The organism is Anoxybacillus mongoliensis, assembly GCF_014201515.1.
Lineage (GTDB): Bacteria > Bacillota > Bacilli > Bacillales > Anoxybacillaceae > Anoxybacillus > Anoxybacillus mongoliensis.
The window spans coordinates 57,672-115,342 of sequence record NZ_JACHEQ010000004.1; the positions used below are offsets into that span (position 1 = coordinate 57,672).

At 40.7% G+C, this 57,671-nt stretch carries 56 protein-coding genes and 1 other annotated feature (2 of these 57 cut by a window edge); of the genes, 38 read left to right on the forward strand and 18 right to left on the reverse strand.

The annotated features are described in order from the left end of the window. On the forward strand, positions 1–137 hold the 3' portion of the coding sequence (leuS, locus tag HNR43_RS05310; protein ID WP_183241915.1) for a leucine--tRNA ligase. Its footprint begins 2,281 nt before the window's first position; 137 of the gene's 2,418 nt are visible here — the last part of the coding sequence; its start codon lies beyond the left edge, outside the window; its stop codon occupies positions 135–137. A 61-nt stretch (positions 138–198) separates the two neighbouring features. Further along, positions 199–495, forward strand: a complete 297-nt coding sequence (locus HNR43_RS05315) for a rhodanese-like domain-containing protein (RefSeq protein ID WP_183241917.1) — start codon at positions 199–201, stop codon at positions 493–495. A 35-nt stretch (positions 496–530) separates the two neighbouring features. On the opposite strand, the gene HNR43_RS05320 is transcribed toward HNR43_RS05315, so the two are convergent. Then, positions 531–1,796, reverse strand: a complete 1,266-nt coding sequence (locus HNR43_RS05320; protein WP_183241919.1) for a BaiN/RdsA family NAD(P)/FAD-dependent oxidoreductase — start codon at positions 1,794–1,796, stop codon at positions 531–533. A gap of 100 nt (positions 1,797–1,896) precedes the next feature. Here HNR43_RS05320 and HNR43_RS05325 point away from each other — a divergent pair, with 100 nt between their 5' ends. Next, positions 1,897–3,522 carry a putative polysaccharide biosynthesis protein gene (locus HNR43_RS05325; protein WP_183241921.1) on the forward strand — a complete coding sequence of 542 codons (1,626 nt, stop codon included), beginning with the start codon at positions 1,897–1,899 and terminating at the stop codon, positions 3,520–3,522. Between the two features lie 14 nt (positions 3,523–3,536). Here the strand turns inward: HNR43_RS05325 and HNR43_RS05330 are convergent, their stop codons facing one another. Continuing rightward, positions 3,537–3,797 carry a hypothetical protein gene (locus HNR43_RS05330; RefSeq protein ID WP_082180290.1) on the reverse strand — a complete coding sequence of 87 codons (261 nt, stop codon included), beginning with the start codon at positions 3,795–3,797 and terminating at the stop codon, positions 3,537–3,539. 106 nt (positions 3,798–3,903) lie between these two features. On the opposite strand from HNR43_RS05330, the gene HNR43_RS05335 reads away from it, so the two are divergent. Then, a complete protein-coding gene (locus HNR43_RS05335; protein WP_183241923.1) occupies positions 3,904–4,626 on the forward strand; it encodes a pseudouridine synthase in 723 nt (240 codons plus the stop codon). Between the two features lie 38 nt (positions 4,627–4,664). On the opposite strand, the gene HNR43_RS05340 is transcribed toward HNR43_RS05335, so the two are convergent. Beyond that, on the reverse strand, positions 4,665–4,886 hold the full coding sequence (locus HNR43_RS05340) for a DeoR family transcriptional regulator (RefSeq protein ID WP_012574138.1): 222 nt from the start codon (positions 4,884–4,886) through the stop codon (positions 4,665–4,667). 173 nt (positions 4,887–5,059) lie between these two features. Between HNR43_RS05340 and pepV the strand changes: the two genes are divergently transcribed. The 6 genes from pepV (at position 5,060) to HNR43_RS05370 (ending at position 10,318) form a co-directional block, all read left to right on the forward strand. Next, the gene (pepV, locus tag HNR43_RS05345; RefSeq protein WP_183241926.1) at positions 5,060–6,457 is read left to right on the forward strand and encodes a dipeptidase PepV; all 1,398 of its coding nucleotides are present in this window, start codon (positions 5,060–5,062) and stop codon (positions 6,455–6,457) included. 86 nt (positions 6,458–6,543) lie between these two features. After that, the gene (locus HNR43_RS05350; protein WP_343055728.1) at positions 6,544–7,695 is read left to right on the forward strand and encodes an MFS transporter; all 1,152 of its coding nucleotides are present in this window, start codon (positions 6,544–6,546) and stop codon (positions 7,693–7,695) included. A gap of 32 nt (positions 7,696–7,727) precedes the next feature. Continuing rightward, the gene (thpR, locus tag HNR43_RS05355; RefSeq protein ID WP_183241930.1) at positions 7,728–8,258 is read left to right on the forward strand and encodes an RNA 2',3'-cyclic phosphodiesterase; all 531 of its coding nucleotides are present in this window, start codon (positions 7,728–7,730) and stop codon (positions 8,256–8,258) included. Between the two features lie 22 nt (positions 8,259–8,280). Next, on the forward strand, positions 8,281–8,658 hold the full coding sequence (locus tag HNR43_RS05360) for a CidA/LrgA family protein (protein ID WP_183241932.1): 378 nt from the start codon (positions 8,281–8,283) through the stop codon (positions 8,656–8,658). After that, entirely contained in the window at positions 8,655–9,326 is a 672-nt protein-coding gene (locus tag HNR43_RS05365) for an LrgB family protein (RefSeq protein ID WP_183241934.1), read from the forward strand. Before HNR43_RS05360 ends, HNR43_RS05365 begins: the two co-directional genes overlap by 4 nt. Before the next feature lie 35 nt (positions 9,327–9,361). Then, positions 9,362–10,318, forward strand: a complete 957-nt coding sequence (locus HNR43_RS05370; protein WP_183241936.1) for an NERD domain-containing protein — start codon at positions 9,362–9,364, stop codon at positions 10,316–10,318. Positions 10,319–10,331: 13 nt separating this feature from the next. On the opposite strand, the gene HNR43_RS05375 is transcribed toward HNR43_RS05370, so the two are convergent. Continuing rightward, on the reverse strand, positions 10,332–11,270 hold the full coding sequence (locus HNR43_RS05375) for an EAL domain-containing protein (RefSeq protein WP_183242133.1): 939 nt from the start codon (positions 11,268–11,270) through the stop codon (positions 10,332–10,334). Between the two features lie 76 nt (positions 11,271–11,346). On the opposite strand from HNR43_RS05375, the gene pulA reads away from it, so the two are divergent. Both pulA and HNR43_RS05385 read left to right on the forward strand, forming a co-directional pair. Next, positions 11,347–13,467, forward strand: a complete 2,121-nt coding sequence (gene pulA / locus HNR43_RS05380) for a type I pullulanase (protein ID WP_183241938.1) — start codon at positions 11,347–11,349, stop codon at positions 13,465–13,467. A gap of 81 nt (positions 13,468–13,548) precedes the next feature. After that, positions 13,549–14,325, forward strand: coding sequence for a phosphotransferase family protein (locus HNR43_RS05385; RefSeq protein ID WP_183241940.1), 777 nt, complete (start codon positions 13,549–13,551; stop codon positions 14,323–14,325). Here the strand turns inward: HNR43_RS05385 and HNR43_RS05390 are convergent. Beyond that, positions 14,317–14,586, reverse strand: coding sequence for a YtzH-like family protein (locus HNR43_RS05390; protein ID WP_183241942.1), 270 nt, complete (start codon positions 14,584–14,586; stop codon positions 14,317–14,319). The two genes, HNR43_RS05385 and HNR43_RS05390, sit on opposite strands and share 9 nt — an antisense overlap. Positions 14,587–14,658: 72 nt before the next feature. Here HNR43_RS05390 and trmB point away from each other — a divergent pair, with 72 nt between their 5' ends. After that, positions 14,659–15,309 (forward strand): tRNA (guanosine(46)-N7)-methyltransferase TrmB, encoded by a 651-nt coding sequence (trmB, locus tag HNR43_RS05395; RefSeq protein WP_183241944.1) that lies wholly within the window; start codon positions 14,659–14,661, stop codon positions 15,307–15,309. A gap of 79 nt (positions 15,310–15,388) precedes the next feature. Further along, complete coding sequence (locus HNR43_RS05400; protein ID WP_183241946.1) at positions 15,389–16,228, forward strand: YtnP family quorum-quenching lactonase; 840 nt, start codon at positions 15,389–15,391, stop codon at positions 16,226–16,228. 25 nt (positions 16,229–16,253) lie between these two features. On the opposite strand, the gene HNR43_RS05405 is transcribed toward HNR43_RS05400, so the two are convergent. Then, a complete protein-coding gene (locus tag HNR43_RS05405) occupies positions 16,254–16,550 on the reverse strand; it encodes a PepSY domain-containing protein (protein WP_246346253.1) in 297 nt (98 codons plus the stop codon). 106 nt (positions 16,551–16,656) lie between these two features. Here HNR43_RS05405 and HNR43_RS05410 point away from each other — a divergent pair, with 106 nt between their 5' ends. The 8 genes from HNR43_RS05410 to murC all read left to right on the forward strand — a co-directional run bounded on the left by HNR43_RS05410 (position 16,657) and on the right by murC (position 24,835). After that, a complete protein-coding gene (locus tag HNR43_RS05410; protein ID WP_183241950.1) occupies positions 16,657–17,724 on the forward strand; it encodes a M42 family metallopeptidase in 1,068 nt (355 codons plus the stop codon). Positions 17,725–17,736: 12 nt separating this feature from the next. After that, positions 17,737–18,252, forward strand: a complete 516-nt coding sequence (locus HNR43_RS05415; protein ID WP_183241951.1) for a DUF84 family protein — start codon at positions 17,737–17,739, stop codon at positions 18,250–18,252. An 8-nt stretch (positions 18,253–18,260) separates the two neighbouring features. Beyond that, positions 18,261–18,587 carry a thioredoxin family protein gene (locus tag HNR43_RS05420; protein ID WP_183241953.1) on the forward strand — a complete coding sequence of 109 codons (327 nt, stop codon included), beginning with the start codon at positions 18,261–18,263 and terminating at the stop codon, positions 18,585–18,587. After that, positions 18,580–19,383, forward strand: a complete 804-nt coding sequence (locus HNR43_RS05425) for a DUF1444 domain-containing protein (protein ID WP_183241955.1) — start codon at positions 18,580–18,582, stop codon at positions 19,381–19,383. The genes HNR43_RS05420 and HNR43_RS05425 overlap by 8 nt, the downstream gene beginning before the upstream one ends. Continuing rightward, complete coding sequence (ytpR, locus tag HNR43_RS05430; protein WP_183241957.1) at positions 19,383–19,988, forward strand: YtpR family tRNA-binding protein; 606 nt, start codon at positions 19,383–19,385, stop codon at positions 19,986–19,988. Before HNR43_RS05425 ends, ytpR begins: the two co-directional genes overlap by 1 nt. A 71-nt stretch (positions 19,989–20,059) precedes the next feature. After that, a complete protein-coding gene (locus HNR43_RS05435) occupies positions 20,060–22,192 on the forward strand; it encodes a DNA translocase FtsK (RefSeq protein WP_183241959.1) in 2,133 nt (710 codons plus the stop codon). Between the two features lie 71 nt (positions 22,193–22,263). Continuing rightward, positions 22,264–23,373 (forward strand): nicotinate phosphoribosyltransferase, encoded by a 1,110-nt coding sequence (locus tag HNR43_RS05440; protein WP_004888994.1) that lies wholly within the window; start codon positions 22,264–22,266, stop codon positions 23,371–23,373. A gap of 160 nt (positions 23,374–23,533) precedes the next feature. Next, on the forward strand, positions 23,534–24,835 hold the full coding sequence (gene murC / locus HNR43_RS05445; protein WP_183241961.1) for a UDP-N-acetylmuramate--L-alanine ligase: 1,302 nt from the start codon (positions 23,534–23,536) through the stop codon (positions 24,833–24,835). An 11-nt stretch (positions 24,836–24,846) separates the two neighbouring features. Here murC and ytxJ read toward each other — a convergent pair whose 3' ends face one another. From ytxJ to HNR43_RS05460, 3 genes are read right to left on the reverse strand one after another with little or no spacing between them, the layout of a single operon-like run. After that, positions 24,847–25,176 carry a bacillithiol system redox-active protein YtxJ gene (gene ytxJ, locus HNR43_RS05450; protein ID WP_183241963.1) on the reverse strand — a complete coding sequence of 110 codons (330 nt, stop codon included), beginning with the start codon at positions 25,174–25,176 and terminating at the stop codon, positions 24,847–24,849. Then, positions 25,163–25,492 (reverse strand): YtxH domain-containing protein, encoded by a 330-nt coding sequence (locus tag HNR43_RS05455; protein ID WP_183241965.1) that lies wholly within the window; start codon positions 25,490–25,492, stop codon positions 25,163–25,165. The genes ytxJ and HNR43_RS05455 overlap by 14 nt, the downstream gene beginning before the upstream one ends. Before the next feature lie 12 nt (positions 25,493–25,504). Then, the gene (locus HNR43_RS05460) at positions 25,505–25,897 is read right to left on the reverse strand and encodes a DUF948 domain-containing protein (protein ID WP_183241967.1); all 393 of its coding nucleotides are present in this window, start codon (positions 25,895–25,897) and stop codon (positions 25,505–25,507) included. Between the two features lie 130 nt (positions 25,898–26,027). Here HNR43_RS05460 and HNR43_RS05465 point away from each other — a divergent pair, with 130 nt between their 5' ends. Beyond that, complete coding sequence (locus HNR43_RS05465; RefSeq protein ID WP_183241969.1) at positions 26,028–27,143, forward strand: aminopeptidase; 1,116 nt, start codon at positions 26,028–26,030, stop codon at positions 27,141–27,143. Positions 27,144–27,167: 24 nt separating this feature from the next. Here the strand turns inward: HNR43_RS05465 and HNR43_RS05470 are convergent, their stop codons facing one another. Further along, positions 27,168–29,324 carry a pilus assembly protein PilM gene (locus HNR43_RS05470; protein ID WP_183241971.1) on the reverse strand — a complete coding sequence of 719 codons (2,157 nt, stop codon included), beginning with the start codon at positions 29,322–29,324 and terminating at the stop codon, positions 27,168–27,170. A gap of 150 nt (positions 29,325–29,474) precedes the next feature. Between HNR43_RS05470 and HNR43_RS05475 the strand changes: the two genes are divergently transcribed. Together HNR43_RS05475 and ccpA are read left to right on the forward strand one after the other, a co-directional pair. Beyond that, entirely contained in the window at positions 29,475–30,557 is a 1,083-nt protein-coding gene (locus HNR43_RS05475; protein ID WP_035047540.1) for a bifunctional 3-deoxy-7-phosphoheptulonate synthase/chorismate mutase, read from the forward strand. Positions 30,558–30,713: 156 nt separating this feature from the next. Then, positions 30,714–31,715 (forward strand): catabolite control protein A, encoded by a 1,002-nt coding sequence (gene ccpA / locus HNR43_RS05480; protein WP_183241973.1) that lies wholly within the window; start codon positions 30,714–30,716, stop codon positions 31,713–31,715. An 89-nt stretch (positions 31,716–31,804) separates the two neighbouring features. Here ccpA and HNR43_RS05485 read toward each other — a convergent pair whose 3' ends face one another. The 3 genes from HNR43_RS05485 to HNR43_RS05495 are packed head-to-tail and all read right to left on the reverse strand — an operon-like array spanning position 31,805 to position 34,270. Continuing rightward, positions 31,805–32,977 carry an acetoin utilization protein AcuC gene (locus tag HNR43_RS05485; RefSeq protein WP_183241975.1) on the reverse strand — a complete coding sequence of 391 codons (1,173 nt, stop codon included), beginning with the start codon at positions 32,975–32,977 and terminating at the stop codon, positions 31,805–31,807. Then, positions 32,974–33,618, reverse strand: a complete 645-nt coding sequence (locus tag HNR43_RS05490) for an acetoin utilization AcuB family protein (protein WP_183241977.1) — start codon at positions 33,616–33,618, stop codon at positions 32,974–32,976. The genes HNR43_RS05485 and HNR43_RS05490 overlap by 4 nt, the downstream gene beginning before the upstream one ends. Before the next feature lie 19 nt (positions 33,619–33,637). Beyond that, positions 33,638–34,270 (reverse strand): GNAT family N-acetyltransferase, encoded by a 633-nt coding sequence (locus HNR43_RS05495; RefSeq protein ID WP_183241979.1) that lies wholly within the window; start codon positions 34,268–34,270, stop codon positions 33,638–33,640. 167 nt (positions 34,271–34,437) lie between these two features. Between HNR43_RS05495 and acsA the strand changes: the two genes are divergently transcribed. After that, complete coding sequence (gene acsA, locus HNR43_RS05500) at positions 34,438–36,156, forward strand: acetate--CoA ligase (protein WP_041639259.1); 1,719 nt, start codon at positions 34,438–34,440, stop codon at positions 36,154–36,156. A 25-nt stretch (positions 36,157–36,181) separates the two neighbouring features. Here the strand turns inward: acsA and HNR43_RS05505 are convergent, their stop codons facing one another. Next, positions 36,182–38,968 (reverse strand): transglycosylase domain-containing protein, encoded by a 2,787-nt coding sequence (locus tag HNR43_RS05505; protein ID WP_183241981.1) that lies wholly within the window; start codon positions 38,966–38,968, stop codon positions 36,182–36,184. A 139-nt stretch (positions 38,969–39,107) separates the two neighbouring features. After that, positions 39,108–39,333 (forward strand) — a binding site (T-box leader). 51 nt (positions 39,334–39,384) lie between these two features. Between HNR43_RS05505 and tyrS the strand changes: the two genes are divergently transcribed. Further along, on the forward strand, positions 39,385–40,644 hold the full coding sequence (gene tyrS, locus HNR43_RS05510; protein WP_183241983.1) for a tyrosine--tRNA ligase: 1,260 nt from the start codon (positions 39,385–39,387) through the stop codon (positions 40,642–40,644). Positions 40,645–40,680: 36 nt separating this feature from the next. Here the strand turns inward: tyrS and rpsD are convergent, their stop codons facing one another. Then, entirely contained in the window at positions 40,681–41,283 is a 603-nt protein-coding gene (gene rpsD, locus HNR43_RS05515; RefSeq protein WP_183241985.1) for a 30S ribosomal protein S4, read from the reverse strand. Positions 41,284–41,655: 372 nt separating this feature from the next. On the opposite strand from rpsD, the gene HNR43_RS05520 reads away from it, so the two are divergent. Continuing rightward, the gene (locus tag HNR43_RS05520) at positions 41,656–43,512 is read left to right on the forward strand and encodes a diguanylate cyclase domain-containing protein (RefSeq protein ID WP_183241986.1); all 1,857 of its coding nucleotides are present in this window, start codon (positions 41,656–41,658) and stop codon (positions 43,510–43,512) included. 27 nt (positions 43,513–43,539) lie between these two features. Here the strand turns inward: HNR43_RS05520 and HNR43_RS05525 are convergent, their stop codons facing one another. Continuing rightward, entirely contained in the window at positions 43,540–44,025 is a 486-nt protein-coding gene (locus HNR43_RS05525) for a GAF domain-containing protein (protein WP_183241988.1), read from the reverse strand. 13 nt (positions 44,026–44,038) lie between these two features. Beyond that, on the reverse strand, positions 44,039–44,827 hold the full coding sequence (gene hisJ, locus HNR43_RS05530; RefSeq protein ID WP_183241990.1) for a histidinol-phosphatase HisJ: 789 nt from the start codon (positions 44,825–44,827) through the stop codon (positions 44,039–44,041). Positions 44,828–44,990: 163 nt separating this feature from the next. On the opposite strand from hisJ, the gene ezrA reads away from it, so the two are divergent. Further along, entirely contained in the window at positions 44,991–46,682 is a 1,692-nt protein-coding gene (gene ezrA, locus HNR43_RS05535; RefSeq protein ID WP_183241992.1) for a septation ring formation regulator EzrA, read from the forward strand. A gap of 21 nt (positions 46,683–46,703) precedes the next feature. On the opposite strand, the gene brnQ is transcribed toward ezrA, so the two are convergent. Beyond that, a complete protein-coding gene (gene brnQ / locus HNR43_RS05540) occupies positions 46,704–48,032 on the reverse strand; it encodes a branched-chain amino acid transport system II carrier protein (RefSeq protein ID WP_183241994.1) in 1,329 nt (442 codons plus the stop codon). Positions 48,033–48,209: 177 nt separating this feature from the next. Here brnQ and HNR43_RS05545 point away from each other — a divergent pair, with 177 nt between their 5' ends. From HNR43_RS05545 to HNR43_RS05585, 9 genes are all read left to right on the forward strand, one after another. Next, positions 48,210–49,361 carry a cysteine desulfurase family protein gene (locus tag HNR43_RS05545; protein WP_183241996.1) on the forward strand — a complete coding sequence of 384 codons (1,152 nt, stop codon included), beginning with the start codon at positions 48,210–48,212 and terminating at the stop codon, positions 49,359–49,361. Continuing rightward, entirely contained in the window at positions 49,358–50,551 is a 1,194-nt protein-coding gene (thiI, locus tag HNR43_RS05550; protein ID WP_183241998.1) for a tRNA uracil 4-sulfurtransferase ThiI, read from the forward strand. Before HNR43_RS05545 ends, thiI begins: the two co-directional genes overlap by 4 nt. Positions 50,552–50,610: 59 nt before the next feature. Continuing rightward, positions 50,611–50,802, forward strand: coding sequence for an alpha/beta-type small acid-soluble spore protein (locus HNR43_RS05555; protein WP_183242000.1), 192 nt, complete (start codon positions 50,611–50,613; stop codon positions 50,800–50,802). A 133-nt stretch (positions 50,803–50,935) separates the two neighbouring features. Then, on the forward strand, positions 50,936–52,510 hold the full coding sequence (gene mbcS / locus HNR43_RS05560) for an acyl-CoA synthetase MbcS (RefSeq protein WP_183242002.1): 1,575 nt from the start codon (positions 50,936–50,938) through the stop codon (positions 52,508–52,510). Between the two features lie 226 nt (positions 52,511–52,736). Beyond that, positions 52,737–53,507, forward strand: a complete 771-nt coding sequence (locus HNR43_RS05565) for an ATP-binding cassette domain-containing protein (protein ID WP_183242004.1) — start codon at positions 52,737–52,739, stop codon at positions 53,505–53,507. Positions 53,508–53,519: 12 nt separating this feature from the next. Beyond that, positions 53,520–55,430 carry an AMP-binding protein gene (locus tag HNR43_RS05570; protein ID WP_183242006.1) on the forward strand — a complete coding sequence of 637 codons (1,911 nt, stop codon included), beginning with the start codon at positions 53,520–53,522 and terminating at the stop codon, positions 55,428–55,430. Next, entirely contained in the window at positions 55,431–56,315 is an 885-nt protein-coding gene (locus tag HNR43_RS05575; RefSeq protein WP_183242008.1) for a branched-chain amino acid ABC transporter permease, read from the forward strand. 3 nt (positions 56,316–56,318) lie between these two features. Then, the gene (locus tag HNR43_RS05580) at positions 56,319–57,389 is read left to right on the forward strand and encodes a branched-chain amino acid ABC transporter permease (protein ID WP_183242010.1); all 1,071 of its coding nucleotides are present in this window, start codon (positions 56,319–56,321) and stop codon (positions 57,387–57,389) included. 56 nt (positions 57,390–57,445) lie between these two features. Then, positions 57,446–57,671: the 5' portion of an ABC transporter substrate-binding protein gene (locus tag HNR43_RS05585; RefSeq protein WP_183242012.1), read on the forward strand. 974 nt of this gene lie beyond the right edge of the window; only the first 226 of its 1,200 coding nucleotides appear in the window; the start codon lies at positions 57,446–57,448; the stop codon falls past the right edge of the window.

A 57,671-nucleotide genomic window follows, 5' to 3' on the forward strand; every position in this document is an offset into this window, starting at 1 on the left:
TTCCTGCTGATGCAACGAAAGAACAACTTGAGCAATTGGCAATGGAGGACGAAAAAATTAAAGAACAAATCGAAGGAAAAACGGTGCGTAAAGTGATCGCTGTCCCAGGAAAGCTAGTGAACATTGTTGCAAATTAATTATAAACAAGCCTCTCACATATGCGGTGGGAGGCTTTCGTTAAAAGAAAGGGAGAGATCGATGAAAGAAATGACAGCAGTACAGCTAAAACAAATGATACAAGCAGGTGAGCATGTTCACGTCATTGATGTACGCGAAGATGAAGAAGTCGCCTTCGGAATGATTCCATCAGTGATACATATAAAAATGGGGGATATTCCAGAAAGAATGAACGAGCTAGACAAAAATGAAACGTATATCATTATTTGTCGTTCTGGTGTTCGTAGTGAGCATGTGTGTCGTTATTTAGAGGCGCATGGGTATGATGTTTGTAACGTCATTGATGGCATGCTTGGCTGGGATGGAGAACTTGTATAATGGAAGAAGCCAATAAGATCGCTTGATCGACGATCTTATTGGTTTGCATAAATGGCAGCATGCATACCTGCAAGCCGACCGGTCACGAGCGCTGCAGTAATATTATAACCGCCTGTGTAACCGTGAATATCTAAAATTTCTCCACAAAAATATAAACCTTTCATCAGCTTAGATGCCATTTCTTTCGGATGTACTTCTTTGACAGATACCCCCCCACCTGTGACGAACGCTTTTTCAAGCGGCAATGTGCCATGTACGGAAAAAGAAAATTTTTTAAATAAGGCAACAAACGCCCTCACTTTGTCGTGGCCTAACGTGCTTGCGACAGTTTGTGGATCAATCGTTGCTTGCTCGAGTAAAAACAATACGTATCGCTCTGGAAGGGGAAGCGTCGCCTTAACAATAGTTTTTATTGTTTTTTTCGGTTGTTCTTTCACGGCGCGCACAATACGTTGAAATAATGTCTCTTCCTTTTCATCTGGCAACGCATCAATCGCCATGGTCACAGAAGATTGTTTTTTTAACTGTTTCACAACGAATTGGCTACATCGTAAGGCAGCTGGTCCTGAAATACCGAAATGCGTAAAAATCATATCCATCCGATGTGTGACGATTGGTTTTCCTTTTTCATTTAATACGCTCAATGCCACATCGCGCAATGATAGTCCTTGTAACGTTCGCTTTTGAATAAATGGTTCATGTGAAATAATCGGCACTTCTGTTGGAAATAGTTCGGTAATTGTATGTCCCGCTTTTTCTGCCCATGCGTAGCCGTCACCTGTTGAACCGGTATGTGGCACAGATTTGCCACCAACGGCAACGACAACTGCTTTTGCTCGAATCATTTCCCCTGTTTGCAGTGTCACCCCATATACGGATCCATCTTTATATTCAATGTCTTTTACAGGGGTATGAACGCGAATGTCGACGTGCAATCGTTTTAACTCGTGAAGAAGGGCTTGTACGACAGATTGTGCACTATCGCTCACCGGGAACATACGACCATGGTCTTCTTCTTTTAACGGAACACCGAGCCGTTCAAAAAAATGAATAATATCTTCATTATTAAACAACGAAAATGCGCCATATAAGAAACGACCGTTCCCTGGAATATGTTGAATGAGTTCATCGATCGGTTTTCGGTTCGTCACATTGCAACGCCCACCGCCTGAAATCGCTAACTTTCGTCCGAGTTTGTCCCCTTTATCAATAAGGAGGACACGTCCACCTTGTTCTCCGGCGGCGATGGCTGCTATCAGTCCTGACGGTCCTCCACCGATGACCACAACATCATATGTCATCACTTTCACGTCCTTTCTGTTATGATTATAATGATTTTATGGAAAAGAAAAAAGTGTGCTAAAATAAGTGAAGCAATGAATCCGTTAAGGAAGGGATAATATGTCATCATCAAAGTTGTTAAGAGGCACATTTATTTTAACGGGGGGCGTGTTTTTATCGCGCATATTAGGTCTTATATACGTCTTCCCATTTTATCAGCTGGTTGGAAAACAAGGAGGAGCCCTTTATTCGTATGGCTATGTTCCATATACGTTGTTTATTAGTATTGCAACGATGGGTGTGCCGCTTGCGGTATCCAAGTTTGTGTCGAAATACAATGCGCTTGGGGAATATGCGATTGGACGAAAATTGTTTCGGTCAGGGATAACGTTAATGGCAATCACTGGTTTTCTCGCATGGCTCATTTTATATATGAGTGCGCCACTATTAGCCCCATTTGTCGTAAATGATGATGGTCACGGCAACTCGATTGCCGATGTCACCTCTGTCATTCGTGCAGTCAGTTTCGCTTTATTGCTTGTGCCGATGATGAGCTTAATTCGAGGGTTTTTTCAAGGGCATGAGTCAATGGGACCGACGGCGCTTTCGCAAGTTGTTGAACAACTTGTACGCATCGTCTTTTTGCTTGCGGGTAGTTATATCGTTTTACGTATTTTCGACGGTTCACTTGTGACTGCCATTCAAGTGGCAACGTTCGCAGCATTTATCGGTGCAGTTGGTGGACTAGCTGTTTTATTTATATACTGGTTTAAGCGAAAATCGTTTTTAGATGAAATATTAAAGCAAGATCGTGGCACGATCCATATGTCGTTAAAAGATATGTATAAAGAGCTGATCGCCTATGCAGCTCCATTTGCTTTTGTTGGGTTAGCGATGCCGCTATATCAGCTTATTGATCAATTTACATTTAACAAAGCGATGGCGAGCATCGGGCTTGGTTCGATTTCTGAAGACGCATACGGCATTTTTAATGTATGGGCACAAAAGTTAGTCATCATTCCTGTGACACTGGCTACATCGTTTAGTTTAACGCTTATTCCGACGATTACGAAGGCGTACGTGCAAGGGGAAAGCAAGCAGTTACGAAAGTATTTAAACGATACATTTCAAGTCGTCATGTTTATTACGTTGCCAGCTGTTATCGGTATGGCTCTTTTATCTGAATATGTATATGCAGCTTTTTATAGCTATGATCCACTAGGAACAGAAGTGTTACGAGCATATGCGCCAACGGCCATTTTCTTTGCTTTATTTTCTGTGACGGCAGCTATTTTGCAAGGAATTAATAAACAAAAGTTTACTGTAATCAGTTTAACAATCGGACTTTTGTTTAAATTATTTTTTAACTATATACTTATCGTCTCGTTTGAAACGATGGGAGCCATTTTAGCGACGACAATCGGATATGCATTGTCAGTTGGATTAAACTTATGGGTTATTCAACGTTACACAAATTATCGGTATCATTTTGTCGCCAAGCGTATATTGTTTATGGGGATTTTGACGGCGATCATGTGCGCAGTCGTTTGGCCGATTGTAAAACTTATGGATCGTGCCCTGCATTACAATGGGAGCATGATCCAATCCGTGATCATTGTTGCTTTTGGTGGACTCATTGGAGCGGCTGTTTATTTTTATTTAAGTGAACGATCAAACTTGCTATATGCTTTATTTGGCAACCGTTTTTCATTTTTTAGAAAAAAAGAAAAGAAGGCTGTGTCATAGCCTTCTTCTTTCTATTAGAAGTCGCTGCTAAATGGAAATCCGAGTTGACGCTCAACGCGTTGGAGACGTCGATTTAAATTGTTAATTTGTTGTTGTTGGCGCTCTGTTATGCGCTCAAGGCGATCGACGCGGCGTTCGAGGGAACCGCTTGGAAAATTTGGTGTGCCCGGAAATCCTGGTGTGCCCGGAAATCCACTAGGGAATCCTGGTGTGAACGGAGAGCCCCCGTAATAAGGCATGCCCGGCATTTGTTGCTGTTGTTGGCGTTCGTCCATTTGGAAAACTCCTTTCGCTTTAATTGTTACGTAGGCAGTATATGTGACAGTTGGCATCGGTGCATGGACGAACGCCTAAAAATGAAAAACATTCGGAGGGATTGTAGTGCTACGAATTGATAAATTATTAGCTAACATGGGATATGGAACGAGAAAAGAAGTAAAGAAGCTGTTGAAAGCAGGCGTAGTCAAAGTCGATGGAACGATCGTTAAAGATGCAAAAATACATGTCGATCCAAAAGCGCAAGTTGTTACTGTATGGGAAGAAGAGGTGGAGTATAAACCGTTTATTTATTTAATGATGAACAAGCCAAAAGGAGTCATTTCAGCAACGGAGGATGCGGTAGAAGAAACGGTTGTCGATTTGTTAGAAGAGGGAGATCGGATTTTTGATCCATTCCCGGTCGGACGGCTTGACAAAGATACGGAAGGGCTATTGTTGTTAACAAACGATGGACAACTTGCTCATCAGTTGTTGTCACCAAAAAAACATGTCCCGAAAACATATGAAGCGATTATTGATGGTGAAGTCACTGAAGCGGATGTTGCTGCATTTCAACGTGGTGTTGTGCTCGATGATGGATATGAAACAAAACCGGCAGAGCTTGTGATCATCCGTTCGGGTTTGCGCTCGGATGTTCAGGTTACGATTACAGAAGGGAAGTTTCATCAAATTAAACGAATGTTTCAAGCGATCGGCAAACGTGTCATTTACTTGAAGCGCATACAAATGGGACCGATTTCGCTTGATGAAACGTTAGAACCGGGAGAATATCGTGAATTGACAGATGAAGAAATTGCTTTATTAAAAGGAGAAGACAAAAAATAGGAACCCGCATCGCTCAGGTTCCGTCTATATACCTTTCATTATGACGACATCTTCACTCTTTTTTTAGTTGTTGTCCATTTACCTTTGCTAGGGCTGTGAATTAAGTCGTTGTATGCTAACACGTTTAAATCCCGCTGAATCGTTCGTGGAGTAATACCAAATTCGTCCACGAGCTCTTGCGTTGTCACAGTTCCCCTTTCATTAATGAACATGTAGACGGACTTAATACGGGTTAGCATGCGATCGGTAGATGGTTTCAAATGATCACTCCCTATCGTCACATCATTCGCATGGTACAACAAAGATGAAAAACTAGATGTCTCACTATTTATTTTACACGAAAGTATAAGAAAAATGCTATAAATTTGCTGAATTTTACACAATATTTACACAATTAATACCATATTTTTCTTAAGGAAAGGTGAAAGTGACGATGAATGTGAACTGGATGGAAGAAGTAAAGAAGCGGGAAAAAGTCCTTTTGCAAGATTTACAAACATTTTTGCGCATTCCAAGCGTACGTAATGAACAAACAGCGACGAAAGAAGCTCCGCTAGGAAAAGAAGTGTATGAAGCGCTTTGTTACATGTTGAAACGCGGGGAAGAAGAAGGATTTGTTGTGAAAAATGTAGACGGATTAGCCGGACACATTGAAATGGGTGATGGAGAAGAGATTGTTGGGGTTTTATGTCATGTTGACGTTGTTCCTGCTGGTGACGGTTGGACGTTTGATCCGTTTGGGGCAACGATCGTCGATGGGAAAATTTATGCACGTGGTGCTTTAGATGATAAAGGTCCGACGATTGCTGCATTTTATGCGATGAAAATTGTGAAAGAGCTAGGGCTCCCACTATCTAAGCGTGTACGCATGATTATTGGAACAGATGAGGAAAGCGATTGGCAATGTGTCGAACGATATTTTCAAACGGAGTCCATGCCGACGCTTGGCTTTGCGCCGGATGCCGATTTTCCGATTATTTACGCTGAAAAAGGGATTGTCGACTTTGATCTTATTCAACAGCCAATGAATAAAAAAGCAGATGATTGTGTTCTTTTGTCGTTTCAAGCTGGCCGTCGATACAATATGGTTCCAGATTTTGCGGAAGCTGTTTTGCGAAATGGAAACGACATAAAAGATCGTTTTCTCACATTTTTACGTTCGCATACGCTTGAAGGTGAGGTGCATGTAGATGGCGAAACGTTGAAGTTATCCATTCGAGGTGTTTCTGCTCACGGTATGGAACCGAACAACGGAGTAAATGCAGGGCTATGGCTTACAAAATTTTTGGTAGATGAAGCACTTGATCCGCAAGCAGCCGAGTTTGTCCGTTTTGTTTCCCAATATTTTCACGGAGATACACGCGGACAGCAATTAGGGGTTGCGCATACAAATGAGGAACTAGGTGATTTGACGATTAATGTCGGTGTTCTTTCATATACAAGTGAACACGGGGGAAAGATCGGCATTAATTTGCGCTATCCTGTGACGAGCGACATTACACGTACGAAAGAGGCGATCGAGCGAGTAGCAAACCGTCATCACTTTACGTTAACAAACTTTTCTCATTCTTCACCACATTATGTCGCGAAAGATCATCCGCTCGTGCAAACATTGCAACGTGTTTACGAAGAACAGACGGGCGAACGGGCATCGTTGCTTGCGATTGGCGGTGGGACATATGCGCGTTCTTTACAAGCGGGGGTGGCGTTTGGCCCGCTATTTCCGAATCGTCCAGATGTGGCACACCAAAAAGATGAGTACATGTTTATTGATGATTTGGTTAAAGCAACAGCTATTTACGCTCAAGCTATTTATGAGTTAGCAAAATGACAATTTCCAAAAATATGTTATAATGAAAAGTGCCGTCGCTCATGACGGTACTTTTCGTCATTTTATATCGATATGGGGGATTTTTCGTGTATACACGTATTTTTCGCATGTTTTACTTTTTGCAATTTTTTAGTTTCGGTTCGCTTTTTCCGCTATTATCTGTGTACTTAAAAGATGAAGTCGGATTGTCGGGAACGGAAATCGGGATGATTATGTCGATTAGCCCGATCGTTATGATTTTCATCCAGCCAATTTGGGGAATGATAAGCGATTATACGCGCAAACCAGTTCAAGTGTTAATCGTATCTTTATTAGGTACGGCTTTTTTTGGCTTTATGTATTCGCTCGTTCATTCTTATGTATGGTTGCTTGTGATTGCCGCATTACTTGCAGTTATGCAAAGTGGTATTGTTCCACTATCTGACAGTATTACGCTTCATTATGTGCAAAAAGCGAATGAACGGTATGGTTCGATTCGTTTATGGGGAGCACTTGGATTTGCTGCTGCTGTTCCGATTGCAGGACAAGTCGCTCAGTTATTCCAGCTTCGCTTTATTTTTTACATTTTCGTTGCTTTGCTCATTATTTCGAGTGTACTTGCATGGAAGTTGCCAAGGGAGCAGTCAAGTGCAAAAGTGAACATTCGAGAAGGAATGAAAGAATTGATTCGAATTCCTAGGTTTCTTTTATTTTTGTTGACGACGTTTCTTGTTTTCGGTCCGATTTATGCCAACAATTTTTATTTCGGTATTTTGATTACTGATTTAGGTGGAACGCTTGCGGGCGTAGGACTTGCCTTTTTATTAGCCGCAGGAAGTGAGGCGCCGTTTATGAAATTTGCCGACGGCGTCGTCCGAAAGTTTGGAATGATGAGCGTGTTATTAGTTGCGACAACTTTGTCTTGTGCTCGGTGGACATTTTACTTTTTTGAACCACCACTAGCTATTGTATATGCAACGACAATTGTACAAGGGGCGTCTGTCGGTTTGTTTATTCCAGCTGCTCTTCAATATGTTCGCGACATTACTCCCGCACACGTGCGTACGACGGCTGTATCGCTTTATGCCACGGTTGGAAATGGGCTTGGGAGTTGGTTTTGTACATTTGTAGGAGGGTATATTTTAGAGCGTTGGACGATCGAGCACGTATATTTATTTTTTGGATTGTTGACATTTGGAGGAATGGTCATTTTTGCTTGGCAGTCAAAAAAGACATTGCATAAAGTATCGGAAATTTGATAAAATTTAGAAAATTAAAAGGTGGGACATAAATGTACTATTTTTTGGCAGTTCCTGTACCGAGCGAAGTAAAAAAGCAGCTACATCATTTTATGTCTCAATGGAAAGCGCCATTTCGTTTGTTCGTTCATGAGGAAGATTATCACATCACACTTGCGTTTTTAGGGAAGGTAACGGAAGAAGAGCGAAAGCAAATTGCAGAACGTATGCCAGAAGCGGTCCGAAAACATAAGGCGTTTTCTTTGCAACTGAGCGAAGTTTATTCATTTGGCTCGCGTATTTTATGGTATGGCGTAAAAGAAGAGTCCTGTTTGTTTTCCCTCCGTCAAGATGTGTATGACGTTTGCAAAAAGATTGGTTTTTCTCTTGATGCACGACCATTTACACCGCATATTACGCTCGCTAAAAAATGGAACGGATCGTTTCCATTTTCACTTGAAACATATCCGCGAAAAATGGGAGGAGAAGACGTTCAATTTTTTGTGCATGACGTTGTGTTATATGAGACACATGTAAATGAAACACCGAAATATAAGCCACTTATGCGCTTTCCTCTTTCATAACTGGACAAAAGGGGGAGAAGAGATGGGGATTACGATCATTCAAATTGGGGTATTGTATACGTTGTATGTTGTCGGTTCATTTATTCAGCAACTGTTACACATTCCTATTCCAGGAAGTATGATAGGGATGTTATTTCTATTTTTATTGTTAATGAGCGGAATAGTGAAGGAAGAGTGGATCTCTCGTGGTGCCAACATGCTTTTGTCTCATTTAACACTGTTGTTTATCCCGGCGACTGTTGGTGTCATGGATTATGTTGAACTTTTCTCAGGGAAAGGGATATGGTCCATTTTCGTTGTCATCGTGAGCACGATGATCGTCATGTTGTTTGTTGGTTTCATCGGTCAATGGGCACAAACACGTGAACAAAAGCGAGTGCGTGAGGTGAAAGGGGCATGATTGGCGCTAGTATGCTTTTGTGGACAATTGTTGTGTATATGGCGATGCGCAAATTGTATGCCCGCTTTTATTTTCCGTTGCTTGTGCCCATTGCAACGAGCACAGTCGTTATTATTATCACATTATCACTTTTTCATCTATCGTACGAACAATATATGGATGGAGGAAAATGGCTTGTTCATTTGCTAGGTCCAGCAGTTGTCGCACTAGCTTTGCCACTTTATCAACATCGTCATACGCTCAAACAGTTTTTATGGCCGTTATTATGTAGCACATTTTTCGGTACGATCATTGGGATGGGGAGCGGCTTATTATTGGCACGTCTTTTTCATTTACCTGAACAAGTTGTTCGATCAATTATTCCGAAATCAGTCACTTCACCCGTTGCAATGGATATTGCAGCGCTCATTGGCGGCATACCAACGCTTGCCGCTGTATATGTCATGGTTGCAGGAATTTTTGGCGCAATGTTTGGACCAACGATTTTTCAACGCTTACGCCTCACTACAGCTTTAGGGATCGGAAGCGGACTTGGAGCGGCTTCACATGGCATTGGTACTGCAAAAGCACTTGAAATGGGTAAAAAAGAAGCAGCGATTAGCTCGGTAGCAATGACGTTAAGTGCGATTTTTGCTTCTCTTCTTTGCCCGTTGTTACTTTTGTTGTAGAATGAAAGTAACAATAGATTGCTGGGGGTTAAGGCGTGGGACAGCTGATTAAGCTTCAAGATTATATTTCGCGCTACGAGCTAGATATTTATCATTATCCAAGCGAGTTCATTCGCTTAAAAAAGAAGCAATGGGAACGAATGAAGCATGCGTGGGAGACGGGGCAACTTGCTTTAAGGGTAGAACCACATTCGTATGAATCATGGAAATGGCTTGAGGAAGAGACGTCTCTTTTTGATAAAATTAAGCAAATATGGACAAGAAAAAAAGTAAAAGATGTGACAGAAGAAAATGAACAATCGGAAGAAGAGGAAGACTTTATGTTTTCCATTACGTCCGAACCGAAAACGCTTGAAGAATTAAAGATATTATTTTTAGAAAAGCTGTTTCAACTGCAAATTCGTTGGGCAAGTTCAACGTTAACGGAAGAATCCATTATTGATCCGAAATATTATTATGATGTATATTTGAAATATTTTTTGCAACGTTTTCCTGATACGTACTTGTGTATGTATAAACCTGTGTTTTTATTGAAAAAAGCTCCTGTCGAGCTAAATACGATTTTAATTAGCCCAACGACAACGTGGTGCATTGCGTTTACGGAAGAACGAAAAAATAACATTATCGTTGGCTCGGCTGAACGTTTTTGGACGGAGATTGTCGATGATGTGGAGCGAAAAATCGTCAACCCGATGATTTCGCTTCACCGAACAGAAAAAGTTGTTCAAACGATTTATAAACAATTTTCCGTCGATATGCCGATTAAAAAAGTGTTGATAAATCGAGAAGGATATATTGATTATCGTTACGCACCGAGCGATCTTGACATTATCGATCGCCGTCATTATGATGCATGGTTTATGTCACTCAGACAGTTGAGCATGCCGCTGAAGCATATGCAACTGAAGGCAGCACAATCATTGTTGACGTATTGTGATACACGCTATTACGATCCGCTCGTCATTGAAGAAGTTGAAGAGGCTGATGAGTAGAGCTCAGCCTCTTTTATAGCGGATTTGGGCTCGGTTTGCCGATATAGTAGCCTTGGGCGAACGGAATGCCAATTTCTCTACAGTAGTCTAATTCTTCTTTTCGTTCAATTCCTTCAGCAAGTACGTGAATGCCAAGCGCCTGCGCAATTCGAGTTACTTCTTTTAAAAACGCTTGTTTCTCTTTTTCTTGGTCGCAATTTTGAATGTAGTGGCGATCAATTTTTACATAATCAGGTTGTAATAGCGTAAGCATATCGATTGTTGAAAAGCCGGCACCGACGTCGTCTAAGGCTACTTTCATTCCTGATCGTTTATATGTGGCAAATACGTTCTTTAAATGGTCAACATCAATGATTTTTTCGGTCTCGACAACTTCAAATACAAGATCTTCAGGTGCTACTTCATATTGTTCGACGATGGAAAATGTATGACGAAGACAAAATTCGGGATTGTAAATTGTTGATGGTAAAAAGTTAATGAAACTTTTTATCCCTTTTTTTATTTTTGTACGTGCTCGAATCGCTTCTTCGCGTGCTCGTCGATCTAAAAATGTATGCAAACCTGTTTGTTGTGCGACAGAAAAAAGCTGTTTAGGCGAAAAGTGTTGTGAGCGCAGTAAACACTCATAGCCGAAAACGTCTCCTGTTTTTGTATGAATAATCGGTTGTAAATAACTTGTGAGCGGTCCATTTGTTATGCATTGGACAACATCTTCATGCTTAATTCGAATGCTTAACTCATGAATGGGAACGAACGCCCCTGGTGAATCGGGATTTTTGCATAACGCTACGAATGTTTTTTCTTTTGGAACGATTGTCTCTACATATGTCGCTAATTGTTGCAATGAATCATACGAATAACATAAATACTTTTTTTGCTCTTCCTGCATAATAAGTAAGTAGCCAGATTGTAAAATTGGAAATGGAACGCTACATGAGATGCATGAATGCATCATTTCTCCCCCCCTTATCTTGATCCATTTTACAACAAAAATGATTCACTTCAAAAGTGGAAGTTGGTGACCGATAATGATGACAAAACAACACCCGTTTGAAGCCTATTTAGATGAGTTGACGTTAATTACCATTTTGGTACCGAACGATGTTGTTCACGAACGTGCACCAATATTTTTTTTATGCGATGAGGAACAAACGGCATACCGTTTAACAGTTCGTTCAAGTGAGAAACAGCAACGATTTACAAAATATGAGTGTCTCGTTTCTTTTATTGTTCCATTAGGGAAACGATATGTCGTTTATACGGAAGAAGGATGGCAAGCCCCTTTACAAGTAGGAGCAGTGATGCGAACAAAAGCGTTTGACGATTTATATGCATATGACGGAAATGATCTCGGTGCAACATACAAACCGGAAAAAACGACGTTTAAAGTGTGGGCTCCGACGGCAACAACGGTGTTATTAAAGCTTATTCATCCAAAGACGAAAGAAGAAACGACTTATGTAATGGTACGAGAACAAAAAGGGATATGGACATATACAGTGTATGAAGATATGGAGCATTTTTTGTATACGTATAAGACATACATCAATTTTGTTTGGCGTGAAGCCGTTGACCCTTATGCGAAAGCCGTTTCGGTGAATGGCGCATATGGTGTTGTTGTCGATCTGACAAAGACAAACATGCCAAAGCCAGACATGCCTCCGTTTATTTCCATGACAGATGCGATCATTTATGAAATGCATGTGCGCGATTTTACGATTCATCCAAGAAGTGGAGTAAAACAAAAAGGGAAGTATATGGGTTTAACGGAACGGGGAACAATAGGTCCTAATGAAACACTAACAGGTCTTTCTTATATTAAACAGCTCGGTGTTACGCATGTTCAACTCATGCCAGTACAAGATTTTGAGGGAGTTAATGAGCTCGATCCACTTGAATACAACTGGGGATACAATACGGTACATTACAATGCTCCAGAAGGAAGTTATGCAACTGATCCGATTGATCCATATGTGCGTATCATGGAGCTAAAACAGGCAATTCGAGCATTTCAGCAAGAAGGTATTCGCGTCATTTTAGACGTTGTATATAATCATGTATATATTCGTGAAACATCATCGTTTGAACATCTCGTCCCGGGCTATTATTTTCGATATGAATCAAACGGTTATCCGTCAAACGGAACAGGGGTCGGAAATGATTTAGCATCTGAGAGAAAAATGGTACGAAAATTTATCATTGATTCAGTGACATATTGGCTAAGTGAATACGGCGTCGATGGATTTCGTTTCGATTTAATGGGTATTTTAGATATCGATACAATGAATGACGTTCGTCGTGCCATCGATGCAATTGATCCGACCGTTCTTGTTCTTGGTGAAGGTTGGGAGTTAGCTACTCCGTTACCTCAAGAAAAAAAGACAACGATTGCGAACGCAAAACATACGCCACGCATCGCTTACTTTAATGATCGATTTCGTGACTATGTTAAAGGTAGCACATTCCAAGTATACGATCGAGGATTTGCGTTAGGGGATTGCTCATATAAAGAAGCAGTAATGGAAGTTATTCGGGGAAGCATTCATCTATTTTTTTCGCCAAGGCAAAGTGTCAATTACGTCGAATGTCACGATAATCATACATTATGGGATAAAATGATGATTGCGAATTCGCATGAGAGTGAATATATTCGTCGCAAACGTCAGAAGCTAGCTACAGCTATCGTTTTATTATCGCAAGGTATCCCTTTTTTGCACAGCGGTCAAGAGTTTTATCGAACAAAACAAGGAATTGAAAATAGCTATAACGCTCCTGATGAAGTGAATCGAATCGATTGGGAGCGGAAAAGTGAATGGGAAGAAGATATTCGAGAGATAATGGCCCTTATTGCGCTTCGTAAAAAACATGGCGCGTTTCGTTTTTTTACTGCCGATCAAGTTCGGCGTCACATCAAATTTTATGATACACATCCATCTGTTATTGCTTATCAACTAGTTGACGTTGGTGCATATGGTTCATGGGAGCAAATTGTTGTTGTTCATCATAATGAGGAGAAAAAAACGACATTGCCTCTTTTTGAAGGAAAATGGGAAATTGTATTTAGTTCAAATCAAGAAGAAATAGGAAAAATAAGCGAACGGTACATTGAAATAAATGGAATTGGCACGTGGATATTAATTGAATGTTGACGGGGAAACGATGAGAAAGATAAAATCTAGTAAGATGACAATTGCAATTTTTATTTTGACTAAGTCGAAAGGTGAGCTCACTTGGAACAGTTACTAGGTAAGGAGTGGGAAATTTCCCCGGCAGGTGGTGCGACAGGGGATGCATATATTGCGGAGCACGATGGGAAGAAGTTGTTTTTGAAACGCAACTCTTCTCCATTTTTAGCTGTTTTATCGGCAGAAGGAATCGTTCCAAAATTAGTATGGACGAAACGAATGGAAAATGGAGATGTCATTACCGCTCAACAATTTTTGCAAGCGCGTGAATTAAAGCCGCATGATATGACTAGCAAACAAGTTGCCCAATTACTTCGGAAAATTCATCGCTCGAAAGAGTTGCTGGGGATGATGGAGCGTCTCGGCAAAAAGCCTTTGGTACCTCATCGTTTGCTAGAGGAAGTCAAGAAGAATGAACATGTTGAGTTAAATGCGCACGCGACTGTTCGGGACGCATTTGCATTTTTAGAGCGACACGTAGATGATGTGTATTGTACGGATTATGTCGTTTGCCATTGTGATATGAATCATAATAATTGGCTGTTAACAGAAGATAATCAACTATATTTAATTGACTGGGATAGCGCAATGATCGCGGATCCTGCGATTGATATCGGAATGTTATTATATGCTTACATTCCAAGAGAACAGTGGGTGAGTTGGTTAGAAGAATATGGTATGGAGTTCGATGAACAACTGCAGTTACGTATGAAATGGTATACTGTTGCCCAGACGATTGGGTTGCTTGCATGGCATAAAGACCGAAATAATGAAAAGGAAATGCAACGACTGTTGCATTTCCTTGAACATGTACTACGTTAACTGATCCATCCAATCAGCGAGTTGCTGTTCGTGTTGATTGATATGTGAAGAAAGATCGGCTGAATTTTTGCCGTTTTGACTGTACGTGTAAATATGAGACAATGTTTGCTTCAGTTCAGAATGAACGGCATTGTTCGCCATCAACGATTTGGCGAGCCGCTCAATTTGTTCACATTCTGCAACGGTTCCTGAACGATCGAGTTGATGTTCCGATAAAATATCTTTTAATACAGTTAATTGATGCTCATGATTAATGGCCATGTTCATCCCCCTATTCGCTTATTAATATGGCCATTTTTATCTTTTTATATGCAAAGAAACGGAGGATGAGACGTGCGTTTAAGAAATAAGCCTTGGGCGAAAGAAAAAATTGCAGCATATCCACAATACATTATCCAGCAACCCGAACAATACAAAGGGCGCTGGCGTGAATTGTTTTCAAACGATCATCCGATCCATATCGAAATTGGTACAGGAAAAGGTCGTTTTATTACAGAAATGGCAAAAACGCACCCGAATATTAACTATATCGGAATTGAATTGTATGAGAGCGTCATCGTATGTGCGCTTGACAAGCTAATTGAAAATGATTTACCAAATTTGCGCTTATTAAATGTTAATGCAAAAGATTTAACAAATATTTTTGCTAAAGGAGAGGTTGAACGTATTTATTTGAACTTCTCTGATCCGTGGCCAAAAAAGCGACATGAAAAACGTCGCCTAACGTATCGCTCGTTTTTAGAGCTATACGAAAACATTTTAGTTGATGAGGGAGAAATTCATTTTAAAACGGATAACCGTGGATTGTTTGAATATTCTCTGGTCAGCTTCTCGCAATATGGTTTAATTCTTCAATATGTCAGCCTTGATCTTCATCGAAGTAATTTCGAAGGAAATGTCATGACAGAATATGAACAAAAATTTTCAGAAAAAGGCAACCCGATTTACCGTTGTGAAGTAAAGTATCGGAAACCTATGTCATAATTAGGCATAGGTTTTTTTCTTTTCTGAATATTTTTGTAATGTTAAAATGAGTAATGAAAGAGGACAAGGGGGAGAGATAATGGAGAAATTAACGATCGGTCGAGCAACAATGACGTGGCTAAATGGAGGAATTACACATTTAGATGGTGGAGCGATGTTCGGTGTCGTACCAAAGCCGCTTTGGGTGAAAAAATACCCATGTAACGAACAAAATCAAATTCCGCTCCGCACAGATCCGATTTTATTGCAAATGGATGGGAAAAATATATTAATTGAATCTGGCATCGGGCGAGGAAAACTAAATGAAAAGCAAAAACGAAACTTTGGGGTAACAGAAGAGTCCTCATTAGAAGAGCAGTTGGCGCTTCTTTCTTTGACACCTGAAGACATTGATTTTGTATTAATGACGCATTTGCATTTCGATCATGCGAGCGGTTTAACGAAATGGGAAGGGGACACGCTCGTTTCGACGTTTCCGCGTGCGCGCATTATTACGTCAGCGGTAGAGTGGGCAGAAATGAGAGAGCCAAACATTCGCTCGCGCAACACGTATTGGAAAGAAAACTGGGAAGCGATTGTTGATCAAGTCGATACGTTTGCGGAACAATTGGAAGTTGTTTCAGGGGTAACGATGATTCATACAGGCGGTCATAGCGATGGACACGCGATCATTATTATCACATCCGAAGGGGAAACAGCCGTTCACCTCGGTGATTTGATGCCGACGCATGCCCATCAAAATCCGCTTTGGGTTATGGCGTATGATGATTACCCAATGACATCTATTTTCGCCAAACAAACATGGCTTGCCTTTGGAATGGAAAACAATGCATGGTTTACGTTTTATCACGATGCATATTATCGTGCGGTCCGTTGGAATGATCAGTTTCAAATTGTCGAAGCGCTCAAACGCCAATAAAAACCCAAGCGGCTTTGCTTGGGTTTTACAATTTCCTTGTATCAATAATTGTTCCTGTTTTTGCATCAATCAAACATTCATATGCACCTGTTGGACGAGTAATTCCCCCTCGATAGACGTCGTAACGCAGTCCATTCTTTTCGATTGTTTCAACGGTCGTTTGAATCCACGATCCTGTAATTGTACCAGTTTGTTGAAAAGCTTCTTTTGCCTTTTGAAGCGCTTGTTCAGATGAAATCAAACGTTTATGTTGCCACTCATTAAATATGTACGCAGCCGTTGCACCGACAACGATACCGGTAAAAAATGTTTTCATGCGCATATGCATTCCTCCACTTTTTCTTTTAGTATACCGAATTGTATGGGTGGAAACTACATGTAAAATTCGCTACAATGACAATTAGCGAGAAAAGAAAGGGGAAACAGCGATGGATTTGCAGTTATTTCAAACGTTAACGGAATTGCCGGGGGCACCGGGAAATGAACATGCGGTGCGCGCTTTTATGCGTGAGCAGTTACAAAAATATGCCGATGAAATTGTGCAAGACCGGCTCGGAAGCATTTTTGGGGTGAAGCGAGGAACGGAAAATGGACCGGTTGTAATGGTTGCTGGACATATGGACGAAGTTGGTTTTATGGTTACTGCTATTACTGAGCAGGGAATGATTCGTTTTCAACCACTTGGTGGTTGGTGGAGTCAAGTATTGTTAGCTCAACGTGTGCAAATTATAACGGATCGAGGTCCAATTGTCGGTGTGATTGGTTCAATTCCACCGCATCTGCTCGATGAGGAACAGCGAAAAAAACCGATGGATATGAAAAATATGTTGATTGATATTGGCGCAGATGATCGAAACGATGCGGAGCGTATGGGCATTCGTCCTGGGCAACAAATTGTGCCGATTTGTCCATTTACACCGTTAGCAAACGAGAAAAAGATTATGGCGAAAGCGTGGGATAATCGTTACGGTTGTGGTTTGGCCATCGAGTTGTTAAAGGAGTTAAAAGATGAAACGTTGCCAAATGTATTATATTCCGGAGCGACAGTCCAAGAAGAAGTCGGATTGCGTGGTGCACAAACAGCAGCAACGATGATCAAGCCGGATATTTTCTTCGCGCTCGATGCAAGTCCAGCGAACGATATGACAGGTGATGAAAAAGAGTTCGGTCATCTTGGCAAAGGAGCGCTTGTGCGCATTTATGACGCCACGATGATTACTCATCGCGGCATGCGCGAATTTATTTTAGATACAGCAGAAACAAATCATATTCCATACCAATATTTCATTTCGCCAGGTGGCGGAACAGATGCGGGCAGAGTACATATCGCCAATAGTGGTGTCCCTTCAGCTGTCATTGGCATTTGTGCACGGTATATTCATACGCATGCATCGATCATTCATATTGACGATTACGAAGCGGCAAAACAGCTATTAGTCGCTCTTGTGAAACAGTGTGATCGTACGACTGTGGATGCTATTCGCCATAACGCTTAAGGAGATGTATGGATGAAAATCGCTGTTGGAACGAAAAACAACACGAAAGTAAAAGCGGTGAAAGCTGTATTTCATGAGGCTCACTATACGATCATAGCGAGCGATGTGCAACCAAGTGTATCCAAACAACCGTTTTCTGACGAGGAAACGTTGCAAGGGGCCATTGAGCGAGCGAAATTAGCTGTTTCTTATCAACAAGCTGACATCGGAATTGGATTAGAAGGCGGTGTATTTGTTGCACAAGATGGGGTGATTTGGTTATGCAATTGGGGAGCGCTCGTTGATCGTGATGAAGTCGTTGTTGTTGCTGGAGGGGCGCGCATTCCGCTTCCTAACGAGATAGGTGAACAATTAAAAATGGGAAAAGAGTTAGCTGAAGTGATGGATGGATACGCCAATCGCCGTGATGTTCGTTTAAATGAAGGGGCGATCGGCATTTTGACGAATGGAGCAGTCGATCGAACAACGATGTATACACATATCGTTCATATGTTAAAAGGGCAATATGAGCACCAAAAGAAAGGATGAATAAATGAATGAAAATAATTGAACGGATCGAACAATATAACGACGCGATTCAGCATGGGAAAGTTATTATGATGTTTACGGCTGATTGGTGCCGTGATTGTCAATTCATCAAACCAGTTTTACCGGAGATTGAAGCACAATTTCCGGATTATACGTTTTATGCGGTAGATCGCGATCAATTGCTTGACTTGTTTACAGAGCATAACGTATTTGGCATCCCGAGTTTTATCGCATATGAAAATGGGCAAGAACGTGGACGATTTGTGAGCAAAGATCGGAAAACGAAAGAAGAAATTGTCTCGTTCATTCAAAGCTTAGGTGAGCGTGATGAATAGTAAGCAAATAAGCGAGCATATTCAACAGCGGTTATCTCATTATCCATGGGATTTCCAATGGGATCGAAAAAAAGATACACTTCGTATTGAGCATCGCGAAACGAAAAAAGGAGTGACCATCTCCTTGCCCCACGTTATTGCAAAATGGGAGCTTGAAAAAGAGCGTGCCATTGATGAAGTCGTTTATTATGTCGAGCAAACGTTAACGGCATTACATGATGATTCACCGCTACAAGGAAAAGAAAAACATATATATCCGGTCATTCGCTCTACCTCATTTCCGACAAAAACGAATGAAGGGACGATGTTTATTTATGACGAACATACAGCAGAAACGCGCATTTATTATGCACTTGATTTAGGAACAACGTATCGCCTCATTGATGAACGTTTAGTTGAATTGGAACACTGGGATGTGCAACAATTGAAAGAGATCGCACGTTTTAATGTTCGTTCATTGCCAACAACGGTGAAAGAAGACCGTGTCGCTGGCAACACGTTTTATTTTATAAACACAAATGACGGATATGATGCAAGTCGCATATTAAATGATGCTTTTTTAAAAAAGTTTGCTGAAAAAATAAAAGGAACGATGTTACTTGCTGTTCCCCATCAAGATGTGCTCATTATTGCTGACATTGAGAACGAAATCGGCTATGATGTACTTGCACAGCTGACGATGAGCTTTTTTGCAAGCGGCAGAGTGCCGATTACGGCTCTTTCGTTTTTATACGAAGATGGGCAGTTGCAACCAATTTTTATTCTCGGAAAAAATCGTCGAAAGGATGAGAAGTAATGAACGTATTTTACAACCGTGAGGGCATTGGTGATACGTTACTTATTACATTAAAGGCTGTTGACCCACAAGCGCGCGCTTTTGAGAAAAAAGGAGACGTTGTGCGCATTTTTAATGAACAGACAGGTGAAACCGTTGGCTACAATATTTTTCATGCGTCTACATATGGCACATTTGAAGGAAATGGAGTTGTTGAACTAACCGAGCAAGTCATTGCGACAATTAACGACATCTTGCAAAAAAATGGTGTGAATGAACAAGTAACGGCTGACTTTTCACCAAAGTTTGTTGTCGGTTACGTGAAAGAAAAAGAGAAGCATCCGAATGCTGATAAGTTAAGTGTTTGTCAAGTAGATGTGGGTACGGAAACATTGCAAATTGTATGCGGGGCTCCCAACGTAGAAGCGGGGCAAAAAGTCGTTGTTGCTAAAGTCGGAGCGGTCATGCCGAGCGGTCTAGTCATTCAAGAAGCAGAGCTTCGTGGAGTGAAATCTTATGGGATGATTTGTTCTGCGCGCGAGTTAGATTTGCTAAACGCCCCACAAGAAAAAGGTATTCTTGTTTTACATGATGAGTACGAAGTAGGCCAACCATTTTTCAGCTGACTTCCGTGACGGCAGTCAGCTTTTTTTGTGGTAAAATAAAACCGAATGACAAAGGAAAGAGTGAGGATGGAATGGGTTGGTTAAAGGCATTATTTCGTTATTTATTCGGGGAACAGCATGAGCCAAAAAAGATGCGAAAACAGCAACAGTCTGTACCGACGAACGAATATAAAGAAATTGAAGCAAAAGTCGTTTATGAATATCCGAGAGGAAAATTTCGCTTTCCATTAATTCCAGATGAACCAAAGGAAAGAATAAAAGAGAGAACATATGACCAAAAACGGTCATCGGTACAAACCGATTCATTTAAGAAAAAAACGTATCGCATAGAGCGAACAGAGAGTGAATCACGCACGTTTCGCCCGACAGATGTGCCATCGCCTGTGTTTGGTTATAAGCGAATGGAGCGTGTCGAGCGAAAAAAAGAACATGATGTGGTTGTTGAATTTGAACTTCCGATCGTTGAAAAAGTTGAAACAAACGAGCGTGTGCATACACAAGAAGGGGAGTCAATAGAAAGACAGCTTGTTGACGAAACAACTGAACATGCGCACATGGCGGTAAGTGAGCCACTTCATGAAGAGAAAGAAGTTGTTTATGAAACGGAAACTGCTGAAGAACACATGGAGCAAAATCAGGAGGAAGAAACGAAAGAACAGGAACGGGGAGAAGCAAAAATCGAACAAGTTCATGAGGAAAGAACGCGACAACGAAGCGGTGTACCATATAACGTCATGATGTTAAAACAAGATCGAGAAAAATGGAAAGAGCGACAGCAAAAACAATCATATGTATTCCCATCGCTATCGTTGTTGCACGCACCAAGTATACGTCATGAAGCTGATGAAACGTGGTTAAAAGAACAAACAGAGCGATTAAACGAGACGTTTAAAAATTTTAATGTTGGAGCGACAGTCGTTCATGTGACTCAAGGTCCAACGGTTACTCGTTTTGAAGTGCAACCAGAACTTGGAGTAAAAGTGAATAAAATTACGAATTTAGCGGATGATATTAAATTAAATTTAGCGGCCGTGGATATTCGTATAGAAGCGCCTATTCCTGGGAAAAACACGATCGGAATTGAAGTACCTAACCGATCAAGCCGCCCTGTTTTTATTCGTGAAGTGTTGCAAAGCGAGGTGTTTCAGCAATCAGACTCTCCGTTAACCGTCGCTTTAGGATTAGATATTTCGGGAAAACCGATCGTAACTGATTTAAAAAAGATGCCGCACGGGTTGATTGCGGGGGCAACTGGGTCAGGAAAAAGCGTATGTATGAATGCGATGTTAGTGAGCTTGTTATATAAAGCAGCACCACACGAAGTGAAGTTATTGTTGATCGATCCGAAAATGGTCGAACTTGCACCATACAATCATATTCCACATTTAGTTAGCCCGGTTATCACGGATGCAAAAGCGGCAACGGCAGCATTAAAATGGGCTGTGTCTGAAATGGAGCGGCGATATGAGTTATTTGCACATACCGGTGTGCGTGATATTGTACGTTATAACGAATTAATCCGAAAAGCGCAAAAACCCGAACAACATTTACCGTATATCGTCATTGTCATTGATGAGCTTGCAGATTTAATGATGGTTGCCCCAGCTGATGTGGAAGAAGCGATTTGCCGTATCGCTCAAAAAGCGCGAGCATGTGGTATTCATTTGCTTGTTGCTACACAACGACCATCTGTTGACGTCATCACAGGTTTAATTAAGGCAAATATTCCAACGCGTATTGCCTTTTCCGTATCGTCGCAAATTGATTCGCGTACAATCATTGATATAAACGGTGCGGAGAAATTACTCGGACGAGGCGATATGTTATTTTTGGAAAATGGAACAGCAAAACCAATTCGTTTGCAAGGCAACTTTGTATCGGACGAAGAAATAGAGCGTGTCGTCGCCCATGTACGACAACAAATGGAACCGTCTTATTTATTTCAACATGATGAGCTATTGCAACAACATGTACAGGCTGATGAAGATGATGAGCTGTTTTATGAGGCGTGTGAGTTTGTTGTTCAACAAGGTGGTGCCTCAACATCAAGTTTACAACGTCGTTTTCGTATCGGCTACAACCGGGCGGCACGCTTAATTGAGATGATGGAGCAACGTGGCATCGTATCGGCACCAAAAGGAAGCAAGCCACGCGATGTGTTAATTGATGAACAAGATCTTGAGCAACTACAAGATACAATTTAGATGGAGTAGTCGTGAGATAGAAAACATGCTATGCTAAATACGTGAAAACGATGGCTGAAGGGGAAAGCAAAATGAAGGAAATCGAGTTGAAATTACAAGGGAAAATTAAACGCCTAACAAATAAAACGTTTAAATTTGATGAGCGTGTGCGAGATGGCTGGTTTTCAGCCGTATATTTTTTAAAAACGCGTGAAATCGTTAAGGAATTTCGTCCGGATAATATCGTTACGATGCAATTTTTTCAAAAAGAACATGCTGTCTTATGTGGAACGGATGAAGTAATCGCTTTATTGCATACGTTTGCTGATGAGCCGGAAAAATTAGAAATTTATTCATTGAAAGATGGCGATAAAATTAGTCCGTTTGAGACGGTGCTCACTATTACAGGTCCGTATCAAAATTTCGGGTATTTAGAGGGGATTATTGACGGAATTTTAGCTCGCCGGACGTCTGTAGCAACAAATGTGTATAACGTCGTTAAAGCAGCGGCATTATCTGGTGTGCAAAAGCCGGTTATTTTCATGGGAGATCGTGATGACCATTTCATGATGCAAGCTGGTGATGGATACGCAGCTTTTATTGGTGGCTCAACTGCTCAAGCGACACATGCGATGAACGAATGGTGGGGAAAACAAGGCATGGGAACGATGCCGCATGCCCTCATTCAATTGTTTGACGGCGATGTAGTTGCGGCTGCGAAAGCGTACCATGCAAAATATCCAGATGATGATTTAATTGTACTTGTTGATTATAACAATGACTGTATTACAGATGCGCTAAAAGTTGCGCGTGAGTTTGGTGATAAGTTAAAAGCAGTTCGCGTTGATACGTCTCGGACGATGATTGATCAATATTTTATCCGCCATCCAGAAGTGCTCGGCACATTTGATCCACGTGGCGTCAACCCACCACTTATTTTCGCTTTACGTGAAGCGCTTGATCGTGAAGGATTTGAACATGTAAAAATCGTTGTAAGTGGCGGATTTAATGAGCAGCGTATTATCGAGTTTGAAAAACAAGGCGTGCCGGTTGATATGTATGGTGTGGGAAGTAGTTTGTTAAAAGTTCATATTGGTTTTACGGGAGATAATGTATTGCTAAATGGAAAGCATCAAGCGAAAGCAGGTCGGCGTTATCGCCCGAATCCACGTCTTGAAAAAGTAGAGTATACACCTCAGTAACACGGAAAAACTGATAGAAGAACGTTCTTCTATCAGTTTTTCTTATCATCGTGGGCAAACGATGGTATAATGAAGTTTGTTACATAAGAGGAAAAGAGCAAAACGGAATTTGTGTCATATACTGTGATATAGATCAACGATAGTTGGTGGAGGTTTTTTTATGACTATTTACCATTTTGTCGGCATTAAAGGAACTGGAATGAGCGCACTTGCACAAGTATTACATGATATGAAATGTGTCGTGCAAGGGTCAGACTACGATAAGCGATTTTTCACACAAGAAGCATTGGAAGAACGTGGAATACCCATTTTTCCATTTAACGCCCAAAATATTCAGGAAAATATGGTTGTGATTGCTGGGAACGCCTTTCCAGATACACATGAAGAAATTGTAGCCGCTCGCGAGCTTGGCGTACCGGTTATTCGCTACCACCAGTTTTTAGGTGAATTTTTGCAAAAATTTACAAGTATCGCTGTGACAGGTGCTCATGGGAAAACGTCAACAACTGGGTTGCTTGCTCATGTCATGCAAGGAGCAGAACCGACATCATATTTAATCGGTGATGGATCTGGAAAGGGACGAGAAGGAAGTAAGTATTTTGTATTTGAAGCGTGCGAATATCGTCGTCATTTTCTAGCGTATTCACCTGATTATGCGATTATGACGAATATTGATTTTGATCATCCAGATTATTTTGCCAATATTGAAGATGTGTTTTCAGCGTTTCAACAGATGGCGTGGCAAGTGAAAAAAGGAATCATCGCCTGTGGGGATGATGAGCATTTGCAAAAAATTCAAGCGAAAGTTCCTGTCGTTTTTTATGGATTCGGTGAAGATAACGATTTCCAAGCACGAAATATTGTGAAAACACCGGAAGGGACATCGTTTGACGTATTTGTTCGCCACACCTTTTTTGCATCTTTCCATATTCCAAGATATGGTGATCATAACGTGCTGAACGCGCTCGCTGTTATTGCACTTTGCCATTATGAGGGAATTGACGTAAACATCATTCAAGAGCGATTAAAAACATTCCCTGGAGTAAAACGTCGCTTTCATGAAAAAAGGTTTGGTTCACAAGTGCTTATTGATGATTATGCGCACCATCCTACAGAAATACGCGCAACGATTGAGGCGGCAAGACAAAAATATCCAGACCGTCAAATAGTTGCGATTTTTCAGCCGCACACATATACACGCACACAAACGTTTTTACATGAATTTGCTGAAAGTTTATCGCTTGCTGATGCGGTATATTTGTGCGATATTTTCGGATCTGCCCGAGAGCATCAAGGGAAATTATCCATCGAGGATTTGCGTGCAAAAATTGATGGGGCAAAACTGTTGCATGAGGAACAAGTTGACGTGTTAAAACACCATGATCACGCTGTCCTTATTTTTATGGGAGCAGGCGATATTCAAAAATTTCAGCAGAGATACGAACAATCCGTTCACGTATAAGCAAAAAGCAACTATGATTCGCTCATAGTTGCTTTTTTCATTTGGTCATATGTGACGTTCCAATGCGAAGCATGCCACGCCACCCCTTTGTCAGTTACCCATAATACTTGAGGGGATTCATGTTTTACTTGAAACATTTCTGCGATATGTTGTGATAACGGACGAGAGTGTTGCACATATAAGTAATATGCATGAATGTGCGGAAAATCTTTTGTAAAACGTTCGAACTCCACCCATGCCCGATGGCTAATTGGACATGTCAGACTATGTTTCATTAATAAAAATGGACGATAGGACGAACAAATTTGTTCGAATTGTTCAATTGTCTCAATTTTCCCCATGTGCATCAATTCCTTTATTCAAACGTTTTTCGACATCGTTAACTGCTTGCTCCGTTTCTTTTAACAACTGCTCGACATCTGATGAAGGAAGCGGAATAGGGATAGAGGAAAACGGCTTTTGCTCCTCTTGCTCCTTTCGTTGCTCTATGTCATGTGCCACGTTTTCTCTTTCATGTTGTTGCCATCGCTTTATGTTCGTTTCAGTAAACTCTTGTAATAGTTGTTTTCCACGTTCGCTAGATAAAAATAATGTCGCAGCTGCACCAGCGATTCCACCAACGATTGCACCGAGTAGAAAAGAACCATTTTTAGCCATATAAAAACCTCCTTATTTTCGTTTCTCTTTCCATTTTGTCCATATTTCAATAAGTGTTTGTCCCCATTGAATGGCTTGCGTAATTTTTTTTTCGTTTGTTGTTAGTGTTTTAGAAATGGAGTTGTTAAATGTTTGAACGGTAACACCGACTTGTTTGACTGCATCAAATACACTTTGTAAGCTTTCCGCTTTTTTATGCACGTCATCTGCGAGCGCGTTCGTCTTATGTAGTAATTGTGCCGTTTCTTTTCCGATTTCATGCATTTGTTTTTCAACTTCTTCAACGGTTTTCGCAACATGTTGCAACGTTGTTTGAAGCGTTTTTAATGTTTGGACGACATAAACGACTAAAATAAGAAAGGCGATCGCGATGAGTGCAATACTGCCATACAAAACAATATTCATTGTGAAAAACCCCTTTCTGTCTATCCCACATTTCTTTCGACAAAAAGAGAAAAAATCCTGCAAAAAACTCCAAATTTTTTGTAGATCGGTTACAATATACATGTACATACGATGGAATGGAGGAATATAAATGAAAGATCCGCGTATTGAAAAGTTAGCGAAAAATTTAATTCATTACTCACTTCGCTTACAAAAAGGAGAAAAAGTATTAATCGAAAACTTTGGTTTACAGCGAGAGCTTGTGATCGCATTGGTACGCGAAGCATATGCTGTAGGTGCTTACCCATTTGTTTCATTAAAAGACCATCAAGTTGATCGTGCACTTTTACTTGGTGCACAAGAAGAGCAGTTTGACATGATGGCTGAATTTGAAGCGAATGTCATGAAACAAATGGACGCTTACATCGGCTTGCGAGCTGGAGATAATATTAACGAGTTTGCTGATGTACCAGCCGACAAAATGAAAATTCATGGGAAAACGATTATGCAAAAGGTGCATCGTGACATTCGCGTACCGAAAACGAAATGGGTCGTCCTTCGCTATCCGAATCCATCGATGGCACAGCTTGCAAAAATGAGCACAGAGGCGTTTGAAGATTTTTATTTCAACGTATGTAACTTAGACTACGGAAAAATGGATAAAGCGATGGATGCTCTCGTTGAATTAATGAATAAAACGGATCAAGTGCGTATTACAGGACCGGGGACAGATTTAACGTTCTCCATTAAAGATATTCCTGCAGTAAAATGTTCAGGACAAATGAACATTCCAGACGGAGAAGTGTATACGGCCCCTGTTCGTGAATCGGTTAATGGTACTATTACGTTCAATACACCTTCTCCTTACCAAGGATTCACGTTTGAAAACGTAAAATTAACGTTTAAAGACGGAAAAATTGTTGAAGCAACAGCAAACGATACGGAGCGTATTAATCAAATTTTTGATACAGATGAGGGTGCTCGCTATATTGGTGAGTTCGCGATCGGGGTAAATCCATATATTCAACATCCGATGCAAGATATTTTGTTTGATGAAAAAATTGATGGTAGTTTCCATTTTACACCGGGACAATGTTATGACGAAGCATACAACGGCAACCATTCAAACATTCATTGGGATATGGTTATGATTCAGCGTCCAGAATACGGTGGCGGTGAAATATATTTTGATGGTGTGCTTATTCGCAAAGATGGACGTTTTGTCCTCCCAGAATTAGAACCATTAAATCCAGAAAACTTAAAATAAAAGAAAAAAGCAACTATGGCTCGTTCATAGTTGCTTTTTCTCATGCCAAATAATTTCTAGTCGATCTCCTGGTGCAAGCGGTTCGTAAAATGTTGTCGGTTCACCGTTTTTGAGCAACGTAAACGTTGTTGATGCCCCATGAGGAATATCAACTTGGACGTACTGGAATATATCTTGAAAAATGAACGGTTCAATTTTTTGTTCATTAAATTCGAGTTCATCTTCATGATGAACGAGATCATCTTCTTCAAGTAGTTCACCGTTGCGATAAAACGTACCAATTAGCTTTGTTAATGTGAATGTTTCACCGTTAAATATAATTGGAATAGAATAATGAAGTTTTATTTGTTTTGCTTCAGCGATTTGAGCGATTGTTCGCTGCTTTTGTTCATGAACGACAATATGATCGCCGTCTTCAAACGTTGTATAACGTTGGCACTCAATCCCGTTTCGATACATCGTTCCGCACCATTCAGGGAATGTTATTGTTTTTCCATTTAACGTGATCGTAAACGGTTTGAGTTGTTTGAGCAGATAGTCGTTTTTTGTTGCCTGTAAAAGCTGTTCTATCGTTTCAGGCATATGAACGACAATGTCATCCCGATCACATAAAACTGTATCGAGGGAAACGTGTTCCCCATTCCGTAATACAATCGGCTCAATAGTGTATTGTTGTTCGTTGATTGTCACATGTTTTACCGGCAATGATTCGAGCAAATCACGAAGTTGAATGGTTGCTTGTTGTCCATCTTTTCCTTTTTCAATAACAATCTCGTCATGATTTTTTATTGGTGTATCAAATGTCGCCAATTCACCATTTTTTAAAATTGTCGGTGGTTCTCCATGTGTTCCAGGAATTGTAATCGTCTGTCCATTCAATGTGACGACGCAAGCTAAGCCCGGTTTCCCATATAGCTTATGTAATTGAATTCCAGCAGCTAGTAAGGCATCACCGATCGTCAGTTGTTTCATATCAAATAAGCGAATTGTTTGTCCATTTACATGAACTGTTACGTACTGAATCGGTGTTTGCTTTGCTGCAATAGCAATGCCAATTGGGGTGACGAGTTCAGGGCGATGCTTCATTTCTTCTTGATTGATATGCAATTTTTGAATGGCATCAATACCGCGAATAGCGACACGATTTTCAGGAAGATGAAGTTTTTGAGCAAGTCGTTTTGGCAGTTCGGGTGTCAAACTCCCTCCTCCTACAAGCATGACCGCTTTTGGGGATTGATGGTTATTGAGTCGTAAAATTTCTTTGCTAATCGCATCAGCAAGTCGATCAATCGCTCCTGAAATCGTTGCAATCATTTGTTCGCGAGGTACTTCGGTTTCAAAACCGAGAATGTCCGTAATCGTTATCGTTTCTTTCAAATGTAAGTCACGTTTCGCTCGTTCGGCGAGAGGGAAATCGAGTAAATATGCGTCTGAAAGCGCTTCGGTAATTTCATCTCCTGCCATCGGCACCATTCCGTAGGCAATGACTGTACCGAGATCTGTAATCGCAATGTCAGACGTTCCTGCACCAATATCTACAAGCGCCACATTTAATCGTCGCATCGTTGGAGGAATAAGCACGTTTAGTGCGGCGATCGGTTCAAGTGTTAGCGCCTCCATTTCTAAATGGGCACGTTGTAATGCCGCAAGAAGTGATTCAACGACAAGTTTCGGTAAAAATGTGGCGATCACTTCAACACTCGCTTCATCTCCTTGTTGATCAATTAAGTTACCAATTTCCTCACCATCAATTTCATAGCGCGTGACCGAATAGCCGACGCAATAGTAGTGATGACTTTTTTCATTAGATGATTGTTCAGCCAACGTCATTTGAGCTTGTTGAACTGCAGCAAGCTCTAAGTATGTCACATCTTCATGTGTGAGGAGAGGTTTCCCTTTAATGGAGATATTCGCCCTTCCTTTTTCTGTTTTTAATGAACGTCCTGCGGCTGCAACGCATACGCGCGTTAGAGGTCCGTGTCTCTCCTCTAACGTTTTTTTTATGTCGAGAATGACGTTAGAAACAGCAAGTACGTCGTGAATTTGTCCATCAAGCATCGCCCGTTCTTCATGTTCTTTTATGACAATGTCTTCAACTTGATATTGTCCGTCTGTTTCCTTTAAAATAATGCCAACTACCGAACGCGTACCAATGTCTAGTGCAAAAATCAAGCTTCCCACCTTCTTTTTCGAAAATTAAAAAATTCTTTATTGCTTAAACGCGTTTTATAAATAAAGGGGTGACAACTTTATCCACTTCGTTTATAATAATCTCTAATTATATAGAAATGTACCACATTTTTTAGCTTATATAAAGAAAGGATGAGATGTATGAGTAACGAACGATTAGATGAGCTGAGAGCGAAGGTTGATGAGTTGAATTTACAGTTGTTAAAATTAATTAATGAACGCGGGCGGGTTGTTCAAGAAATTGGGAAAATTAAAGATGCCCAAGGTACGTATTTCTATGACCCTGTTCGTGAAAGAAAAATGTTAGATTTGATTTTAGAACATAACGACGGACCATTTGATACGGCGACGTTAAAACATATTTTTAAAGAAATTTTTAAAGCAGGGCTCGATTTGCAGGAAGATGATCATAAAAAAGCATTGCTTGTATCAAGAAAGAAAAAGCCAGAAAATACGATTGTCGATGTAAAAGGAGAAAAAATCGGCGACGGTAATCAATATTTCGTTATGGGACCATGTGCGGTTGAAAGCTATGAACAAGTAGCAGAAGTGGCGCAAGCAATTAAGCGACACGGCTTAAAATTGTTGCGCGGTGGTGCTTACAAACCACGCACTTCACCATATGACTTTCAAGGACTTGGCGTAGAAGGATTGAAAATTTTAAAACGTGTGGCAGATGAGTTTGATTTAGCAGTCATTAGTGAAATTGTCACGCCAGCAGATATTGAAACAGCGCTCGATTATATTGACGTCATTCAAATCGGAGCGCGCAATATGCAAAACTTTGAGTTGTTAAAAGCGGCGGGGCAAGTGAATAAACCGGTATTATTAAAACGCGGATTAGCTGCAACGATCGAAGAATTTATTCATGCTGCCGAGTACATTATGTCGCAAGGCAACGGACAAATCATTTTATGTGAGCGAGGCATTCGCACATATGAAAAGGCGACGCGCAACACGCTTGATATTTCAGCCGTGCCGATTTTGAAAAAGGAAACGCATTTACCTGTTTTTGTCGATGTAACACATTCAACAGGACGACGCGATTTACTTTTACCTTGTGCGAAAGCTGCGCTTGCCATTGGAGCAGACGGAGTCATGGCCGAAGTACATCCAGATCCTGCTGTTGCGTTATCTGATTCCGCACAGCAAATGGATATTGATCAATTCAATGAGTTTATGGAAGAATTAAAATCGTTCCAAAAGCAATTTGTCAAAGCATAAAAAGAAAAAGCTGGTGATTGTTCACCGGCTTTTTCTTATGAATTTATTTGTGAAAACGTTGCACTTAGGTAATCATTTATCGTATGATAATTTTACATAAAATTGCGATGTACGACAGTTTTCGATATATAGAGTGCAAAAAAAGGAGTGTATGTGATGAATGTAACAATTTATGATGTAGCAAGGGAAGCAAACGTGTCAATGGCAACTGTTTCACGTGTCGTGAATGGAAACCCAAACGTCAAGCCTTCGACGCGCAAAAAAGTGTTAGAAGTGATTGAGCGGCTCGGTTATCGTCCGAATGCGGTAGCACGTGGATTGGCAAGCAAAAAAACAACTACGGTCGGTGTCATTATTCCAGATATATCAAGCATTTTCTTTGCGGAAATGGCGCGTGGCATCGAGGATATTGCAACGATGTACAAGTATAACATCATTTTAAGTAACTCTGATCAAAATAAAGAAAAAGAGTTACATTTATTAAACACGATGCTTGCCAAACAAGTTGATGGCATTTTATTTATGGGCGGCGATGTAACAGAAGAACATGTCGAGCAGTTTAAAAAGTCAGATGTACCGATCGTATTAGCTGCAACAATTGAACAAAATAATATTATTCCATCTGTCAACATTGACTACGAGCAAGCATCGTATGATGCGGTGCATATGTTGATCGAAAAAGGACATAAACGCATTGCTTATGTAACAGGACCGCTAAACGATCCAATTAACGGATTGAAAAAATTAGCTGGCTATCGTCGCGCTTTAGAAGAAGCGAATATTGCTTATGATGAGGCGCTTGTTGTGGAAGGAGACTATACGTACGATTCGGGTATCGAAGCATATGAAAAGCTAGCTGAACTTCCACAGCGACCAACAGCGATTTTCGTTGGAACCGACGAAATGGCGCTCGGTGTCATTCACGGCGCACAAGATCGTGGTGTGCGTATTCCGGATGACTTAGAAATTGTCGGTTTTGATAATACGCGTTTGGCAACAATGGTTCGTCCAAAATTGACGACGGTAGTCCAGCCGATGTACGATATTGGGGCTGTGGCGATGCGCTTATTGACGAAATATATGAATAAAGAGCATGTAGACAATCACATCGTTGTGTTGCCGCATCGCATTGAATACCGCGATTCGACAAAAAACTAGATTTCTTTCTAAAAGGGGAACGCATATTTTACGTGCGCACGAACATAGAAAAGGGTGTCCGCTACTTTCGGAACACCCTTGTTGTTTTGTTATAAGTTTAACCGTTGTTTATTACTTCGAATTGGTTGAAGTGCTTTCATGACAGTTTGAGCATTTTTTTCTGTAATCTCTGCCTTTCTTGGAATGGGTGGATATAAGTCTTCTGGGTCATCCCATTCGAGTGGCAAAGAAACAGGAGCATGAGGTTGCCAGCGGGCAATCCATTCCTTTGGTAAAGCTCCAGAAATATCCGATTGTTCTGTCATTTCAAGCCACAATAACGCCCATGCACGCGGAACGACGCGCCAAATGTCGTATCCCCCTCCACCAACTGCGATCCAACGACCGTTACAGTATTGGTGTGCAATTTGATGTGCCAGTTTTGGAATTTCGCGATAAATGCGCATGGACGCAGATAAATGAGTTAACGGATCGTAATAGTGAGCATCGACACCGTTTTGCGTTAAGATGACATCAGGACGAAAAAAATCAGCGATTTCAATCAGAGCTTCCGTATATGCAGCGAGCCACGACTCATCTTCTGTAAACGCATCAACAGGAATGTTGAACGAGTAACCGTATCCTTTCCCTTGTCCTCGTTCATTGACGTTTCCGGTTCCTGGGAATAAGTAGCGACCTGTTTCATGAATTGAAAATGTACATACATTCGGGTCATCATAAAATGTCCATTGTACTCCATCGCCATGATGGGCATCTGTGTCAACGTATAAGACGCGAACACCGTATTTTTCTTGCATATATTTAATGGCCACAGAGCTATCGTTGTAAATGCAAAAACCGGATGCTTTCCCGCGGAATCCATGATGAAGCCCTCCGCCCAAACTGAGCGCGTGTTCAGCTTTGCCAGAAAGCACATAATCAACGGCTGTTAACGTTCCGCCAACAAGAAGAGCGCTCGCTTCATGCATGTTTGGGAAAATCGGTGTATCTTCTGTCCCTAATCCATAATTGAGCGCAACATCTTCTGGTAGTTGGCCCTTTCCTGCTTTTTTTACAGCTTCAATGTAATCTGAATCATGTACAAGCGCTAATTCTTCGTCTGTTGCGAGGCGTGGTGCTACAATTTGTCCGTCATGCAGCGCGCCAAGCGTTTGCAACAGGTCATACGTCAGCTTGACACGTAGTTGGTTAAACGGATGGCGATCATGGAATTTATACGTTTGAAACGCATCGGAATAAACGAATATACTGTTTTTGCTCATGATGAAACCCCCGGCAAGTTCGGCCATAATACGTCGTATCCTTGCTCTTTTAAATCATCAATAATCGCCATCGGGTTCATCGTTTGAATGCGAAACACGAGCACTTTATACATATCATCTCGATCAGGGTAGACAAGAACACTCGAAATATTAATGTTTCTTTTTTGAAAAACAGAGGCGACTTCACTTAACATACCGGTGCGGTTCGGCACTTTAATTTCGATTTGTGAACCTGGCTGATGGGCCCCTGTTAATTGTACGAGCGTATATAGCAAATCGCTTTCTGTAATGATGCCGACAAGTTTATTTTCTTTAACGATGGGCATACAGCTAATGCGATGTTCGTAAAATAAAGCTGCCACTTCTTCGACGAAGTCAAGCGGATGCCCTGTGATGACGTTTGTTTTCATAATGGTGCTTAACGGTTTTTGTAAATCTTCAAGATGTTCGTTCGCATGAAAAATAGATGGGCGTGCATCACGCAAATCGCGATCCGTAACGATGCCAACGACACGATATTCATCATCAACAATTGGTAAATGACGAATATTTTTTTGTTTAACAATGTTTAGTGCATCAGCAATTGTATTTGACGGCTTTAATGCGATAACATCCGTTTTCATCATTTGTTCGACAATCATTTCCCCATCCCCTTTGTTTTTAATACATAAAGCGGTTCATAAAACGGAGCTGATCGAATTTTTGGATCGATTGTTGATCGACGCGTTTTCCGATACGAGCCATTAAGCAGTTCGCCGGATGCGAACAAATTTCCGGATCATCGGTCGCGTACCAAACAAGCCCACCTGCGTTCATCATTTTCTCCATTACTTTTCGATATTCCCATACGTTTAATCCGGTTCGTTTTAAATCCCAATGCCAATAGTACTCCGTTGTAATAATGATGTAATCTTCCATCGCATCGTCCATCATAGCCACTTTCAATAAATTTTTTCCGACACCGCATCCTCTGAAATCTGGAATAACCTCAATTGCACCAAGCTCGATTAAATTTTCCATCTTCCCTTGCGACCATCTTTCAAGCGGGTCTGGATATAAAAAAGTGACGTAGCCAACGATCGTATGACCGTGGCGGGCAATAATAATTCGTCCTTCTGGAAGCCCGGCAATTTCGATGAGCGCCTGATGTTGTTGGTGCGGTTGCCGAAACGCTGTTAAGTCATGATGAAATTCATAGCTAGCCAATTTTTCCGAAGAAATTGGTCCCTCGATAATTAACGTTCCTTTCGGTGTTTTTAATTGTTTTGCGTTATATGTTTTTTTATGCTCCATTGCCCCACCGCCTACTGAAATAATCTCACTTCAATTATACATAAAAAAATAAAAATTAAATCGTTTTCACAATAAACATAAATGAAAATTTTTTAAAAATTGAGAATTTGTTTATAGTATAATATAATACGAATGTAGAAACTTCAAACAAGGGGGAGTTTGGGATGATTAAAGTGGAAACGCTACCAGTCATTCAAGGGGATTTTAACTTGAAAAACTACGAAGAAACGTATCAAACGTTTGACTGGTCTGAAGCAGAGAAACATTTTTCATGGTATGAAACGGGCAAAGTAAACATGGCTTATGAAGCGATTGATCGCCATGTGGAAACGTTTCGAAAAAACAAAGTAGCCTTGTATTATCGCGATGCAACGAGAGAAGAAAAGTACACATTTAAAGAAATGAAAGAGTTTTCAAACAAAGTAGCCAACGTATTAAAAGAAGTAGCCGATGTAGAGAAAGGTGACCGCGTCTTCATTTTTATGCCTCGCTCGCCTGAGCTATACTTCTCCGTGCTTGGAGCAATTAAACTTGGGGCAATTGTCGGTCCGCTTTTTGAAGCGTTTATGGAAGGAGCGGTCCGTGACCGCTTAGAAGATAGTGAGGCAAAAGTCATTATTACGACGCCTGAACTTTTACCTCGCGTACCTGTAAATGAATTGCCGGCATTAAAATACGTATTTTTAGTTGGCGATGACATTAAAGAAGAAGGTCCGTTCTTTGATTTGAAAAAACGAATGAACGCAGCAAGCAAACATTTTGATATCGAATGGGTCGGACGTGAAGATGGACTCATTTTACACTATACATCTGGATCGACAGGAAAACCAAAAGGTGTATTACATGTGCATAACGCCATGATTCAGCATTATCAAACAGCCAAATGGGTATTAGACTTAAAAGAAGACGATGTATATTGGTGCACGGCTGATCCGGGCTGGGTGACAGGAACATCGTACGGCATTTTCGGTCCATGGCTTTGTGGGGCATCAAACGTCATTGTAGGTGGGCGCTTTAACCCGGAAGCGTGGTATAAAACGATTGAAGATTATGGTGTAACAGTATGGTATAGTGCACCAACAGCGTTTCGTATGTTAATGGGTGCTGGGGACGAGCTTGTGAAAAAATTTGATTTGCGTTCGCTTCGCCATATTTTGAGCGTAGGTGAACCGCTCAATCCAGAAGTTGTACGCTGGGGCATGAAAGTATTTAATCGTCGCATTCACGACACGTGGTGGATGACAGAAACGGGTGCGCAACTCATTTGTAACTATCCTTGCATGGAAATTAAACCTGGATCAATGGGGAAACCAATTCCAGGAGTCAAAGCAGCGATTGTCGACGATCAAGGCAATGAGTTACCGCCATATCGCATGGGGAATTTGGCGATTAAAAAAGGTTGGCCGTCGATGATGCGCGCGATTTGGAACAATCCACAAAAATACGAGTCATACTTTTTACCTGGTGATTGGTATGTTTCTGGTGATTCGGCATATATGGACGAAGACGGATACTTCTGGTTTCAAGGTCGGATTGATGATGTCATTATGACAGCAGGGGAACGCGTTGGCCCGTTTGAAGTAGAAAGTAAGCTCGTTGAACATCCAGCTGTAGCAGAAGCTGGTGTCATCGGAAAGCCAGATCCGGTGCGCGGTGAAATTATTAAAGCGTTTGTCGCTTTACGCGAAGGGTACGAGCCGTCTGAAGAGCTAAAAGAAGATATTCGTAACTTTGTAAAGAAAGGTTTAGCTGCGCATGCCGCACCACGTGAAATCGAATTTCGTGACAAATTGCCAAAAACGAGAAGCGGAAAAATTATGCGTCGCGTCTTGAAAGCTTGGGAGCTAAATTTACCGACAGGCGACTTATCAACAATGGAAGATTAAAAAAATCGGGCTATGCCCGATTTTTTTAATTAGTTGACGGCTGTTCTTCTGTTTGTGTTTCTGTCGGTTCTTCATTTGTTGACTGCCCAGGTGATGAAGCAGGCAGCATACGAACGATATTTGACGGATTCGATTCCAATCCAGCAATATCGACAGCAGTAACGTAATATATGCCTTGTTTTAGCGGTATGCTTTTTTGTTCTCCTTTACGTATCGTTGTCATGACCTGAAACGGAGCTGTCTCCGATGCTGTATAATATACACGATATCCAATGACATCTTGTTCATGATGTTCACTCCAAACGAGCGCATTTTCTTTTTGATGTACAGCTAGCGGATCTGGTTTTTTTCCGTTTTCTTGCAGTTTTTTTGCGACAAACACATGCTTCCATTGATCGTTTTGAGGGAACAATTTGCTCATATCCTTTATATGTTGAATTCCCCATTGTTCAAGTAATGAAGTGTCGACCATGACGCCCTCTTTTGTAAATTCTTTTGGTGTTGTTGGTAAGGCGACGTATCGTTCTTCGTTTAGCTCAACAAAAGTGCCGTTGATTAAGTACGGATCTTCTTGTTTCGGTACAAACGCGGTATTAAACAAATCACTTTCTATCAGTCCGAATCGTTTACACGTTTCTGATGGGAGCAATCCAGAAATGGCACAATACGAACGCTTAACAATTCCACCAGGCATATGGAACCGCTCTTTTGGTGCAATAAGTTCTGGGTGAATATCATATGCCCCATTCATTAGCTGTGCCCATAGCAATAAGTTTCTTTGGGAATATGACAATCCTTTATAGCTTTTTTCAAGCGGCTTTGGTGTATCGTACCCCATCCAAGTGCCGAACGTGACATTTGGATTTGTTGCGACAAACCACGCATCTTTTGTATTTTGACTCGTTCCTGTTTTTCCAGCCCAATCCGCTGAAAACTTTAGTTTGCCATTTAAGAAGGCTGCGGTTCCAGAACGAATGACGTCACGCATCATATCAATTGTTAAATAAGCAGTCTGTGGTGAAAATACTTCCACGGGCTTTGGTTCGTGTTTATACACGATTTTTCCGTTTTTATCGACAATTTTTTCGATTAAATACGCGTCAATGAACTTCCCACCATTCGCAAACGTAGCATATGCGTTGACGTTTTCTTCAATCGTTACCCCTTTTGTCAAACCACCAAGCGCAAGAGACAAGTTGTTTCCATCGCCTGTTGTTAAGCTTGTAAAACCCATTTTTTCCAAGTATGAAATGGGTCGTTGATCGATGATGCGAGCATATGTCCGAATAGCAGGAATGTTATACGATTTTTTTAGCGCATGCCGAACCGATGTTAAACCGTGCGTTTTTCCATCTGCATTTTTTGGACGGTATGGACCTTGTGGCGTTGAAATTTCCAAATCGACATCCGGAATAACAGATCCAGGTTGAACGATACCCATTTCCATTGCTGGTGCATAAACAAGAAGCGGTTTCATCGTTGAACCGTTTGAACGATACGCTTGTGTTGCGTGATTGAGTTGTTCCCGTTTATAATCTCGGCCGCCGACAAAGCTAATGATCCGGCCTGTTTTGTTTTCAATTAAAATGGCTCCCACTTCGACTGGTTGTCGGACAGAAATGATTTGCCCCGTTTTTTCATCTTTTTTCTGCACAACCGTATCGCTTCCGAAGTAAGGATATTTTTCAACAATTGCTTTCATTCGTTCATATATGTTCTTATCAATCGTTGTATAAATTGTATAGCCATTTTGGCGTAGTTGTTTCTCGGCTTTTTCAGCATATTCTTTATATAGTTGATCATTTGAGCGTACATCTTGTCGTTCATATCCGTCTTTTTTCGCTAATAGATCAATAAAAATATCTTTCGCACGTCGTTCGATTTCAAACGTGAGCCACGGATACTTCTCAACAGGAGAAGGTAAGGAAGACACAAAATCTTTTGTAATGTCATATGCTAGCGCTTCTTTATACTGTTTTTGCGAAATGTATCCCGCTTTTTTCATGCGTGATAACACAGTTTTCATCCGGTTTAGTGCTGGGGATAAATCGTTTTTCAACTCCCCTTCGCTTGTAAACGGTGTGTAGCGAAATGGACTTTGTGGTAATCCTGCCAAAAAAGCCGCTTGTGGCAACGTTAGTTCCTTCGCATCGATGCCGAAAACGCCTTTGGAGGCAGCCTGAACGCCGGCAATATTTCGTCCGGATGCGTTTCGGCCAAACGGTACAACGTTAATATATGCCTCTAAAATCTCATCTTTTGAAAAAAATTTCTCAAGGCGCAAAGCAAGCAACACTTCTTTTGCTTTTCGCTCAAATGACACTTCGCTCGTTAAAATTTGATTTTTTACAAGTTGCTGTGTTAACGTACTTCCTCCGCTACGCGTGGAGGAATTTGTTGCTTCTTGAAAGATGGCACGTATAATAGCTTTTGGTACAACCCCTTTATGTTCATAAAAATGTTCGTCTTCTGTCGCGATAACAGCTTGAATGAAATAAGGGGAAACTTGTGAAAGTTTGACTTCGTCACGTTCTAAATCTGAACGAAAATAGCCGAGATACTCACGATTAGCGAAGTAAATATGTGTTGTTTCTTCATAGTTATAAATATCTTTTTTCATCTCTTTGTACGGAATCGGTTTGACATCTTTTACAAGTGAGGCGAAATATCCTGCACCGACACCGAAGGCAAAACTAAACGCACATAAACTGGTAATTAATATAATTAAACATACATTCCAAATGACCTCGTATGTAATCGTAAAATGACGCCATAGTTTTTGCCATGAGAATCGGACTTGTTTTTCTGACATAGTGACCTCCCATCCGTATTGTTATTTTCATTATTATATCATAATTTGTCTGTTCGTATCGGATAATGTCTAAATTTGTTTGAAGATCTTGACAATGATTTATGATTTATGATAAAAGAGAGTATGCTAATATGTAAATAGTCGAGCGATGAGCGGAACGAGTAGTGCTGATCTCCCTGCGAACAGAGAGCTAGTGGTTGGTGCGAACTAGCGCATAGGTGAGCATGAATTACCTCCGTGAGCATCTTTTGCGAACCGCTTTGTGCGAAAGTAGCAAAAGACGGTGTAGACCGTTATGTCAATGAAGTGAGAGAACATGTCCGTTCTCTAAGTAGGGTGGTACCGCGATGAAACTCGTCCCTTCGTGTGAAGGGCGAGTTTTTTTGTTTGAATCCAAAAAGGAAAGGATGGTTGGAATGAATTTGCTTCAAGACTTACAATTTCGTGGTTTAATTAATCAAGTGACGGACGAAGATGGGTTAAAAGCACTGTTGGTAGAAGAAAGTGTAAAAGTATATTGCGGTTTTGATCCAACGGCAGATAGTTTGCATATTGGTCATCTTCTCCCGATTTTAATGTTGCGTCGTTTCCAACAAGCAGGTCATCAACCGATTGCGCTCGTCGGAGGAGCAACAGGACTTATTGGAGATCCGAGCGGGAAAAAAGCAGAGCGAAAATTGAATGAAAAAGAAACTGTTGCATATTACAGCGAGCGAATTAAACAACAGTTAAGTCGCTTTTTAGATTTTGACAATGACAATAATCCAGCTATTATCGCAAATAACTACGAATGGATTGGTTCGCTTGATGTTATTACGTTTTTGCGTGATGTTGGGAAAAACTTTGGGATTAACTACATGCTTGCGAAAGAATCTGTACAGTCGCGATTAGAAACCGGCATTTCATTTACAGAATTTAGTTATATGATTTTACAGGCGTATGACTTTTTAAAGCTGTATGAAATGTACGGATGTAAGTTGCAAGTAGGCGGTAGTGATCAGTGGGGGAACATTACAGCCGGATTAGAGCTCATTCGGAAAACAGAAGAAGATGCCAAAGTGTTCGGATTAACTGTTCCGCTCGTAACAAAAGCAGATGGAACGAAATTCGGGAAAACAGAAGGTGGGGCTGTATGGCTTGATGCTGATAAAACGTCGCCATATGAGTTCTATCAATTTTGGATTAATACAGATGATCGTGACGTTGTAAAATATTTAAAATACTTTACGTTTTTATCGCACGAAGAAATTCTTGAATTGGAAAGACAAACGGCTGAAACTCCGGAAAAGCGTGCAGCCCAAAAGGCGTTAGCTGCGGAAATGACACGTCTCGTTCATGGAGAGGAAGCTTTGAAACAGGCGATCAACATTTCTGAAGCACTCTTTAGCGGGGATGTATCCAAGCTAACGGCAAATGAAATTGAGCAAGGGTTCAAGGATGTACCATCGTATGTATGTCACGAAAAGGAAATAGCACTTATTGATTTGCTCGTTGCAAGTGGTATTTGCCCATCGAAGCGCCAAGCGCGTGAGGATGTTACAAATGGAGCTATTTACGTAAATGGTGAGCGTGTACAAGATGTGAGTAAAATGATGACAGAAGAAGATCGCATGGAAGGCCGATTTACAATTATTCGTCGTGGTAAGAAGAAGTATTACTTAATTCGTTATGCATAAAAAATCCTCTCTGCTATAAGCAGAGAGGATTTTTTATTAACGAGAGTAGAACTCAACGATTAATGCTTCGTTAATCTCAGCAGGCAATTCAGAACGTTCAGGGAAACGAGTGTAAGTACCTTCTAATTTGTCTGCATCAAGCGTTAAATAGTCAGGTACGAAGTTGTTCACTTCAAGCGCTTCTTTAATAATTTGAAGGTTGCGAGACTTTTCGCGAACAGAAATCGTTTGACCTGGTTTCACACGGTAAGATGGAATGTCAACGCGACTGCCATCAACTAAAATGTGACCATGGTTGACTAATTGACGAGCTTGACGACGAGTGCGCGCGAAACCTAAACGGTAAACAAGGTTGTCTAAGCGAGACTCGAGTAAGATCATAAAGTTTTCACCATGTTTACCAGGCATTTTACCTGCTTCTTCAAACGTTTTACGGAATTGACGTTCGTTTACACCGTACATATGGCGAAGTTTTTGCTTTTCTTGAAGCTGCATGCCGTATTCAGAAAGTTTTTTGCGTTGTCCTGGACCATGTTGACCTGGTGGGTAAGGACGTTTTTGTAATTCTTTACCTGTGCCGCTTAACGAAATACCGAGGCGGCGAGAAATTTTCCATGTTGGACCTGTATAACGAGCCATAAATGCTCCTCCTTTGTTTTTATTTTTGGTAAAATAAAAACAGTCGTGCCTCACCATTCATCGCCATTTTGTTTTCATGTATCCTCGCCCTAGCAGCTGAGAGTTACACGATACAACCTCCGATGAGAGAATGATGCTCTCTATGGGGAACAAAATGGACATACAAATGTGAGCACAAAGGCTGCAATATTTTACACAAAGGCTATTATAGTTTTTTTTTGCGTCTGAGTCAATAATTTTTGTATAGTCTTTATCATAAGGATTATGGTATGATATAATCAATAGGTCCTCAGTTTCAGAAATATTACAGAAACTCTCATTTTTTTATTTATATGGTTCATACATATAAAGAGAGGAAGTACGTGCGGGTGAGTGAAAAAAATGAACGTTCAAGAACGCAATCAATATGCAATATTTAAGCAAAAGTTTTTTGATTGGTTTTTAAGTGAAGAAGATTTTACGGATTTACCTCGCATGATTCAAGCACTAATTGCCCTACTGAAACACGAATTTCGTTTATTAGATGTTACGTTTTACACGTTGAACCCGTTTAAGCATGTCTTTGAACCTGAAATGACGACAGACCGGACGATTGAACAGCAACGAGAAAAACACATCATTCCATTTGATGATCAGTTGAAAAAACAATTTGATGATGTTGTGATTTTGGATGGTGGCAACGAAATCAAAACGGTTCAATTTGGTATACATTTTTCAGAAGATTCATGCGGACTTGTTCGTTTCCGGCTGCATGAACGGGATATGTTACCGAAAGCATTTATCAAACAAATGAAGCACGACTTTTTAAAAGTGTTTGCTCGCATTCGTAAAGTGTCCGAAGTATTAAGCGAAGAGAAAAGATATGAACAGTTGCATCGGGCGGCAACAAAAATTCATGCATCGATGAATATTGGAGATGTGCTTGAAGAAATTGTGAAAACATTAAAAGAAGTGTATCCGACGTTTACGTGTCATTTATTTTTATCGTATGATAGCACGACAGATCGTGACTTGCCGATTAAACTACTGACGTTTGAAAATGAAGATGAGCATATGGGGGCCATGCAAGCGTATGTGACGGGACAAATCCAACTTCACGATTCACTCGTTCATAAAAAGTCTGTCATTTATGCTCCGATTAAAGGGGCGCAAGGAATTTACGGTGTCATTGAAATGATTGCTCCGACGATCATGGAACTTCCAGAGCGGGAAATGCGATTTATTTCGTTACTGGCAAATACGGCTGGTAGCGCATTAGAGAATGCAAAATTATATGAACAATCGAAACGATTAATTGCTGATTTACAACTCATTAATGAAACGATTCACCACTTAAATACAAATTTACGCTTTCAAGATGCGCTACAATTTATGATTGAAAAAATTAAAACATCGTTTGATGCGCAGGAAGTCGGTTTTATTATTTTACAAGAAAAAGAGCGAAAAGTACTTCCTGGTAGTACGGATTTTTTTCAATCACGTGAAGCAAAGCCATATGTTGATTTCGTTTTTCATCGCATTCAACATCCGCGTGATACGTTATTTTTAGGTGATGTAAAAATTCATAGCAACTATACAAAACGTTTTCGTTCGCTGATGGCTGTACCGATGATGCGCGGGATGATGAAAGGTGTGGCGATTGTTTTACATCAAGAAGCATATCATTTTTCGTTTGATATGTTTAAGTTGTTGCAGTCGCTTATTCATCATTCGACATTGGCATTTACAAACGCAGCGTTGCGCGAAGAACTCGAACGAATGGTCATTACAGATCGATTAACGAATTTATATGCACGTCATTATTTAGATGAACGTATTCAACGTTCGATGGAAGAGGATGGTCTAGGTACATTTATTTTAATAGATATTGATAATTTCAAAAAAATAAATGATACGTACGGACATCAAGTTGGTGATGAAATTATTATTCAAGTAGCGAATATTATTAAAGCAAACATTCGTCAAAATGATATTGGGGCTCGATGGGGAGGAGAAGAACTCGCCATTTATTTACCGAAAGTGTCCATTAATGCAGGTTTATCTATTGCAAACCGTTTAGTACAAAAAGTTCGTGAGTTGACAAATCCTCCTGTGACCATTTCTTGTGGCGTATCGTATTGGAAGAAAAATCGCGCAGATTCCGTGAAGGAGCTATTCAATCGTGCTGATGAAGCGTTATATACCGCGAAACGGACAGGAAAAAACCGCGTTGTTGTGCAAGAATACTAAAAAGAGGCCAGTTTATCGGCCTCTTTCTTATATGTTGAGATAGTGAACGAGCGTTTGAACAAACCGTTGTAAATGTTGTTCATCTATTTCATCGAAACGATTTTTTATTGGACTGTCAATATCAAGTACACCAATGATACGGCTATCTTTCATCATTGGAATGACAATTTCAGATTGAGATGCTGCATCACATGCGATGTGACCCGGGAACGTATGAACATCCGCAACGCGTATCGTTCGTCTTTCAGCAGCGGCTGTTCCGCATACCCCTTTGCCGAATGGAATGCGCACACATGCTGGCAATCCTTGGAATGGTCCGAGCACGAGTTCATCCCCTTCAGCTATATAAAAACCGACCCAATTAATATCGTGTAAAAAGTAATTCAATAAAGCGGAAGCATTCGCTAAGTTCGCTACAACATTTTTTTCATCCGAAATTAACGCTTTTAATTGTTCGATGACAAGTGTGTAATTTTCTTCTCTTGTCCCTTTGTATGTTTGTGCATGAAACATGTTTTTCACTCCTCTATATCAACATATGTTCGACTCCTTGGTGAAGGCCAGCAACCGAGTGGGCATCTGAGCCATACACGAGAGGAATACCGCGTTTGACGGCTTCTTTTACGACCCAATGAGGTGGATATGGCTCTAAACAGAGTGGTTTTACTACCCCAGCCCCGTTATAATCGAGTTCCAATTGCCGATTTTTCATTTCATCAAGAATGTGCGTAATGATTTTTGCTTCATCGTACTCACACGGATAGGCGCGTTGAAACTTGTGAATAAGCGTGAGGTGACCGATGCGTTTTGGTTTGTATGACCCTAAATCAGCAACGACAGAAGCTAAAACGGTTTTGTAATATGCATCATATACTCGTTCAATAGATTGAAAAGCTGCAATGATGTCGCCAAACATTTCTTCGCTATAATCGATACACATGTATCGATCGTCAATGAGTAAAAAATGAACAGATAAAATGCTGTCGTCTAATTGTGGACCAATTTTATTTAAAAATTCCTTCGTTTTTTGTTCATATCCGACGATAAAATCAACTTCTAATCCGATGCGGATACGAATATGTCTTTCGTACTGTTTTTTTAATGATTGTAAAATTGATACGTATGATGCTAGCTGTTCTTCTTTCATCGCGCTATCTTGGTAAGGGGTTGGGTCTATAAATCCTTTCGGAAGCGGTGCGTGTTCGGTAAATGAAATATCTGTATAGCCAAGCGAAATGGCTGTTTCGATGTATGTATGCAACGCATCATCGCTTCCATGAGGACAAAACGGTGTATGAATATGTCCGTCACGCACGTTGTTCACCTCTTTAGGCGCAAAGTTCGACAAAAATCACGTTTTTTAGGAAAAAAATTAAAATTTTTGCTCAAAAAATGTTGCTAACATGGTATCATAAAATCATTGAAAAGAAAATGCCTTCTCCACAAAAAAAGAACGCTTGACAACAAGGAGGCCCATTATGGAATTTGTAGCGATTAGTGCGCTCCTCGTCATCGGAGGACTAACATATACATATGTGTACCGAAAACGTTTATATAAACAAATCGATCAATTAGAACAATGGAAAATTTCTTTAATGAATCGCCCTGTACCCGAGGAGCTGTCAAAAATTAAATCGTTAAATATGATGGGGGAAACAGAGCAGCTGTTTGAAAAATGGCGAAATGAATGGGACGATATTGTTGCTGTGCAACTGCCGAACATAGAAGAAAAGTTGTTTGATATTGAAGAAGCGGTTGTCAAATATCGGTTTATGAAAGCGAAAGAGGCTTTACATCAGACGGAGCAACAGCTAAAAGATATTGAAGGAAATATTCAACGCATTTTGTTAGAGTTACAAGAATTAGTCGGAAGTGAAGAAAAAAATCGCGAGGAAATTGAGCAATTCAAAGAGAAATATCGTCAAGTCAAAAAAGCGATGCTTACCCAGCGCCATACATTTGGTCGCACAGAAGCTGCACTTGAAGCGCGACTAAATGCTCTTCATCAACAATTTCAAACATTTGAACAGTTAACAACAGAAGGGAATTATTTAGCGGCTCGTGAAATCGTATTACTCATTCAAAACGAACTAAGTGAATTAAATCGTTTTATTGAACACATTCCGCTTTTGTTAAGCGATGCGCAAGTTGAAATTCCAGCACAATTAGACAATATTATTGAGGGATATCGCGAGTTGGTGGAAAAGGGATATGTACTTGACCATCTTCCGGTAGAAAAAGAAGTGGAAGCCATCCGCGGAAAAGTATCCGAAGTGCTTACGTTGTTAGAAGCACTTGCTGTGGCAGAAGCAGAAAAACTGCTTCGTGAAGCTCAAGAAGATGTGGATACGCTGTACGATTTATTAGAAAAAGAAGTGCATGCAGAACGTTTTGTTCATGAGGAAACAGAAAAAATTGAGCAAACGCTCTATGAGTTAGAAGAAGAAACAAAAGAAACGCGTGATGAAACATTGTTCGTACAACAAAGCTACCATTTATCGCAAAACGACCTAGATAAATATCGTCAAATTGAAAAGCAAGTGCAACAGTTAACGAAACGATTTATGTTAATTCAAACGAAAATGATGGAAGAGCGTTTAGCTTATTCGCTTATTCGTGAAGAGTTAGAGGAAATTTTAGCACAAATTGCTGCGGTGAAGGAAAAACATGTTCAATTCCGCGAACATTTATACGCATTGCGTAAAGATGAGTTGGCGGCACGTGAGAAGTTAACAGAAATGAAAAAACAATTGTCAGAAGCGATGCGACTGGTGAAAAAAAGCAAGCTTCCTGGCTTGCCAGAATCTTATATGCTACAAGTAAGTGAGGCGCGAGAAAGTTTAACGCGCGTATCGCTTACGCTAGATGGAAAGCCGTTAAATATGGAAGCTGTTCATCAAGCGTTGGATGAGGCGATTGTTTTTGTAGAAAATGTATGTGATCAAACGAAAGAAATGATTGAACAAGCCCAATTAGCAGAAAGAGTAATTCAATACGGCAACCGTTATCGCCGGCGTTTTCATGCGGTAAATGCGGGACTAGAAGAAGCGGAACAGCTATTTCGACGATACGAATACGAACTAGCTTTACAAAAAGCTATTGCTGCGGTAGAGCAAGTGGAAGAAGGAGCATTTGAACGCATTCGTGAGTGGCTAAAAGAAAACGAGTGAAGGCATTTCCTTCACTCGTTTTTAGCTTGCTTTTTTTTCGGTACGTGCAACATAATTTGTTTTGTTAAATAATAAACCAATCACCCCACCGATAAGCGCTGGTGTGAGCCATCCGATTCCTTGTTCAAAGAGCGGTAATGTTTTTTCATATACATGTAAAGCCGCTGATACGTCAAATCCTGCTGTTTTTAATCCATCCACGATGCTAACAAGGGATGTGCCAACCATCGCTCCGATATAAACGGTTTGTTTGCCGCCAAAATAGTCATGTAAAAAGGATAAAACGACAAGGGTAATGGCCAGCGGATAAATGATAATAAGCACAGGAATCGATAATGAAATGAGCTTTGTTAAACCGACATTTGCAATTACCGCACTGAAGCCACTCATCACGATGACAAGTGTTCGATAAGAAAGTTTTGGCGAAATTTTCGAAAAATAACTTGCGCATGATGATAATAAACCGACAGACGTTGTTAAACATGCTAGCATAATAATGATCGATAAAATGACTGTACCGGCTTGTCCGAATAAATAAGTGGCGGCTTGACTAATAATTTCTCCGCCGTTATTGCGGTAGCCGATCGCCTGTACACTCGATGCTCCAATGAAAGCGAGCGATAAATAAACGAGCGTCAGTCCAGAAGCAGCAATAAAACCAGCCTGAATACAAAGTTTAGTTAGTTGTTTTGTATGTGTAATTCCTTTTTGTTGAATCGCTTGAATGACGATAATACCAAAAACAAGTGCCGCAATGGCATCCATCGTTAAATATCCGTCAATAAATCCTTTAAATAGTGGAGCGTGTGCATAGGTATCCGTTGGTTTTTGGATTGTGCCCATAGGGGTCCATATACTTTTAATAAAAAATAACGTCAGACCGATAAGTAAAAATGGTGTTAACAATTTTCCGATTCGATCAACTAGTTTCGATGGGTTTAATGCTAACCAAAGCGATATACCAAAATAAACAACAGTATATACCGCTAACATCGTAGACTGATCGGCTGCTTCAGGTAAAAAGGGTGTCACTCCAATTTCAAACGATACTGTACCTGTCCGCGGAATGCCAAAAAATGGCCCGATGGCTAAATACATGACAGCTGTGAAAATGACACCAAATACAGGATGAACTCGGCTAGCTAATTGTTGCAAATCGCTCCCCGTTCTTGCGATGGCGCTGACCGCTAATACAGGTAATCCAACACCGGTCATTAAAAATCCTGCAATCGCAACCCATACGTTTTCCCCTGCCGCCTGTCCGAGAGCAGGAGGGAAAATCATATTGCCAGCACCAAAAAATAAAGCAAATAACATAAAACCAACAGCGATTAAATCTTTTTTCGACATGTTGATCCTCCTTTGTTGTCTCCGTACCAGCCTATATACTACCATAGAAAATAAAAATTTTGTCGTTTTTATCAAAAGTTTCAATCTTTAAAATATTCTTTGATTATTCCTTTTTTGAATAAAGATGTGATAATATAAGAAGGCTGTTTGTATACGAACGTAATGGAGGCAAGGGCGATGATGTATTTAGATAATAGCGCCACAACAAAACCGTTTCCAGAAGTACTACAATCTTTCATAAAAGTAGCGACTGATTATTTCGGAAATCCATCTTCACTACATGGACTAGGCATGCAAGCAGAGCGATTGCTTACGCAAGCAAGAGAACAAATGGCCCGTTTGCTTGAGGTGAAACCGTCAGAAGTGATTTTTACATCTGGAGGGACAGAAGGAAACAATTTAGCCATTAAAGGTGTGGCTTGGCAACATCAACAACGCGGTCGCCACATCATTACAACAGCGATTGAACATCCGTCTGTCATTGAAGCATGCAAACAGCTTGAACAATTCGGTTTTCAAGTTACATATGTGCCTGTTGACGAACGTGGTATCGTATCGGTAGCACATATTGAACAAGCGTTGCGTGATGATACGATTCTTGTTTCGGTTATGCACGTAAATAACGAAGTAGGTTCTATTCAACCAATTGAACAGATTGGTGCGATGTTAAAAAAATATCCAAAAGTATTGTTTCATGTTGATGGGGTACAAGGTGCGGCGAAACTGCCGCTTCATTTAAAACGTGCAAATGTGGATTTATACACGATGTCAGCTCATAAATTTCATGGGCTGAAAGGAGCAGGAGTTTTATACGTTCGCGAAGGCGTGCGTCTTTCACCCCTTTTGTCAGGGGGAGCACAAGAAATGCAATTGCGTTCGGGAACTGAAAATGTTGCTGCCATTGTTGCAATGGCCAAAGCGTTACGATTATCTATTGAAAAGTATCGCGAGTCATATGCTCGACTCGAGGAAATAAAGCGGGCAATCATTGGACGTTTACAAACGATTGAAGGCATTTCTGTCCACACGCCGTTAGAGCAATCTGCTCCACACATTATTCATTTTTCTTTGGAAGGAATAAAATCAGAGACGTTTGTTCACGAACTGGAAAAACAACATATGTATGTATCAACGACATCAGCTTGTTCATCTCGTAAAAAAGCGCCAAGTAAAACATTGTTAGCAATGGGAATTGAAAAAACACGGGCAGAGCGTTCGATTCGTATAAGCTTATCGTATGAACAACAAATCGAGCATGTTCCAATTATTGTTGAAGCCATTGAGCAAGCATATGAACGATTAAAAATAGTAGCGAGGGGAACGAAATGACGTACGATCATATTGTAATTCGTTACGGTGAAATGTCGACAAAAGGAAAAAACCGTTTGCAATTTGTGAGATGCTTAAAACGAAATATAGCAAAAAAATTAAAACACTTTCCGAACCTTCAAATTGAAGCATTGCGTGATCGAATGTACATTCGCTTACATCATACACCACCGCAACCTGTCATCGAAAAATTGCAAGAAGTGTTCGGCATTCAATCGTTAAGTTTAGCGTTAAAAACAGAGAGCGACTTACAAAAAATAAAAGAAGCGACACTATTTTTTATAAAGCAATTCCCATATGAAGGGAAAACATTTAAAATATCGGCTAGAAGGGCGGATAAACAATTTCCGGTCACAACAAATGAATTAAACTATGAGCTCGGTAGTTATGTGCTGAAAAACACAACGGGCTTAACGGTCAATGTCCATCATCCAGACATTGACGTTCGTGTTGAAGTACGAAAAGAAGGGACGTACATTACTGCATACGACGTACCAGGAGCGGGTGGTTTACCTGTTGGAACAAGCGGAAAAGCGATGCTTATGCTTTCCGGCGGAATTGATAGTCCAGTAGCAGGATATTTGGCGATGAAACGCGGATTGCAAATTGAAGCCGTTCACTTCTTTAGCCCGCCGTTTACAAGTGAGCGAGCCAAACAAAAAGTAATTGATTTAGCCCAACGTTTGACGGAATTTGGCGGGACGATCCGTCTTCATATCGTGCCGTTTACCGAGTTACAACAAGCCATTTATAAGCAAGTACCTGAAAATTATTCGCTTATTTCAACGCGTCGCGCGATGTTGCGCATTACAGATGAAATTCGCAAAAAAGAAAACGGACTGGCGATTGTAACTGGAGAAAGTTTAGGACAAGTTGCTAGTCAAACACTTGAAAGTATGGTCGCTGTCAACGATGTAACAACGACGCCTGTTCTTCGCCCGCTCATCTCGATGGATAAAACGGAGATTATCGCGATTGCTGAACGAATTGGTACACATCATATTTCCATTCGTCCATATGAAGATTGTTGTACAATTTTTACGCCAAAAGCACCAAAAACGAAGCCGAAAAAAGAAAAAATTATTCAATATGAAAAGTTTTTACCTTTAGACGAAATGATTGCAGAAACCGTGGCGCGCGTTGAAACGATCACGTTAAAACCAAATGAGCCATTGGACGAGCTCTTTTAACGATGTGTATGAAATCCATTTGTTTTGCACACTCTATAAGTGCGAGGGGGTGAAAACAAATGGCAAATCGAAATCGATTGCTCGTCCCTGGTGTACAACAAGCGCTTGATCAAATGAAATATGAAATCGCTCAAGAGTTTGGCGTGCAGTTAGGCCCAGATACAACTGCGCGAGCAAACGGCTCTGTTGGAGGCGAGATGACGAAACGTCTTGTGAAAATGGCAGAGCAACAATTGGGTAGTCAAAAATAAATGTTAGACGACAAAACTCGGTAGTTCGTTCTACCGAGTTTTTTATTTTTTAAAAATTTTTAGAAAAGTTATACAAAAGCATTCGATTTTTTTGTATAATTTTTTTGTATCATACGGTAAGGGGGAGAGGGAAATGAATTTAATTGCACCAGAAAAGTACAATTTGACAAGTGAATTTGAAAAATATGCGGACGATCCAAACCGAACGGCGTTGAAATGGGAGAATGAAGCGGGGGAAACAAAAGAGCTTACATATGTTGAGCTAATGAAACAGGCGAATAAAATTGCAAACGTTTTCGTTAGCCGTGGGTTGCAAAAAGGAGATAAAGTACTTGTGATGCTCCCGCGTCTGTTGGAAGCGTATGCGGTATATATTGGAGCGTTGAAAGCGGGACTTGTTATTATTCCTAGTTCTGAAATGTTGCGCACAAAAGATTTGCAATACCGAATTTCTCACGGGGAAGTGAAAGGGGTTGTTGCATATTTTCTGTATATTGAACAATTTATTCCTATTGAGGGAATGGAAAATATCGTAACATTTTCGATCGGTGGTTCGACTGAGCGCTGGCTCGATTTACACGAAGAAATGGCGAAGCAAAGCGACACATTTGTTGCTGTAGAGACGTCCCGAGAAGATATGGCGTTTTTATCCTATACATCGGGAACGACTGGCAATCCAAAAGGCGTTGTGCATACGCACGCTTGGGCATATGCGCATTTACGAACAGCAGCGAAAAATTGGCTTTGTATTGAAGAAGGTGACCTTGTTTGGGCAACAGCAAGCCCAGGGTGGCAAAAATGGGTGTGGAGTCCGTTTCTATCAACACTTGGCTCTGGGGCGACAGGGTTTGTATATTATGGTCGGTTTGAACCAGAGAAGTATTTACAGCTATTAGAAAAATACAATATTAATGTGCTTTGTTGTACACCGACAGAATATCGTCTTATGGCCAAAGTTCCAACAATTTCCCAATATAAGTTGCCGCATTTGCATAGCGCTGTATCAGCAGGTGAACCATTAAACCGCGAAGTCATTGATACATTTGAGCGATATTTTGGCGTTCAAGTTCGCGATGGATATGGACAAACGGAAAACACGTTGCTTGTCGGAGTCATGAAAGGAATGAAAATTAAGCCAGGATCCATGGGGAAACCGACACCAGGCAATCGCGTTGAGATTATTAATGAATTTGGTGAGCCTTGTGCAGTTGGTGAAGTCGGAGATATTGCTGTACATGTCGAAACGCCAGCTTTATTTAAGTGTTATTATAAAGACCCAGAACGAACAGCGATGCAGTTCAGAGGGGAATATTATATTACTGGTGATAAAGCGAAAAAGGATGAAGAGGGATATTTCTGGTTCGAAGGTCGTGGTGATGATATCATTATTAGTTCAGGCTATACGATTGGCCCGTTTGAGGTAGAAGATGCACTAGTAAAACATCCATTCGTGAAAGAGTGTGCGGTTGTCGCTAGTCCAGATGAAATTCGGGGACATGTTGTGAAAGCATTTATTGTATTGCGTGAAGGGGTAGATAAAAATGATCCGAATTTAATTCCGCAACTTCAAGAGCATGTGAAACAACTAACGGCGCCGTATAAATATCCGCGCAAGATTGAGTTTGTTGACGATTTACCAAAAACGACTTCGGGAAAAATTCGTCGCGTTGAATTGCGAGAGCGTGAAATGAAAGCTATGCAAAAATAACATGTTCCGCTCCGATTCATTCGGAGCGGAAAAAAAAGCTTGACGGACCAAAAAAAATTGTGTACCATTCTTTTTAGAATTTTCTTAAAATTAAGAAATATTTTTTATGAACTCTTTTGATAACGCTTACATTTTTGTTTTTTCGTTGTGTAAAGTCATAAAGATATAAAAACGTCCATAAAGTGTTATCGAAAGAGAGAGAAATAAAGAAAAAGGGGGGAATGAAGTGGGTATATTAAACGTGCAAAACGTATCTATTCGTTTCGGTGGTGTGTTGGCGCTTGATGCTGTTTCTTTTGAAGTGAAAGAAGGGGAAATTTTTTCATTGATCGGCCCAAACGGAGCAGGGAAAACGAGTATGTTAAACTGTATTAGCGGGCTGTATAAACCGACAGAAGGAGATATTTTCTTCAAAGGAGAACGCATTACACATATTAAACCACATAAACGCGCAGCATTAGGTATTGCGCGAGCGTTTCAAAACATTGAATTATTTCCTCATTTGTCGGTTTTGGACAATCTTATGCTCGGTAGGCATGTGCGCATGAAAACAGGAGTGCTTGCAGGGGGATTGTACTGGGGGAAAGCGCAAAAAGAGGAAGTGGAGCATCGTTATAAAGTCGAGGAAGTAATCGATTTTTTAGAGCTCGAGCATGTACGCAACGTGCCAGTTGGAACATTATCTTACGGTTTACAAAAGAGGGTAGAGGTCGGTCGGGCATTAGCGATGGAGCCAGACTTATTGTTGCTTGATGAACCAATGGCTGGCATGAATAATGAAGAGAAAGAAGATATGGCACGCTATATTATTGATATTCATGAAGAAAAAAAGACAACGATCATTTTAATTGAACACGACATGGGCGTTGTCATGGATTTATCTAATCACATTGCTGTATTAGATTTTGGTAAATTGATCGCGTACGGAACGCCAAAAGAAGTACAAACAAATCCGCGCGTCATCGAAGCGTATTTAGGTGAAGAACATGCGGTGTAAAGGGGGAGTTTTATGGAACAAATGACGTTTCCGCAGCTGTTAACCGCTCGTGCGCGACAAAAAACAAATCAAGTCGCACTGCGCGAAAAAGATTACGGTATTTGGAACGAATATACGTACGGAGATTATTACGAACAAGTGAAAGCGTTCGCATTAGGACTTGCTTCGCTCGGTTTTCAGCGAGGAGATAAGTTAGCTATTATTGGTGATAATCGACCGGAGTGGGTATTTAGTCAGCTAGCGGCCCAAAGTTTAGGGGGAATTTCAGTCGGCATTTATCAAGAATCGTTGCCAAATGAACTAGCATATATTATTGACAATTGTGATGCAACGTTTGTTGTTGTTGAAGATCAAGAACAAGTTGATAAGGTGCTAGAAATTGAACAGCAACTATCAAAGGTACAACATATCATTTACTACGATTCACGTGGTATGCGGAACTACAAGAATGATAAACTGTTATACTTCCGAGATGTGCAAACGCTCGGTCGGCAATTTGAAAAAATGCATCCGACATATTTTGATGATGAAGTACAAAAAGGATGTTATGATGATATTGCCATTTTATCATATACATCCGGAACGACAGGCAATCCAAAAGGCACAGAACTTTCTTATCGCAATTTATTTGAAATGGCAAAGAACCTCGCAAAAATCGATCCACTTGACGAACAAGACGAATACCTTTCATTTTTGCCACTCGCTTGGATAGGCGAACAAATGATGACCATTTCAATGGCATTCCACTGCAACATGGTTGTAAACTTCCCAGAAGAACCTTCAACAGTATTTGAAAATTTACGAGAGATTGGACCACACGTCATGTTTTCGCCACCGCGCATTTATGAAGACATTGTCTCAAAGTTTCAAGTGCGCATTCAAGATGCAAGTTGGTTCAAACGAAAAATGTATGAATGGTGTAAGCCGATTGGCGAAAAAGTAGCAGAAGCTCATTTTACGAAAAGCGATGTTTCATTTTGGACGAAGTGTTTGTATAAAGTCGCTGATTATTTCGTGTTTAGTGCCATTCGAGACCATTTTGGTTTGTTGCGTTTAAAGCGCGCATATACAGGAGGTGCCCCGTTAGGTCCAGATGTATTTCGCTTTTTCCATAGCATTGGTGTGAATGTGAAAAGCATTTATGGTCAAACAGAGGTATCAGGCATTGCGATTGTTCATCGCGATGGAGACATTAAGGTGGATAGTGTTGGCATGCCAATCCCAGAAACAGAGGTGAAAATTTCTGAACAAGGTGAAATTTTGCTAAAAAGCCCAAGTGTATGTTGTGGATATTATAAAAATGAAAAAGCAACAAAAGAAACGATTGAGGATGGATGGTTGCATACGGGCGATGCTGGTTATTTAGATGAATCGGGTCATTTGTATGTTATTGATCGTTTAAAAGATGTCATTCGTTTGCAAACAGGCGAGATGTTTTCACCGCAATTTATTGAAAATAAACTGAAATTTAGCCCATATATTCAAGAAGCTGTTGCCATTGGGCGCGATCGTCCTTACGTTGTTGCGATTATTAATATTGATATGGCAAACGTTGGGCGTTGGGCGGAAAAAAATCAACTCGTTTACACGACATATTCCGACTTGTCTGCGAAGCAAGAGGTCATTCAACTCATTCAAGAGCAAGTGAATGAAATCAATCAAACGTTGCCGGAAAAAGCGCGTGTGAAAAAGTTCGTATTGCTCTATAAAGAGCTTGACGCAGACGATGAAGAATTAACAAGAACGAAAAAGGTACGTCGTCAATTTATTGCCAAAAAATATGCATCGCTCATTGAAGGTATGTATTCAGAAACGGATCATATTGCCGTGGAAGGAACAATTAAATATCGTGATGGCAAAGAGCAAGTCATTAAAACGACGTTAAAAATTGTCTCGATTGATGAAGGGGAGGGAGCAGCATAAATGGCTTTTTTCTTACAAATGCTTGTGACGGGTATCGTCGTTGGGAGCGTATATGCGCTCGTTGCGCTCGGTTTTGTGCTCATTTACAAATCGAGTGATGCCATTAATTTTGCCCAGGGTGAATTTTTGCTTATCGGGACTTACGTTTGTTTAACGCTTGTTGCTAGCTATAATGTTCCGTTTATTGCTGCACTATTGCTTGCTTTAGCGTTTAGTGCGTTGCTTGGTTGGAGCGTAGAGAAAGTCGTGTTGCGTCCTTTCATTGGAAAACCGGTCATTTCTATGATTATGGCAACGATCGGATTATCGAGTGTACTTGCAGGGATTGTTCATATCATTTGGGGACATGAAACGCGCGTATATCCACCGGTCTTTTCAGAGAAACCACTGCAGTTTGGAGAGGTGATCATCGCTCCTGTATACGCATGGTCGTTTGTGATTGTGATAATTTGGCTCGTCATTTTCACGTTATTTTTCAAATATTCACGTTTCGGTATTGCGATGCGGGCGACGGCAGACGATCAACAAGCCGCTTTATCTATGGGGATTAGCGTCAAAACGATTTTTGCGATTGCATGGGCGATTGCAGCGATCGTATCAGCGGTTGGTGGGGTGCTATTAGGAAATATTAACGGAGTCAATTCTTCGCTTTCGCTCATCGGATTGAAAGTGTTGCCTGTTGCCATTTTAGGTGGGCTTGACAGCATACCTGGAGCGATTATTGGGGGTATTTTAATTGGTATCATCGAAAGTATGACAGGAGGATATTTAGACCCGCTTGTCGGCGGTGGTTTGAAAGAAGTGATCCCGTTTGTCATCCTCGTCATTATTTTAATGGTTAAACCTTATGGACTCTTTGGAAAGAAAGAAATTGAAAGGGTGTGAGAAATGGTGCGAAATCCGTTTGTAATGCAATGTGGAGAATTTCATGTTGATTATAAGCAAGATATGGCGATTTGGAAAATTGCTCGCGTGCGTTGGCGTATTTTTGCTGTTGTAGCATTATTTGCGCTTTTTCCTATGGTTGCGACAGACTATGTAGTCGGTTTGGCTACATTATGTGGTATTGCTGCTATTGGAGCAATTGGACTGAATATTTTGACAGGATTTACTGGTCAAATTTCAATAGGGGTTGGCGCATTTTTAGGAGTGGGCGGATATACGTCAGCCATTTTGACTACAAAGTTAGGTTTTAGCTTTTGGATTGCCTTCCCGCTTGCTGGACTCATCACAGCGCTTGTCGGTGCTTTGTTTGGGATCCCATCATTGCGCTTAAAAGGGTTATATTTAGCTATTGCTACGTTAGCAGCGCAAGTGATTATTTTGTTTGTCATTTCACGTTGGGATTCGTTAACAGGTGGTACAGCAGGGCTCGTATTAAGCCGTCCGCAAATCGGTTCGTTTACGTTTATGAGTGAAACGAGCTATTACTACTTAATGTTTGTTGTTTTACTCATCACTATTGTTTTTTCACTTAATTTATTTCGTACCCGTGTCGGACGCGCATTCATTGCAGTACGAGACCGCGATATTGCAGCGGAAGTGATGGGCATCGATTTGTTTAAATATAAAGTGCTCGCCTTTTTCGTTAGCTCGTTTTTTGTTGGCATTGCTGGAGCGCTTCTTGGACATTACACGATGATTGTAAGTCCCGAATTGTACAGTATCTCTGTTTCAATTGAATATTTGGCGATGATTTTAGTCGGTGGTTTAGGAAGCGTGTTTGGCTCGTTGTATGGAGCTGTGTTTATTACGCTTATGCCCGTTGTTTTACGAAGTGTTGTTGATTTATTAAGCGGTACGTTTCCTGGATTAGAAGGCGTACTTGTCGGTATGAAAGAGGTTGTCTTCGGAGTTGTGATCATTTTATTTCTCGTGTATGAGCCAGATGGATTAAATAAAATTTGGTTAAATATAAAAAATTATTTCCGTCTCTGGCCATTTTCTTATACGAAGTAATATGAAGCGGAATATCCGCTTTATATACAATAAAAAAACATAAGGGGGATGAAAGAATGAAGAAAAAAGGAGCGCTACTTGCTACGTTGCTTCTTGGAGCAAGCATGTTGTTCGGGTGTTCAGGAGGTGACAAAACAGCAACAGAACCAGCAAAAGAGACAGGAAAAGAGCAAGGAACAATTAAAATTGGTGCATTGTTTGATATTACTGGGGCAACCGGGGATGTGGGTACGCCGTATGCAGAAGGGGAAAAAGCGTATATTGAATACATCAACTCAAAAG

Excerpts from the sequence above, each read along its gene's own strand:
- pepV (WP_183241926.1), top strand. The coding sequence starts at position 5,060 with ATGAATGTGAACTGGATGGAAGAAGTAAAGAAGCGGGAAAAAGTCCTT.
- HNR43_RS05490 (WP_183241977.1), bottom strand. The coding sequence starts at position 33,618 with ATGATTGTCGAACAAATGATGAAAACGGATGTTATCGCATTAAAGCCG.
- HNR43_RS05435 (WP_183241959.1), top strand. The coding sequence starts at position 20,060 with ATGGGTTGGTTAAAGGCATTATTTCGTTATTTATTCGGGGAACAGCAT.
- ezrA (WP_183241992.1), top strand. The coding sequence starts at position 44,991 with ATGGAATTTGTAGCGATTAGTGCGCTCCTCGTCATCGGAGGACTAACA.
- HNR43_RS05420 (WP_183241953.1), top strand. The coding sequence starts at position 18,261 with ATGAAAATAATTGAACGGATCGAACAATATAACGACGCGATTCAGCAT.
- HNR43_RS05580 (WP_183242010.1), top strand. The coding sequence starts at position 56,319 with ATGGTGCGAAATCCGTTTGTAATGCAATGTGGAGAATTTCATGTTGAT.
- HNR43_RS05475 (WP_035047540.1), top strand. The coding sequence starts at position 29,475 with ATGAGTAACGAACGATTAGATGAGCTGAGAGCGAAGGTTGATGAGTTG.
- HNR43_RS05555 (WP_183242000.1), top strand. The coding sequence starts at position 50,611 with ATGGCAAATCGAAATCGATTGCTCGTCCCTGGTGTACAACAAGCGCTT.
- HNR43_RS05330 (WP_082180290.1), bottom strand. The coding sequence starts at position 3,797 with ATGGACGAACGCCAACAACAGCAACAAATGCCGGGCATGCCTTATTAC.
- rpsD (WP_183241985.1), bottom strand. The coding sequence starts at position 41,283 with ATGGCTCGTTATACAGGTCCAACATGGAAAATTTCTCGCCGCCTCGGT.
- HNR43_RS05375 (WP_183242133.1), bottom strand. The coding sequence starts at position 11,270 with ATGCATTCATGCATCTCATGTAGCGTTCCATTTCCAATTTTACAATCT.
- HNR43_RS05485 (WP_183241975.1), bottom strand. The coding sequence starts at position 32,977 with ATGAGCAAAAACAGTATATTCGTTTATTCCGATGCGTTTCAAACGTAT.
- HNR43_RS05455 (WP_183241965.1), bottom strand. The coding sequence starts at position 25,492 with ATGGCTAAAAATGGTTCTTTTCTACTCGGTGCAATCGTTGGTGGAATC.
- HNR43_RS05465 (WP_183241969.1), top strand. The coding sequence starts at position 26,028 with ATGAAAGATCCGCGTATTGAAAAGTTAGCGAAAAATTTAATTCATTAC.
- mbcS (WP_183242002.1), top strand. The coding sequence starts at position 50,936 with ATGAATTTAATTGCACCAGAAAAGTACAATTTGACAAGTGAATTTGAA.
- HNR43_RS05315 (WP_183241917.1), top strand. The coding sequence starts at position 199 with ATGAAAGAAATGACAGCAGTACAGCTAAAACAAATGATACAAGCAGGT.
- HNR43_RS05575 (WP_183242008.1), top strand. The coding sequence starts at position 55,431 with ATGGCTTTTTTCTTACAAATGCTTGTGACGGGTATCGTCGTTGGGAGC.
- ccpA (WP_183241973.1), top strand. The coding sequence starts at position 30,714 with ATGAATGTAACAATTTATGATGTAGCAAGGGAAGCAAACGTGTCAATG.
- HNR43_RS05425 (WP_183241955.1), top strand. The coding sequence starts at position 18,580 with ATGAATAGTAAGCAAATAAGCGAGCATATTCAACAGCGGTTATCTCAT.
- HNR43_RS05400 (WP_183241946.1), top strand. The coding sequence starts at position 15,389 with ATGGAGAAATTAACGATCGGTCGAGCAACAATGACGTGGCTAAATGGA.
- HNR43_RS05505 (WP_183241981.1), bottom strand. The coding sequence starts at position 38,968 with ATGTCAGAAAAACAAGTCCGATTCTCATGGCAAAAACTATGGCGTCAT.
- HNR43_RS05365 (WP_183241934.1), top strand. The coding sequence starts at position 8,655 with ATGATTGGCGCTAGTATGCTTTTGTGGACAATTGTTGTGTATATGGCG.
- ytpR (WP_183241957.1), top strand. The coding sequence starts at position 19,383 with ATGAACGTATTTTACAACCGTGAGGGCATTGGTGATACGTTACTTATT.
- ytxJ (WP_183241963.1), bottom strand. The coding sequence starts at position 25,176 with ATGGGGAAAATTGAGACAATTGAACAATTCGAACAAATTTGTTCGTCC.
- HNR43_RS05410 (WP_183241950.1), top strand. The coding sequence starts at position 16,657 with ATGGATTTGCAGTTATTTCAAACGTTAACGGAATTGCCGGGGGCACCG.
- thiI (WP_183241998.1), top strand. The coding sequence starts at position 49,358 with ATGACGTACGATCATATTGTAATTCGTTACGGTGAAATGTCGACAAAA.
- HNR43_RS05545 (WP_183241996.1), top strand. The coding sequence starts at position 48,210 with ATGATGTATTTAGATAATAGCGCCACAACAAAACCGTTTCCAGAAGTA.
- brnQ (WP_183241994.1), bottom strand. The coding sequence starts at position 48,032 with ATGTCGAAAAAAGATTTAATCGCTGTTGGTTTTATGTTATTTGCTTTA.
- HNR43_RS05495 (WP_183241979.1), bottom strand. The coding sequence starts at position 34,270 with ATGGAGCATAAAAAAACATATAACGCAAAACAATTAAAAACACCGAAA.
- tyrS (WP_183241983.1), top strand. The coding sequence starts at position 39,385 with ATGAATTTGCTTCAAGACTTACAATTTCGTGGTTTAATTAATCAAGTG.
- HNR43_RS05405 (WP_246346253.1), bottom strand. The coding sequence starts at position 16,550 with ATGCGCATGAAAACATTTTTTACCGGTATCGTTGTCGGTGCAACGGCT.
- HNR43_RS05570 (WP_183242006.1), top strand. The coding sequence starts at position 53,520 with ATGGAACAAATGACGTTTCCGCAGCTGTTAACCGCTCGTGCGCGACAA.
- HNR43_RS05360 (WP_183241932.1), top strand. The coding sequence starts at position 8,281 with ATGGGGATTACGATCATTCAAATTGGGGTATTGTATACGTTGTATGTT.
- HNR43_RS05440 (WP_004888994.1), top strand. The coding sequence starts at position 22,264 with ATGAAGGAAATCGAGTTGAAATTACAAGGGAAAATTAAACGCCTAACA.
- HNR43_RS05320 (WP_183241919.1), bottom strand. The coding sequence starts at position 1,796 with ATGACATATGATGTTGTGGTCATCGGTGGAGGACCGTCAGGACTGATA.
- HNR43_RS05415 (WP_183241951.1), top strand. The coding sequence starts at position 17,737 with ATGAAAATCGCTGTTGGAACGAAAAACAACACGAAAGTAAAAGCGGTG.
- pulA (WP_183241938.1), top strand. The coding sequence starts at position 11,347 with ATGATGACAAAACAACACCCGTTTGAAGCCTATTTAGATGAGTTGACG.
- HNR43_RS05325 (WP_183241921.1), top strand. The coding sequence starts at position 1,897 with ATGTCATCATCAAAGTTGTTAAGAGGCACATTTATTTTAACGGGGGGC.
- HNR43_RS05525 (WP_183241988.1), bottom strand. The coding sequence starts at position 44,025 with ATGTTTCATGCACAAACATACAAAGGGACAAGAGAAGAAAATTACACA.
- HNR43_RS05460 (WP_183241967.1), bottom strand. The coding sequence starts at position 25,897 with ATGAATATTGTTTTGTATGGCAGTATTGCACTCATCGCGATCGCCTTT.
- thpR (WP_183241930.1), top strand. The coding sequence starts at position 7,728 with ATGTACTATTTTTTGGCAGTTCCTGTACCGAGCGAAGTAAAAAAGCAG.
- HNR43_RS05390 (WP_183241942.1), bottom strand. The coding sequence starts at position 14,586 with ATGGCCATTAATCATGAGCATCAATTAACTGTATTAAAAGATATTTTA.
- murC (WP_183241961.1), top strand. The coding sequence starts at position 23,534 with ATGACTATTTACCATTTTGTCGGCATTAAAGGAACTGGAATGAGCGCA.